This is a genomic window from Cellulomonas endometrii, assembly GCF_949769265.1.
Taxonomy (GTDB): domain Bacteria; phylum Actinomycetota; class Actinomycetes; order Actinomycetales; family Cellulomonadaceae; genus Cellulomonas; species Cellulomonas endometrii.
Genome location: NZ_CATKPC010000015.1, coordinates 57,672 through 100,876, shown reverse-complemented (window position 1 = coordinate 100,876; position 43,205 = coordinate 57,672). Strand labels below are relative to the sequence as shown.

The following is a 43,205-nucleotide window of genomic DNA, read 5'->3' as shown; positions in this document are numbered from 1 at the left end:
AGCCTCGCGCTGCTCGTCGACACGGCGCACATGCTGACCGACGCCGCCGGTCTGGCGATGGCACTGGTCGCGGCGCACCTGTCGCTCAAGCCGGCGACGTCCCGGCGGACGTGGGGCTACCGGCGGGGGGGGGGGGCGGGGGGGCCCCCCCCCCCCCCCCCCGCCGCGGGGGCCCCCGCGGCCGTCGCGCCCGCCGCAGCGGCACCGGCCGCCGTCGCGCCGGTGCTCCCCGTCGCGGGCGTGCTGTCGTCGGCGGGGCGCCCACCGGGCGCCGTGCTGCTGCCGTGCTGGTCGTCGCTCATCGGGCTGCTTCCCGTCGGAGGTGCGGTGGTCGTGCCGGTGGCTGCCGTGGCGGCGGCCGGGGCGCCGGCCTGCGCCGGCATGGCGGGCCAGCGACCCGCGTCGGCGGTGCGGAAGATCTCGTCGGCGCGGACGGCGCGCCAGGGCTCGAGCTCGCGCACGAGCTCCCCGGGGCTGTGCGGGCCGTCGTCGTGCGGGCCCAGGGTCACGGCGCAGAGGGTGTCGAGATCGGCGGGCACCTCGGCGACCAGGTCGGCGGGCGGCAGGGGTGCGCCGTCGTGCTCGGGCGCCGCGGGCAGCCCCGGGTCGACCTCGGGGTCGCCGGCCGGCTGCCGCGCGGCGGGACCGCTGGAGGCGGACCACTCGTCGAACGTGGGCACCACCGGCGGCTCGGCGCCGGCGGAGACGCCGGGCCACCGGCCGGTGAGCGCGGCGTAGAGCACCCGGACGAGCCCGACGGTGTCGGTGCGGCTCATCGCGTGGGCGCCGCCGCCCGCCGCCCCGAGCAGCTCCCCGTCGACGGCGAGGCCCTCGAGCACGACGCGGCTGCCGGGGGTCAGCACCACCGCCTCGGGCCGCAGGGCGAGGTGGTGGACGCCGCGGCGCCGCGCGACCTCGAGCGCGGCGGCGGCCTCGCCGACCACGGCGCGGGCCTGGTCGGCGGTCAGGGGCGCGCGGGCGGCGAGCGCGGACAGGCTGCGGCCCTCGACCGCCTCCGTCACGACGTACCCGGTGCCGTCGGCCGAGCCGACGTCCAGGATGCGGGCCAGCCGCGGGTCGACGACGAGGGCGGCGCGGCGTGCGGCGTCCAGGACCGCGGCGGTGCGGGGACCGGAGACGAGCGTGACGGTGACGGTGCGGGCGAGGATCTGGTCCGTCGCGGACCAGCGCTCCGAGCCGGGGAGGTCGCCGGAGCGCGGCTCGTCGAGCCGGTAGCGGCCGGCGACGGTGCTGCCGTGCCGGCCGGTGGGGGTCCCTGCTCGTCCGGCTCCGGGGGTGTCACGGCGCCCGGGGTCACCGGTGCGGGCCTGCGCCACGTGGTCCTCCGTCCGGTCGTCGGGGGCGGTCGGGGACCGCCCTGGGTGTGCGCGGAGCCGGGCCCTCGCCGGCCGCGGGCTCCCCGTCATGCTAGACGGGACCGGCCTCCCGGCGTCCGCCACACGGCGCGAGCTGGGGACGGGAACGGCGCGGCGAGCCCCGCGTCCTGGCGCACCCGTCGGGTCACCGCCCGCGGCCGAGCCGGCGCAGCAGCGGGGCGGCGACGGTCTGCAGCTCGCGCACCCGCAGCGCGGCGAGGACGCCGACGTACACGGCGGACATCAGCACCGCCCCGGCGATGCACGCCACGACCGCGTCGCCCCAGTCCTGCACGGGACCGAGCGCGACGAGCAGGACGATCCCGGCTGCCGCGGCCAGGACGCCGCCGAGCAGCGCCTTGAGGTGCAGCACGAGCACGCGCCGCCCGTCGACGCCGTGGAGGCGCCGCCGCACCGACACGAGTGCGACCAGGGCGCCGGCGCCGTAGGACAGCGCCATGGACGCGCACGCCGCCGCGACCCAGTACCGGTCGTCGAGGGTCGCGCGACCCAGCTCGGTGCCCCCGACGACGACCGCCGCCATGAGCAGCTGGATCGGCACCATCGACCGCGCGTCCTCGTACGCGTAGTACACGCGCTGGAACAGGGACCACGCCCCGAAAGCGACGAGGCCGAGCACCAGCGCGACGACCGACATCGCGAGCGCGTGGACCTCGGCGTCGGTGTTGGTCGGGAACAGCGCGCGCCCGAGCGGGAACGCCAGCACCGCGATCCCCGCGGTGGCTAGCACGGTGAACACGCCGACCGTCCGCAGGCCGAGCGACAGGTCCTGGCGCACCCCCGCGACGTCGCCGGCGGCGGCCCGGCCGGACAGCCGCGTGAACAGCGCGGTCGCCAGGGACACCGTGACCAGCGAGTGGGGGAGCATGAAGATGAGGAACGCGCGGTCGTACACGCCGTTGCCCGCCACGTCGGCCGTCCCGACGGAGCTCGCGACGACGCTGATCCGCCAGACCCCGACCTGCCCGATCAGCAGGCCGAGGAAGGTCCACGTCGCGACGCGCCCCGCGCTGCCCAGCCCGGACCCGCGCAGGCCCCAGCGCGGCCGGTACCGGAATCCGCTGCGGTGCAGCGGGATGAACAGGACGAGGGCCTGCACGACGATGCCCAGCGTGGCGGCGGCGCCCAGCATGGCGGTCTGCGAGCCGGTCCACTCGGTGACCGACATCTCCTCGTCGAAGCCGCCGAGCACGCCGACCAGCACCAGCAGCCCGCTGATGAAGACGAGGTTGTTCACCACCGGCGCCCACATGTAGGGGCCGAAGGAGCCGCGGGCGTTCAGGATCTGGCCGAGCAGCGAGTACAGCCCGTAGAAGAAGATCTGCGGGATGCACCAGAAGGCCAGGGCCGTGGCGACCGCCGTCACCCGGGGGTCCGGGAACTGCGAGTAGAACCGCACGAGCAGCGGCGCGGCCGCCGTGAGGACGACGGTGAGCCCGGCGAGGAGCACGATGCCGACCGTCAGGAGCCGGTCGACGTACTGCTGGCCGTCGGCCCGGCGGTACGCCCGCACGACCTGCGGCACCAGCACCGCGTTGAGGACGCCGCCCGCGATGAGCAGGTACAGCGTGTTGGGGAGCTTGTTCGCGACCGAGAACGCGTTCGCGATGCTGCCGGTCAGGCCGATCGCCCACGCCAGCAGGGACGTGTTCACCACGCCGAGCACGCGGGACGCGGCCGTCCCGGACGCCATGATCAGCGACGACCGGCCGAGGCCGGAGGACCGGGGCGCGACGGGCGCGGTGGGTGCGGCGGACGCGGTGGCGGCGGGGTCCGTGCCGCCGCCGGCGGTGGCTCCGGCCGCGGTGCCGTCGGGGTCGGCGCCGCCGGCGGCCGTGGCGGGGGTGGTCATGGCTGGTCCTGTCGTGCGGGAGGCGGGCCGCCGGCGTCCGGGGCGCCGGCCGGCGGCTGCTCGGCGTCGGGGGCGACACGCGCGCCGCGCCGGGCGGTCTGGCCCCGGCGCACCGTGCGCCAGATGCCGAACGCCAGGGCGAGCGCGAGCAGCACGCCCACGACGATCGACCCGACGCTCTCGATGGTGGGGGCGACGCGGGCGGAGAACGTGACGGGCGTCGCGAGCTCACGGCCGCTCTCCGAGACGAGGCTGACGTCGACCTCCACGTCGCAGTTGGCGGTGGCGCGCAGGGTCAGCGACACGGCCTTCTCGCTCTTCGGGGGCACGTCGGTCAGCTCGGAGCGGGTCGTGTCGAGGCAGCCCTTGTGCGGCCGCAGCTCGACGCGGACGCGCGCGCTCTGGTCCAGCTCGTTCTGCACGGCGACGCTGATCTGCGCCGAGCTGGAGATCACCGTGAACTGCTCGTTCAGCAGGACGGACAGCCCGGTCTGGTGGGCCTTGCCCTCGGCGATCGCCTCGTTCACGACGACCGTGCGTCCGTCGGGGTCGTCCCGCCAGGCGACGGCGAGCGGGGCGACCAGGTCGGCGTCCAGGCCGTCGAGGAGCGCCGCGGGGTCGTCGACGACGCTCGCGAACTCGCCGGCGGCGCGCCACTGCGCGGCCAGGGCGTTCACCCACGCGGGGGTCAGCTCGGTCCCGGACCGCTCCGAGGCCGGCAGGTCCGCCCGGTCCGCGCCGTCGCCGTCCGCCTCACCGGCGGCGTGCGCGGTCAGGACGTCCGCGACGGTCTCGGTGTCGACCCAGGGCGCGTCGCGAAGGGCGGCGAGCTGGGCCTCGGCGACCGCGCTGGACGGCTCCCAGTCGCGGGGCGTGGTCGCCAGGACGTAGGTGGTGTCGGCGTCGTCGGACCGCGCGACGACGGCCGTCTCGGCGAGCATCCGCTGCGCCGCGGTCGCGGGGGTGAGCCCGGGCTGGGCCGTGGCCGGCTCGGCGAGCAGCTCGGTCAGCGTCTCGTCCGGCACCAGCGCGGTCAGCGCGCCGGCGGCGGTGCGGACGGTCGCCGGTGCGCTCGGCGTGCCGGACCCGGCCGCCGGCAGCGCGTCGGGACCGACCACGAGCGGAGCCCCGTCCCCGGAGCCGGCGGCGCGCGCCGCCGTGACCTCGTCGGGCACGTCGTCGGCCGCCCACAGCACCGGCCGCGCGTCCCGCCAGAGGGTGCTCGACTCCTGGTCGCCGGTGACGCCGGCCGCCAGGCGCAGCAGGTCGGTCGACGAGTCCTGCCCGGCGTGCGCGATCGCCGCCAGGTCCGGGTCGGCCCACGGCAGCCGCAGCACCTCGCGGTCGGCCGCCGCCTCGGTCAGCCCCGTGAGCCAGGCCTGCGCGGACCGGGAGCCCGCCGCGGCCTGGTCGACCAGCGCCGGGTCGACCGCCCAGGACACGAACGGGAAGTCGGCCGTCGCCTGCAGGACCCGGCCGAGCCGGCCCCCGGACGCCGTGAGCGCGTCGAGCGCCTCGTCCTCCTCGGCCTCGCCGTCCGCCGGGGGAGCGGTGGCGGTCGGCGTCGGCGACGGCTCCGCGCCCTCCGCTCCGTCCGCACCCGAGGTCTCGTCCGCGGCGTCGTCCTCGCCCGTCGGCCGGGCCGCCGGGCCCACGACGGAGGACAGCACGCCCACGTGGGCGGTCGGCACCTCGTCGGCGGACGCCCACAGCAGGAAGGTCCGGTCGACGCCGACCCTCCTGGAGCCGTCGCCGACGTCGAACGTGAGGCCGCGCGGTCCCCAGGCGTCGTCGGTCCGCAGCAGGCGGATGTCGGCGGCGGGCACGACGACCTGCACGGAGACGCTCGCCCCCGGCGCGAGCGGGGCGTCGAGCGGGGTGGTCGCGGCGACGTCCCCGATCGGGCTCGTGGCCCCGGCGTCGGCCCAGGCGGCCAGCTCGTCCCGGTCCGACATCCGGTACCGGTAGATCCGCACCGACGCGCGGGGGGCCTCGACCGCCTCGTCCCCGTCGTTCCGGAGCGTCGCGGTGACGGTGAGGTCCTCCCCGGGCTGGAGCACCTGCGGCGTGACCGCCGTGACGGAGACGCTCACGGGCAGGGTGTTGGTCGACGGTGCGGCCGGCCGCGGGGCCGCGGTCTGCGCGGAGCCGCCGGGCGCGGCGGGCCTCGACCCGGTCGCGACCGCCGGCGCCCCGGAGAGCGCGAGCACGCCCGCGGCGAGCAGCGCCGCCGCGAACGCCCGGCCCCGTGCCGCCGCCCCCTGCAGCCTCATGCCCCGCCGACGAGGACCACGTGCGCGGTCTCGGCCAGTCGTCGCTCGTTGGGGTACGCCAGGCGCGCGGGCAGCTCGAGCACCGGCACCCAGGCCACGTCCTCGGCCTCGCCGTCCGGGTCCCCCTCCACGGTGAGCTCGCCGCCCACCGCGCCCAGCAGGTAGTGGTGGACCATCTTGTGCACCCGCCGGTCGTCACCGGTGAACCAGTAGTCGATGACGCCGAGGCCGCGCACGATCCGCCCGACGATGCCGGTCTCCTCGGCGATCTCGCGGACGGCCGCCTGCTCCGGGGTCTCGTCGCCCTCCAGGTGCCCCTTGGGGAGGCACCACTCGAGCCGGCCGGCGCGGTTGCGGCGCGCGATCACCGCCGCGACGTGCACGCCGGCCTCCTGGCGCACCACGAGGCCGCCGGCGGAGGTCTCCTCGACGACGGGCAGGTGGGCGTGCCGGGTCCGGGTCGACCGCGGGTCGATCCGCAGCGCGTGGCCGCCCGGCGGCGCGGGGACGCCCTCCGGTGGCAGGGCACGCGCGGGCTCGGGCATGCAGGCCACTGTAACGACTCCACCCCTGGCCCCGGCCCCGTCCGCGTGGAGGACCTGTGGACGCACGCGTCCGGCGGTGCGGGGATCTGGCAGGCTTGGTCGTCGTGCCGTCCCCCGACCTGACCCCCCGCCCCGCCGCCGGTGACCCGGCCGCCGTGGACGCCGCGGCGCTCGACGCCCTGCGCAAGCGGGCGCTCGGCGTGATCACCGGCCTCGCGCCGGCCGCGCTCGAGCTCGGCGACCTGTTCGAGCGGGCCGGGCACGAGCTGGCGCTGGTCGGCGGCCCCGTCCGGGACGCGTTCCTCGGCCGGCCGAGCGTCGACCTGGACTTCACGACGTCGGCGACGCCGGACGAGACGGAGCGGATCCTCGCCGCCTGGGGCGACGCGCACTGGGACATCGGCCGGGCGTTCGGCACGATCGGCGCCCGCCGGCACGCGCGCCGCGGCACGCAGGACGTCGTCGTCGAGGTGACGACCTACCGGACCGACGCGTACGACGCGACGTCCCGCAAGCCCGAGGTGGCGTTCGGCGACAGCCTCGAGGGGGACCTGTCCCGACGCGACTTCACCGTGAACTCCATGGCGATCCGGCTGCCGGAGCTCACGTTCGTCGACCCGTTCGACGGCCTGACGGACCTCGCCCGCGGCGTCCTGCGCACCCCGGTCGACCCCCGGCAGTCGTTCGACGACGACCCCCTGCGGATGCTCCGCGCCGCGCGGTTCGCCGCCCAGCTGGGCTTCCGGGTGGACGAGGCGGCGCTCGCCGCCGCCACGGACATGGCGGAGCGGCTGTCGATCGTGTCGGCCGAGCGGGTGCGGGACGAGCTGGTCAAGCTGCTGATGTCGCCCCAGCCGCGCCCCGGCCTGCGCGTGCTCGTCGACACCGGGCTGGCCGAGCACGTGCTGCCCGAGCTGCCGGCGCTGCGGCTCGAGATCGACGAGCACCACCGGCACAAGGACGTCTACGAGCACTCGCTGACCGTGCTGGACAAGGCGATCGCCCTGGAGACGGGGCCGGACGGGCCGGTGCCGGGTCCGGACCTGGTGCTCCGCCTCGCCGCGCTGCTGCACGACATCGGCAAGCCGCCGACCCGGCGGTTCGAGGCCGGCGGCGGCGTCTCGTTCCACCACCACGAGGTGGTCGGCGCCAAGATGGTCGCCCGGCGGCTGAAGGCCCTGCACTTCGACAAGGCCACGGTGCAGGCGGTCGCGCGGCTGACGGAGCTGCACCTGCGGTTCCACGGGTACGGCGAGGGCGCGTGGACGGACTCGGCGGTGCGCCGCTACGTCACCGACGCCGGGCCGCTGCTGGAGCGGCTGCACCGGCTCACCCGCTCGGACTGCACCACGCGGAACCAGCGCAAGGCCCGGCGGCTGTCCGAGGCCTACGACGACCTGGAGCAGCGCATCGCCGACCTGCGGGAGCAGGAGGAGCTGAACGCGATCCGCCCGGACCTGGACGGCACGCAGATCATGGAGATCCTCGGCATCGGTCCGGGGCGCGAGGTCGGCGCGGCGTACAAGCACCTGCTCGAGCTGCGGATGGAGCACGGGCCGATGGAGCCCGAGGCGGCCCGCGCGGCGCTGCTGGCGTGGTGGGCCGAGCGGCAGCCGCAGGGCTGAGCGGCAGCCGCAGGGCGCGGCCGCCTCAGGCGGGGACGGGGACCGCCGTCGGCTCGGTCGACCGCGTCCGGTACACCAGCGCGGCCGCGAGGTACGCCGCCGCGAGCAGCGCGAACACCCCGCGGGACCACCCGGTGTCGGGCAGGGCGACGGCGGCCAGGGCGGCCGCCCCGACGAACGCCGCGTTGTAGAGCACGTCGTACAGGGCGAACGCGCGTCCCCGGTACTGGTCGGCGGTGTCCCGCTGGAGGATCGTGTCGACCGCGATCTTCGCGCCCTGCGCCGCAAGGCCGAGGACGAGCGACCCCACCAGCACGGCGGGCCGGGCGACGGTGATCGCGAGCAGCGCCTGGGTCGCCGCGGCCAGCGCCAGGCAGACGGCGATCCACGAGTGCGGGCCGATCAGCGGGGACACGACCGGCGTGACGACGATCGCGAGCGCGAACCCGACCCCGGTGACGCCGCCGACCAGCGCGAACGTCAGGAGCCCAGCGCGGGCGTCGGCGGGGTCGGCGAGCAGGTTCCGGGAGATGAGGATGCTCGCGATGAACACCGCGCCGTAGAGGAACCGGTGCACCGCCATGACCGCCAGCGCCCGCGCGGGGGTCCCGCGCCGGACGAGGTACCGCGCGCCGTCGACCAGGCCGTGCGCGAGCGTGCTGAGCGCCCGGCGCACCTCACCGGCGTCCACGAGGGCGTCCGGTCCGAGCCGGTCGCGGGCGATGCGGGACGCGAGGAACGCGGCCACCGACATGAGCAGGGCCGCGACGACCAGCGCGGCGACGTCCTTGGTCCGCCCGTCGGGCAGCACCAGGCCGAGCAGGACGCCGAGCCCCGCGCCGATCCCGGCGGACACCGTGCCGAGGGTCGGGGTGATGGAGTTCGCGGTCAGCAGCAGCGGCCCGGCGACGACCCGCGGCTGCGACGCGGACAGCGCCGAGAGCAGGAACCGGTTGACCGACAGCGTCACGAGGGCGAGGACGTACACCGCCGGGCCGACACCGGCCGTCGCCATGATGAGCGCGACGACCAGCGTCAGGGCCGTGCGGACCAGGTTGCCGACGAGCAGCACCTGCCGGCGCCGCCACCGGTCCAGCAGGACGCCCGCCCACGGCCCGACCACCGTGAAGGGCAGCAGCAGCACCGCGAACGCCGCCGCGACGCCGGTCGCCGTCGTCGCGTTCTCGGGGGAGAAGAAGAACAGGGTGGCGAGCCCGGCCTGGAACAGGCCGTCCGAGCACTGGCTGACCAGGCGGACCGCCAGGAGCCGCCGGAAGTCGACGAGGGGCCAGAGCTGCTTCAGATCCGCGACCACCTGCACCCGGCCAGGCTACGGGGCCGCACCTAGACTCGGTGCGCCCGTCCGACCGAGGAGCCGCATGACCGCCGACAGCCAGGACGCCGCCCCGCTCCCCGAGGGCTGGCACCTGATACCGCCGGAGACGCTCGGCACGCCGGGCATCGCGTTCGCCGCCGCGCACGAGCGCCCCGACGCCGGCTTCACCGCGAACGTGACGGTCGGGGTCCAGCGCAGCGACGACCCGGCGCTCGCGGTCCTGCTCGGCGCCGAGGCCCTCCGGGCGATCGAGGCGGCGGAGCAGGACGTGACGCTGGCCTGTCGCGAGCAGCGGGGCGACCTGGCGGTCGCGCAGGAGGTGCACTTCACCACCACCGTCGACGGCGCCGCGGTGCCGATGACGCAGGTGCAGGAGTTCGTCGCCGTCCCCGGCGCGGACGGCGGGCCGGCGACGGTCTGGACCCTGTCGGCCACGGCGACCCGGGCGCAGGCCGAGGCGCTCGCGGACGGGCTCGCCGAGCTCCTCGGCGCCCTCCGCGCGGAGATCGGCGCGTCCTGACCGCCGAGCCGGTCGAGCGAGCCGGCCGGTCGCCGGCGCCCCGCGGTCACCGCACGCCGGAGCCCCGGTGACGCGGACGTCACCGGGGCTCCCGGGGTGGTGCTGGTCAGCGCTCGACGTCAGCGCTCGATGTCGCCGCGGATGAACGCCTCCACGAGCTCCCGGCCGTGCATGTCCTCGTTCTGGACCGGCGGGGACTTCATGAAGTAGGTCGACGCCGACAGGATCGGGCCGCCGATGCCGCGGTCCTTCGCGATCTTCGCGGCGCGGACGGCGTCGATGATGATGCCGGCCGAGTTCGGGGAGTCCCAGACCTCGAGCTTGTACTCCAGGTTCAGGGGCACCTCGCCGAACGCGCGGCCCTCGAGGCGGACGTACGCCCACTTGCGGTCGTCCAGCCAGGCGACGTAGTCCGACGGGCCGATGTGGACGTTGCGGTCGTCCTTCTTGCCGGCCAGCGGGCCGTCATGCAGGTTCGAGGTGACGGCCTGCGTCTTCGAGACCTTCTTGGACTCCAGGCGCTCGCGCTCGAGCATGTTCTTGAAGTCCATGTTGCCGCCGACGTTCAGCTGGTACGTGCGGTCCAGGATCACGCCGCGGTCCTCGAACAGGCGGGCGAGCACGCGGTGCGTGATGGTCGCGCCGACCTGGGACTTGATGTCGTCGCCGACGATCGGGACGCCGGCGGCCTCGAACTTCGCGGCCCACTCGGGGTCGGACGCGATGAACACCGGGAGGGCGTTGACGAACGCGACGCCCGCGTCGATGGCGGCCTGCGCGTAGAACTTGTCGGCCTCCTCGGAGCCCACCGGCAGGTAGGAGACGAGCACGTCGACCTTGGCGTCCTTGAGCACCTGGACGACGTCCACGGGCTCGGCGTCGGACTCCTCGATGGTCATCGCGTAGTACTTGCCGATGCCGTCCATCGTCGGGCCACGCTGCACGGTCACGCCGAGCGGCGGGACGTCGGCGATCTTGATGGTGTTGTTCTCGGACGCACCGATCGCCTCGGACAGGTCGAAGCCGACCTTCTTCGCGTCGACGTCGAACGCGGCCACGAACTCCAGGTCGCGGACGTGGTAGTCCCCGAACTGGACGTGCATCAGGCCGGGCACCTTGGCGCTCGGGTCGGCGTCGGCGTAGAAGTGCACGCCCTGGATCAGCGACGCGGCGCAGTTGCCCACGCCGGCGATAGCAACGCGGATGGCAGTCATCCTCGCTCCTTCTGAGGGTGTTGTGCCGCGACGATGGGGTCATCCTCGACAGCTGCTGTGCGGGCGTCGGCCGGCTGGCCGTCGCCGCGGGGACGGGCGCTGCTGGTGCTGCGCTCGTGGTCGATGAGGTCGTCGAGCCAGCGCACCTCGCGCTCGACCTGCTCGAGCCCGTGACGCTGGAGCTCGAGGGTGTACTCGTCCATGCGGACGCGGGTCCGGGACACGGAGTCGCGGATCTGCTCCAGCCGCTCGGTGAGCCGGGTGCGCCGGCCCTCCAGGATGCGCAGCCGGGTGTCGGCGTCGGTCTGCCCGAAGAAGGCGAACCGGAAGCCGAAGTTCTCGTCCTCCCACGCGGCGGGCCCGGAGGAGGCCAGCACGTGCTGGAACTGCTCCTTGCCCTCGGACGTGAGCTGGTAGACGATGCGGGCGCGCTTGCCCGCCAGCCCGTGCGCCGGCGCCTCCTGCGGGTCGGAGCCGACGATCCAGCCCCGGGCGACCAGCGCCTTGAGGCAGGGGTACAGGGAGCCGTAGGACAGCGCGCGGAACGATCCCAGGAGCAGGTTGAGCCGCTTGCGCAGCTCGTACCCGTGCATCGGGGAGTCGTGCAGCAGGCCGAGGATGGCCGACTCGAGCACGTCGGAGCGTGCGCGCATCGTTGCCTCCCTCGAGTCGTCCGTACGTCGATGTATCGAACTGATACATCGAGGAGAGTAGGGCGAACCAGGCGATCCGGGCAACACGCCGCCGTTCGCGGCGCGTCGCCGACCCCGTCCGGGGGGTTCTACGCCGGTCGGCGCCCGTCCGCGTGCTTCCGGTGCGGGGTCCTGCGAGGATCCGAGGCGGCTCAGGTAGCCCCCGCGCGCGCCTCGTGGCGATCACGTGAAAGTCCGCGTGACCGGCCGTCCGGCCGCGGGGCGGCTCCCACCCCTCGCGCATACTGGTCGGGGCCCGGCCGGCTCCTGCCGCTCGACGCCCGCCCAGCAGTCCACAGGAAGGCAGTGCGTTGGCAGGCACGACCCGACGGTCCACCGGACCCGCCCCGCGGGGGACCCGGACCGGCTCGTCCGGCGCGACCGGCACCACCGGCGGTCGCCGCCGGATCATCGACTACCCCCGGCGTGGCTACCGCGGTGTGCACCGCTGGCTGCCGTCGTGGCGGTTCATGGTCGGCGCCGTCACCGGCTTCGTCTTCCTGTGCCTGGGCCTGGGCGTCGCCGCCTACGCGATGACCGACGTGCCCGCGCCCGACGAGTTCGTCGAGGCGCAGACGTCGACCGTCTACTTCTCGGACGGCACGGAGCTGGGGACGTTCCCGGGCCCGAACCGGACGATCGTCGACTACGAGGCGCTGCCGGCGTTCGTCGGGCAAGCCGTGGTGTCCGCCGAGGACCGGACGTTCTTCGAGAACCAGGGCGTCTCGATCACCGGCATGGGCCGCGCGCTGATCAACAACCTGCGGGGCGGCGACACGCAGGGCGGGTCGACGCTGACGCAGCAGTACGTCGAGCGCTACTACGTCGGCGAGACGACGACGAGCTACGTCGGCAAGGCCAAGGAGACCCTGCTCGCGATCAAGATCGCGCAGACCGAGACCAAGGAGCAGATCCTCGGCCGGTACCTCAACACCATCTACTTCGGCCGCGACTCCTACGGCATCGAGGCCGCGGCGCAGTCGTACTTCGGCAAGGGGTCGGGCGACCTCACCGTGTCCGAGGCCGCGCTCCTGGCCGGCATCATCCCGTCCCCGAACAACTGGGACCCGGCGGTCAGCCCGGAGAAGGCGACGCAGCGCTGGGAGTACGTCCTGGACGGCATGGTCCGCGACGGCTACCTCACGCAGGCGGACCGCGACGCGCAGGTGTTCCCGCCGACCATCACGTACGAGCGCAACGAGACCTACGGCGGCACCAACGGCTACCTGCTGCAGTACGTGAAGCAGGAGCTCACCTCGACGGGCTCGATCACCGACGAGACGATCAGCAGCGGTGGCCTGAAGATCACGACGACCATCGAGCCCGGGACGCAGCAGGCGGCCGTGGCCGCCGTCGGCCAGCTCCGCGGCGGCGCGCTGTCGGACGGCGAGATGCCGTCAGGTGCACTGAAGGTGGGCGTGGTGTCGGTCGACCCCGCGAACGGCGGCATCGTGTCGATGTACGGCGGTGACGACTTCCTCGCCGACCAGATCGACCGCGCCAGCCGTGACCGGGTCCAGGGCGGCTCGACGTTCAAGCCCTTCACGCTGATCGCGTCGCTGGAGAACGGCATGGCGCTGACCGACCGGTTCAACGGGGCGTCGCCGCAGACGTTCGGCGACTGGAAGGTCAACAACTTCGGCTTCGAGGACTTCGGCAACATCGACCTGGTCAAGGCCACGGAGCAGTCGGTCAACACCGTCTACGCGCAGATGAACCTCGAGGTCGGCCCGGAGAAGACCGTCGACGTCGCGAAGCGGGCCGGTGTGTCGAGCAGCCCGCTGACCGCCGTCCCGTCCAACGTGCTCGGCAGCGACGTGGTCAGCCCGCTCGAGATGGCCTCCGCGTACGCGACGATCGCGGCCCAGGGCGTCTACCACAAGCCGTTCATGGTGGCCCAGGCGGTGTACCCCGACGGGGACGTGGCCTACACCGGCGCGACGCAGCCCACCCAGGCGTTCGACGCCGGCGTGATGGCCGACACCACCTACGCCATGACGCAGGTCGTCGAGAAGGGCTCCGGCAAGCGGTACGTGAACCCGCTGGACCGGGACATCGCCGGCAAGACCGGCACGTCGCAGGAGAACAAGTCGGCGTGGTTCGTCGGCTTCACCCCGCAGATCGCGACCGCCGTCGCGCTCAGCCAGGTCGGGGAGAACGGCAAGGACCAGGTGACGATCACGCCGTGGGGCGGGGTCGACGAGGTCACCGGGTCGACCTGGCCCGCCGCCCTCTGGGCCGAGTACATGCGGCCCGTGCTGCAGTCCCCGAAGTACGCGACGCCCGTGCCGTTCCCGGAGCGCGCGAACGTCAACGCGACGAAGGCGCCGACGCAGGCCCCGACGACGTCCGCGCCCACGCCGACCCAGGCGCCCGAGCCGGAGCAGCCGACGACCGTGGCGGTGCCGAACGTCGGCGCCGGGTCGCCGCTGGGGGACGTGAAGGCCGCGCTGAACAACGCGGGTCTCGTGGCGGTCGTCGTCGAGGTAGAGGACCCGAGTGCTCCCGGAACCGTGCTGGGCGTGGACCCCGGGGCCGGGACGCAGGTCGCGCCGGGGTCGACGGTCACGATCCGGGTCGCGAAGGCGCCCGCGCAGCCCGCCCCGAACCCGACGCCCACGCAGCCCGCCGCCGACCAGGGTCAGGGCGGCGGCAACGGCGGCGGGAACGCCGGCGGCAACGCCGCGCCCTGAGCCGGCCCGCCGCTCGTCGCCGGGCGGCGGCAGGACCCGCTAGACTGGACCGCTGTTGTGCCCTCCGGACGTCGCCGATCGACACCCCGGGCCGGGGCACCGCGACGCACGACACCCTCCTGCCACGGAACGACCGTGGCCGCCGAGACCAGAGGAGGTGGGTATGAGCCTGCGTCAGTACGAGATCATGATCATCCTCGACCCCGACATCGAAGAGCGCACGGTCGCACCGTCGCTCGACAAGTACCTGTCGGTGGTCAAGACCGACGGTGGCACCGTCGACAAGGTCGACATCTGGGGCCGCCGCCGCCTGGCGTACGACATCCAGAAGAAGTCCGAGGGCATCTACGCCGTCGTCGACTTCTCCTCGACGTCGGACACGGCCAAGGAGCTCGACCGTCAGCTCGGCCTCAACGAGGCCGTCCTCCGCACGAAGGTCCTCCGCCAGGACGCCTGAGTGTCGGACCGCGCGCGTACCGTGCGGGACACCCTTCGACGAGCATTCGACGAGAACGAGGAGCTGGCATGGCTGGTGACACCACCATCACGGTGATCGGGAACCTGACCGCCGACCCGGAGCTGCGGTTCACGCCGTCCGGGGCTGCGGTCGCGAACTTCACCGTGGCGTCCACGCCGCGCACGTTCGACCGCCAGAGCAACGAGTGGAAGGACGGCGACACGCTGTTCCTCCGCTGCTCGATCTGGCGGGAGGCGGCGGAGAACGTCGCCGAGTCGCTCACCAAGGGCACCCGCGTGATCGTCAGCGGCCGGCTCGTCCAGCGGTCCTACGAGACCCGCGAGGGCGAGAAGCGGACCGTGTACGAGCTGCAGGTCGACGAGGTCGGCCCGTCGCTCCGCTACGCCTCGGCCAAGGTCACCCGGACCCAGCGTCAGGGTGGCGGCGGCGGTGGCGGCTTCGGCGGCGGCGGCGGTGGCGGCTTCAACGGTGGCGGCGGCGGTGGCGGCGGCTTCAACGGAGGCGGCGGCCAGGCGCAGGACGACCCGTGGGCCACGCCCGCGGGTGGTGGCGCCGGCGGCTACTCCGACGAGCCCCCGTTCTGATCGCCGTCCTCGACGAGCACCGCTGACCTGCCGGGTCGGCACCACGGGCGCGCGCCCGCACAGCACATCCCATCCCGGGGCATGGCAACGCCCCGGGCTCCGCACGTAGAACAAGGAGCACCACGATGGCCAAGGCCGTTGTCCGGAAGCCCAAGAAGAAGCAGAACCCGCTCAAGGCGGCGAAGATCGAGTCGGTCAACTACAAGGACACCGCCCTGCTGCGGAAGTTCATCTCCGACCGCGGGAAGATCCGCGCCCGCCGCGTGACCGGCGTGTCCGTCCAGGAGCAGCGCGCGATCGCGCGGGCCGTCAAGAACGCCCGCGAGATGGCGCTCCTGCCGTACTCGTCGTCGGCTCGCTGAGAAGGAGCACACAGATGGCCAAGCTCATCCTGACCCACGAGGTCACGGGCCTCGGCGCTCCCGGCGACGTCGTCGACGTCAAGGACGGTTACGCCCGGAACTACCTCGTCCCCCGCGGTCTCGCGACCGCGTGGAGCAAGGGAGCCGAGAAGGAGGTCACCCAGATCCGTCGTGCCCGCAAGGTGCGCGAGATCGAGACCCTCGAGGAGGCTCGCGCCGTGCGTGACTCCCTCCAGGGCAACCCGGTGACCGTCTCCGCCAAGGCCGGCGAGTCCGGCCGGCTGTTCGGCGCCATCACGACCGCCGAGATCGCCGACGCCGTCAATGCGGCCGGTGGCCCGTCGATCGACCGCCGCAAGGTCGAGGTCGCGCAGCCGATCAAGGCGACCGGCGAGTACGAGGTGAAGGTCCGCCTGCACGCCGACGTCTCCGCGAAGCTGACCGTCAAGGTCGTCGCGGCCTGACGTAGCCCGCACGACGCACGCCCCGTCCCGGTCACCCGGGGCGGGGCGTTCGTCGTCCCCGGGCCGGTTCTCCGTCCCGGGGCGGAGGCGCCCAGGCCCTCGTGGCCCGTAGCGTGGGCGGATGCCCGAGCAGCCCGCCGCCCCGGACCAGCCGCCCACGGAACCGGCCGCCGGCACGACGAACCCGAACGTCGCGTTCCTGCCCATCGGCGTCGTGTTCCTCGTGCTCGGACTGTCCTGGCTGGCGAACGACTCGATGCGGGGGACCTCCTACGCGTTCATCCCGATCGGCATCACGTTCCTGATCCTCAGCATGCGGAAGGGCGGCACGGGCACGGCGCCGGCCGACCCCGCGGCGGGCCCGGAGGACCAGCCGGGCACCGGCGAGGAGCCGGGACCCGACGTCACGCCCCGGTGACCATCCAGGCACCGCCGCGCGCCCGCAGGCCGGTGGTCACGGCGCGCGCGAGCATGAACACGCCCGCGAACGCCGCCCACAGCCACGCCAGCCCGACCCAGCCCTCGGGCGCCCAGGCCCGGACCGCCAGCGCGAACGGCACGTAGGCCACCAGCGTCACCATGCCGGCGGCCGCGAGGAACCGTCCGTCGCCCGCGCCGATCAGGACGCCGTCGAGCACGAACACCCAGCCGGCCATCGGCATCAGCACCGCGGCGACGACCAGGCTGACGGTGACGGCGTGCCGCACGTCGGGGTCCGCGGTGAACGCGGCGGACAGCCACCAGCCGGCCGCACCCGTCACGACGCCGAGCACCGCGCCGGCGCCGACCCCCCAGGCGAGGGTGCGCCGCAGCAGCGCGCGGACGAGCGGCACGTCCCCGGCGCCGAGCGCGTGCCCGACGAGCGCCTGGGCGGCGATCGCGAGGGCGTCGAGGGCGAACGCCACGAAGCCCCACACGGCGTTGACCACCTGGTGGCCGGCGAGCGCCACGGACCCGAGCCCGGTCGCCACCCACACCGTCAGCAGGATCGCGGCGCGCAGGGACAGCGTGCGCAGCAGCAGCGGCGTGCCGGTCCGCACCCCGGCGAGGATGCCGCCCGCCGCAGGGGCCAGCGACGCACCGGCGGCCCGGGCGCCGCGCACCACGACGACCACGAGCGCCGCGCCCATCGCGAGCTGCGTGACGGCGGTGCCGAGGCCCGAGCCGGCGATGCCCAGGTGGACGCTGTGCACCAGGACCACGTTGAGCACGGCGTTGACCACCGCGCCGACCCCGGCGACGACCAGGGGCGTGCGGGTGTCCTGCAGGCCGCGCAGCGCCCCCGTGGCGGCGAGCACGAGCAGCATGCCCGGCAGCCCCGGCGCGGAGGCGCGCAGGTACGTCACGGCCTGGTCCGCCACGTCCCCCGTCGCGCCCAGCGCGCCCACGGCCCAGGGGGCGAGCAGGAGGGTCGCCGCGGTCAGGAGCACGCCGAGCCCTGCGGCCAGCCAGAGGCCGTCCACGCCGACCTGCAGCGCGCCGGAGCGGTCGCCCGCGCCGAGCCGCCGGGCGACCGCGGCGGTGGTGGCGTAGGCCAGGAACACGCACAGCCCCACGACCGTGACGAGCAGCGTCGACGCCAGCGACAGGCCGGCGAGCTCGGTGGTGCCGAGCCGTCCGACCACGGCGGAGTCGACCAGCACGAACAGCGGCTCGGCGACGAGCGCACCGAGCGCGGGGACGGCGAGCGCGAGGATCTGGCGGTCGACGGTGGACGGCACATGTCCGAGGCGTGAAATGGCGGCCAACTGATTCCTGTCCACATCGGTTCACGACGTTTGCGCCGGTGAGAACGCCCTGGTCGGAGGGCCCGTCCGAGTTCGTCCACACCTGTGTCCACGACCTGTGGACAGTGCGCGGTCTGCGTCCACAGCCTTCCACAGGCTCGTCCCCAGGCCCTGTGCACGTCTCGCTTGATGGGCGGTCCGGCTCGCGCATAACCTCACGTCGGCGCGCGAGCCCGTCTGGGCTCCGCAGCGTCGGCAGGTCCCCGCCGCACCGGTCGAGGGGCGTGTCGGCGGCCGGTGCTAGAACTGGTGTTCGACGGCGGCGGCATGACAACCGAAGGTGGGCGGGCGGCACTGTGACGATCGAGGAGCTGGAGTACGGGGCACCCTCGGGGACGGCGCGGCCGGCGTTCGACCGGACGCCCCCGCAGGACCTCGAGGCCGAGCAGAGCGTGCTCGGCGGCATGATGATCTCGAAGGACGCCATCGCGGACGTCGTCGAGGAGATCCGCGGCACCGACTTCTACCGCCCGGCGCACGAGGCGATCTACGACGCGGTGCTCGACCTGTACGGCCGCGGCGAGCCCGCTGACGCGGTGACCGTCGCCGACGAGCTCACCAAGCGCGGCGAGATCGGCCGCGTCGGCGGCGTGCCGTACCTGCACACGCTCATCTCGATGGTGCCGACCGCCGCGAACGCCGGGTACTACGCGCGCATCGTCAAGGAGCGCGCCGTCCTGCGCCGCCTGGTCGAGGCCGGCACCCGCATCGTCCAGCTCGGCTACGCGACCGACGGCGGCGACGTCGATGACATCGTGAACAACGCCCAGGCCGAGGTCTACGCGGTCAGTGAGCGGCGCACCACCGAGGACTACCACCGGCTCGGCGAGGTCGTCGCCGGCACCCTGGACGAGATCGAGTCGGCGGGGCACCGCGGCGAGGGCATGATCGGCGTGCCGACCGGCTTCGCCGACCTCGACCGGCTGACCAACGGCCTGCACCCCGGCCAGATGATCGTCATCGCCGCCCGGCCGGCCATCGGCAAGTCGACGCTCGCGCTCGACTTCGCGCGGGCGGCGTCCATCAAGCACAACCAGGCGTCCGTCGTGTTCTCGCTCGAGATGAGCCGCAGCGAGATCACCATGCGCCTGCTCTCCGCCGAGGCCCGCGTCCCGCTGCAGAAGATGCGCACCGGGCAGATGGGCGACGACGACTGGCAGAAGCTCGCCACGATCCAGGGCAAGCTCACCGAGGCGCCGCTGTTCATCGACGACTCGCCCAACATGTCGCTCATGGAGATCCGCGCGAAGTGCCGGCGGCTCAAGCAGAAGCACGACCTCAAGCTCGTGATCATCGACTACCTGCAGCTGATGTCGTCGGGCAAGCGCGTCGAGTCCCGCCAGCAGGAGGTCTCCGAGTTCTCCCGGGCGCTCAAGCTGCTCGCCAAGGAGCTCGAGGTCCCAGTGATCGCGCTGTCGCAGCTGAACCGTGGTCCGGAGCAGCGCACCGACAAGAAGCCCGCCATGAGCGACCTGCGTGAGTCCGGGTCCATCGAGCAGGACGCCGACATGGTCGTGCTGCTGCACCGCGAGGACGCGTACGAGCGGGAGTCGCCGCGCGCCGGCGAGGCCGACCTGATCGTGGCGAAGCACCGTAACGGGCCCACCGACGTGATCACGGTGGCGTTCCAGGGGCACTACTCGCGGTTCGTGGACATGCAGGCCTGAGCGCTGCTGCTGCTCAACGAACGGCTCCTCGGCCGACACCGACGTCAGACGCACACCCAGCAGTACAGCGCCCCGCCGCGCACACGCGCGTCCCGCGCGAGCCCCGCCAGGTCCCGCAGGAAGCTCGCCAGCTCCTCCGGGTCCGACGCCCCGGCGAGCTCCTCGGTCTGCGACCAGGGGACGGCCGCCGCAGCGAGCGCGTCGTCGTCCGCGCCGGTGAGGGCGTCCACGACGACGTCGTCGACCCGCAGCACCAGCTCCGTCCCGTCGTCCTGCATCGCCACCGGGTCGCGCCGGTCGCCCGCGGCGAGCACCTCGTCGAAGGTGCGGCCGGTCAGCAGAGCGGTGACCGTGCCCAGCACGACGATCGAGTCGATGCGGCCGCCGGGAACGGTCGGAGCCGCCGGGCCGCCGTCGTGGTCGACGACCTCGGCGGCGGACTCGTCGGACGGCGCGGCGAAGTAGTCGTTGATCAGGCCCATGCGGCTCATCATGCGCGATCGGCTGCACCGGGCGGACACGCGATGTGACGCAGGTCACGGTCATTCGCCTGCGCCCGGGATGCCCGCCGCCTAGCGTCACGTGAGCCGACATGCCGGGCCGCACCACGGCCCACGGGTAGCCAGGGGGATCGGATGTTCCGTCGGACCAGCCGCGCACAGTCGGCGCGGAGCGACACCGCGCCGCGGTACGCCACCGTGATCGTGCTGGGAGTCGCGCTGCTGTCTGGGTGCGCGTCCACGGTGGAGGAGCCGGACTCGGCAGGCCCGGTCGCGGCGAGCCCCGATCAGACCGAGGAGGTCGCGCCGACGGAGGGCGCGGAGGCCTCGTCGTACGACCTGTGCGCCGAGTTCCCCATGCACATGCCGACTTCCGGTCACGGTGACCTGGAGGGATGGTGGAGCTCGACGCCGGTGGACCTGGAGGACGGCAGCGTCATCGAGGACCCGGCGGACTGGCCGGAGCCGAAGATGGCCCAGCACCCGCGCACCGCGGTGATCGACGTCGAGTCCGGCGAGGTGCTGTCCACGTGGGACCGCACCACCTGCACCGACGACCCGGACTTCGTCCCGGTGCCGAACGAGCAGTGGCCGGCGGTCACCGACGACAAGCGCGAGTTCGTCGTGGTCGACATGGACACGAACGAGGTCGTGAACACCACCCTCGCGTCGGAGTTCTGACCCCTGCCGCTCACGCCTCCAGCTCGGCGAGCGTCGGCGGGTTCGCCCCCGGCCGGCCGACGGTCACCGCCGCCGCACGGGCGGCGGTCGCCAGGACGTTCCCGAGGGCGTCGACCCCCGCCGCGTGCAGGTGGTCCCGTGCCGGTCCCGGTCCCAGCAGGCCGCGACGGTGCAGGCCGTGCAGCAGCGCCGCCATGAACGCGTCGCCTGCTCCGACGGTGTCCGCGACCCGGACCGCGACCGGCGCGACTCGCAGGGTGCGCCCACCCGCCACGGCGACCGCGCCGTCGGCCCCGTGCGTGACCACGACGAGGCCGGCGCCCGCGTCGGCCCACCGCCGGGCGACGGCGAGCGGGTCCTCGCCCGGGTACAGCCACGCGAGGTCCTCGTCGCTGGCCTTGACGACGTCCGCTGCGGCGACGAGCCGGGCGGTCCGGGCGACGGCGTCCGCGTGGTCGACCAGCAACCCGGGGCGGATGTTCGGGTCGAAGCTCACCGTGGCGTCCGCACGGGCGGCGGTGAGCAGCTCGGTGACCGCGTCCGCCCCGGGCGCGAGGTACGCCGCGATCGAGCCGGCGTGCACGTGCCCCGTGCCCGGGGGTAGCGGTGTCGCATCGAGCGTCCAGTCGATGGCGAACTCGTAGGTCGCGGCACCGTCCGCGCCCAGCCGTGCCGTCGCCACGGGCGTGCGGCGTGGGGTGGACGACGGCTGGACCAGCACGTCGACGCCCGCCGAGGCGAGGTGCTCGCGCAGGAGCGCCCCGTGCGGGTCGTGCCCGAGCTCGGTGAGCAGCGTGACGGGGTGCCCCAGGCGGGCGAGCCCGTACGCGACGTTGGCGGGACTGCCGCCGGGGTGCGTGGTGGCGGCCCCCTGGAGGGGCTGCACCACGTCCGCGACGGACTCCCCGACGACGAGGGTGCGGGTGGCGGGCGGCGGTGCGGACGGCATGACGGAGGACCTCGGGGACGCGGTGGGAGGCACGGTGCGGGTGTGCCGGGTCAGGTCGTGAGCCGGAGCTGCGCGAGCGGCGTGTCCGGCAGGACGAGCTCGCAGAACGTGATCCGGCCGTCGGCGGTGAACACCTCCACCACGTCCCCGTCGACGACCACGCGGAGATCCACGGCCGCCCGCCCCGGCAGCGGCGCGTGCGCGGGTGCGGTGAAGTGCGGCCCGAGGTCGCCCGAGGGCGCCGGGCGGGTCGCGGTGAGGCCGGCGTCGTCGAGCGCCACGGTGAGGGCGGGCAGCCCGTCCTCGGCCACGACCGTGAGCCGGCCGGCACGGGGCAGGGTGACGTCCACGACCGTCGGGCCCGAGCACGGGACGGCCCCGGCCGCCGGCCCGAGCTGCAGCGGGGACACGCCTGCCGGCAGGACGGGGTGCTGCACGAGCACGAGCTCGCCGTCGGCGCGGACGAGTCCCAGCTCGCGCGCGAGCGTCATCGAGGACCGCCACGGGCCGGTCGGCACGTGCCTCGCGTACGCCCACGAGGAGGCCCACCCGATGGTGAGGGCGCGCGCGTCGGGGGCGTCCCCCCAGGCGACGGCCGCGTAGTAGTCGTGGCCGTGGTCGACCCAGCGCGGGGCCCGCCCTGGGGCGGCGGCGGGTGTGAAGCGGTACCCGTCGAAGTCCCCGACGAGGTACTGCATGCCGGACCCGCCGGTCGCGCCGCCGGGGTTCAGCGAGACGAGCAGCACCCACGCGCGCTCGCCCGGGGCGCCGCCGTGCACCGGCACGGTGAACAGCGCCGGGCACTCCCAGATCCCGTCGACGGCGCCGACCGGTCCGACGTGGGAGGCCAGCGTCCAGTCGCGCAGGTCGAGCGAGGTGTAGAGGGCGACGCGGTACCGGTCGGCCTCGACCACGGCCATCACCCAGTGGTCGTCGTGCCGGAAGACGTACGGGTCCCGGAACTCGGCCGATCCGATGTCGAGCACGGGGTTGCCCGCGTAGCGGGTGAACGTCCGGCCCCCGTCGTGGGAGTAGGCCAGTGCCTGGGCCTGCGACGCCGGCCGGTCGTCGGTCGCGTCGCGCGCGGCGGTCCAGACGGCGACCATCGACCCCGGTCCGAAGCCCGCGGTGTCCTCGCGGTCCAGCACGGCCGAGCCGGAGAACACCATCTCGCCGTCCTGCTCCCGGATCGCGATCGGGTGCTCGGTCCAGGTGACGAGGTCGGTCGAGGTGGCGTGCCCCCAGGAGATGTCCCCCCAGGTGGGACCGTGCGGGTTCGTCTGGAAGAACAGGTGGTAGACGCCGTCGGCGAAGACGAGCCCGTTCGGGTCGTTGAGCCAGCGGTCCGCCGTGGTGAAGTGCCAGGCGGGGCGCAGGTGCGGGGTCGTGGCGGTCGTGGTGGTCGTCGCGTCGGCGGTCATGTCAGCCCTTCACCCCCGAGGAGGCGATGGACCCGATGAACGCCTTCTGGAACGCGAGGAACAGCGCCAGGACGGGCAGGGTGATCATCGACGCGTAGGCCATGATCTGGCCCCAGGACACGTTCAGCTGGAAGAAGTACTGGATCCCGATCATCACGGGACGCAGCTCCTCGGACTGCACGACCATCAGCGGCCACAGGTACGAGTTCCAGGCGGGCAGGAACGTGAGGATCGCGACGGTCGCGACCGCGGGCCCGGACAGGGGCATCACCACGGTCCGGTAGATGCGGAACCAGCCGGCGCCGTCCATCCGTGCCGCCTCGTCCAGCTCCGTGGGGATCGACGTGAAGTACTGGTAGAAGAGGTAGATCGAGAAGGCGTTCGCGACGAACGGGATGATCTGCACCTGGTACGTGTCGAGCCAGCCCTGCGTGAGCTCGAGCTGGAAGCCCTCCATCCGGAGGCTCGGCAGCTTGTTCACCCACCAGACGAGCGGCAGCGCCAGGGTCTCGAAGGGCACGATCAGCGTCGCGATGATCAGCGTGAGGACGATCTGCTTGCCCCGCCACCGCAGCCGCGCCAGCCCGAACGCGGCGAGCGAGTTGATCAGCAGGCCGAGCACGACGGTCACGGCGGAGATGCCGATCGAGTTCAGCAGCAGGCGCGGGAACGGGACCCGGTCGAAGACGGCGGTGTAGTTGTCGAGCGAGACGTCCCCGACCGGGAGGAACGCCCGCCAGCTGCCGAGGTCCGCGAAGATCTGCAGGTCCGGCTTCAGGGACGACACGAACAGGAACAGCAGGGGGCCGACGAACATGACTCCCAGCAGCACCCGCCCGGTCTGGGTCAGCCAGGAACGGCGGCGGCGACCCGAGGCGCGGCCGTGGCGAGGCGGTTCCGTCGCCGGGGCTGGCGGGGTGGTCCGGTCGGGCCGCGACGTGCCCGGGTGCGGCGTGACGGTGGTCATGTCAGTCCTTCTCACGGGTGAGGAACCGCTGGATGCCCGAGACGAGCAGCACCAGCACGAAGAAGACGAGGGAGATCGCGGACGCGTAGCCGGTCGACAGCTGCTGGTACCCGGTCCGCACCGCCATGTAGACGACGGTGGTCGTCGAGTCCAGGGGGCCGCCCTGCGTCATGACGTTGACCTGCGTGAAGAGGCTGAACGCGGCGATCGTGATGGTGATGAGGATGAACGTGCGGGTCGCCGCGAGGCCCGGCCAGGTGATGTACCGGAACCGCTTCCACCCGGTGGCGCCGTCCAGGTCGCCGGCCTCGTACAGCTCGCCGGGGATCGTCTGCAGGCCCGAGAGCCAGATGATCATGTGGAAGCCGACGGCCTGCCAGATGGACATGACGATGATCGCGGGCAGCGCGGTCCGCGTGTCGTTGAGCCAGTCGATCGGCTGGTACGAGGGGTGGACGACCGCGATGAGCGCGTTGAGCAGCCCGTCCTTCTGGTACAGGAACCGCCACAGCAGCGACACCACGACCATCGACGTCACGACGGGGACGAAGTACAGCGTCCGGAAGAAGTTCGTGCCCCGGACCTTCGCGTTGACCAGCAGCGCGAGGACGAGGGCGAGCCCCGCCTGCACGGGGACGACCACCAGCCCGAACAGGAACGTGTTGCGCAGCGACGCCCAGAACGTGGGGTCGCCCCACAGGGTGCTGAAGTTGTGCAGGCCGATGAACTCGGCGGGGCGCGGCGAGATGAGCCGGGCGTTGGTGAACGCCAGGACGAACGTCAGGACGACCGGGACGACGAGGAACACGAGCAGGAGAAGGGTGGCGGGCGCCACCATCCACATCGCGGTGCGCGCCTCGTGGCCGCGGGTGGCCCGGCCCTCGGCGCGGAGCCGGGGGCGCAGGCGGGCGGATCCGCTGGCGATGGCCATGGAGGAACCTTTCGCGTGGGACGCGTCGGGGCGCAGGGCGCCCAGGACGCAGGTCGGGGAGGGAAGCCGCGCGGCGGCTGGTGCCGGCGCCCCGGCCGGACCCCGTGTGCGGAGTCGCCGGAGGCAGGGCCCGGGGGGCGCCGGCCGGGTGCCGTCAGAAGGCGTAGTCGCCGTTCTGGGCGATGTCGTTGTCGATGTCGGAGACGGCCTTGTCGAGGATCGACGCGGCGTCCCCGCCGGACAGGATGTCCTGGGTCGCCTTCTGGAAGACCGACGTGATGTACGGGTACGCGGGGGTCGCGGGCCGGACGACGGCGTAGTCCTGGGCGAAGGTCCGGAAGACCTCCTTGTCCCCTCCCGGGGCGTAGTCCGTCAGCTCGGCCGCGGCCTCGTCGGTCGCCGGGATGGTGCCCGTGGCGTCGGCCAGCGCGACGACGTACTCGGTCTGGTGGCTGAACTCGAGGTACGCGCGCGCACCCTCGACCTCCTCGCACTGCGAGCTCATCGCCCACTGCCACGAGCCGCCACCGATCTTCGGCCCCTCGCCCAGGTCCACCGGGGGGATGACGATCGCGTCCTCGCCGAAGGCCTCCCGGACGGAGTCGTACGCCCACGAGCCGCTGTAGAGGATCGCGGACGTGCCGTTGACGAAGTCGACCGTGGCGTCCTCGCCGGACTTCGCCGAGATGTACCCATCGGAGACCAGGCCCTGCATCCAGGAGGCCCAGTCCAGCGCCGCCTCCCCGTCGAGGGCGCCGGAGGCCGTCGTGTACCCGTCGCGGTCGATCAGGTCGCCGCCCGCCGACTGCAGGAACGGCGAGTACGCGTAGGTGATCCACTCGCCGGTGCCGCCGGTGCCGAGGTCGAGCGGGTAGTCGTACTGGCCCGTCGCCTTCAGCTTCGCCAGGACGTCGTCGAGCTCCTCCTGGGTCCAGGGGTCCTCGGTCGTGGGGATGCGCGCGCCGACCGCCTCCAGTGCGGACGCACGCGTGAAGTAGGCGAGCGCGACGTCGTAGTGGCCGAACGAGTAGACCTCGCCGTCGACCTCCCCGACCGTGCTCGGGAGCTGGCCGTCGAACTCGGCGTCGTCGAGCCCGAGCGGCTGGATGTAGCCCGCCCACGCCCAGTTCGGCACGTTGGGCGAGTCGATGTCCAGCACGCACGGCAGCTTCTTGGACGACGCGGCGGCGACGACGGCGTCGTTGTACGAGGTCTGCGGGAACGACTCCAGCTCGACCTCGTAGTCGGTCTGGCTGGCGTTGAAGTCGTCGACGATCTGCTGGTTCACCGCGAGCTCGGCGTCGTTGCCGCCGTTGTGGGTCCACAGCGTGATGGTGGCGGGGCCGCTGCCCCCGGAACCGGTCGAGCCGCCGGAGCAGGCGGTCAGGGCGGCGATGGCGCCGACGGTTAGGCTGGCGGCTGCGAGGCGCCGGACGGTGTGAAGAGACACAGGATGGTCCTCCGGATCACTGGATGTCGCACATCTGGTGGAGGTGACGCGCTGCAACGCGTCACCGGGGCGCCGCCCCGGGCTCATTCCCGGGGCGGCGTTCCGACGGAGGCCCGGTGCACCACCGGGCCTCGGAGCCGGACCGAGCGCGGCTCGGGCTCGTGGCCCTCGTCGCACGCGGAGATCTGCAGGTAGAGCTGCTCGGCCGCCCAGGCGCCCATCGCGCGGTGCGGCAGCGCGACGGAGGTCAGCGGCGGGTCGACGGCCTCCGTGATGATCTGCATGTCGTCGAACCCGACGACCGACACGTCGTGGCCGATGCGGAGGCCGAGCTCGTGCGCCGCGCGGTAGGCCCCCATGGCCATCCGGTCGTTGAAGCAGAACAGGCCCGTCGGCCGGTCCGGCCGGCTCAGCACGTCGTGCGCCGCGCGATGGGCCGCGTCGTACGTCTGCTCGCTCACGATCACGGACACGTCCGCGCCCGGGAGGCCGGCCTGCCGGCACGCGGCCAGGAACCCCTCCGGGCGGCCCTTCGCGGCGGGGATGTCGTCGGCGTTGTTGAGCATGGCCAGGCGCCGGTGTCCCGCCCCCAGCAGGGCCTCCGCCGCGTCGAGCCCGCCGGCGACCTCGTCCGGGGTGACCCAGGAGTGCGTGCCCCCGACGGCCTCGGCGTTGAGCACGACGACCGGGACGCCGTCGAGCGCCTCGGGGACCCGGACCAGGCGGTGGTACATGGCGGCGTAGAGCACGCCGTCGACCTCGCGGTCGAGGAGCTCGCGGACCTCGCGGGCCTCCAGGTCGGCGTCGTACTCGGTGTTCGTCACGAGGAGCACGCCGTCGTGCGTGCGCACGACCTCCTGCGCACCGGCGATCAGCTGGCCGGCGTACGGCGTGGTGGCGATCTCGTCGCCGACGAACCCGACGGAGTTGGACCGGCGGGTCCGCAGCGTGCGCGCCACGGCGTTGGCGGAGTAGCCGAGCTCGGTGGCGGCGCGCCGGACGCGCTCCTGCGTCGTGGGCGAGGTGCGGGTGCCCGGGGTGCGGTTGAGCACGTGGGAGACGGTGGTGGGGGAGACGCCAGCGCGCGTCGCGACGTCGCGGATGCTCACACGTGGGGCCACGGCTGCCTCCTCACCTCGTCGTGGGAATCGCTGCCAAACCGTTTTGTCAGCGCCGTGGCAGAACGATGGCGCACAGGACGCGACCGTGTCAACCACGCGCGTCCGGCAGCACGTCGCGCGGGCGACCGGCCGGGCGGTCGGGCGGGCCCGGCGCAGGCGGTGGAGGGGACCGGCGTCAGACCCGGGTCGGCGGGCAGCGAGACCATCGACCGCCGACCCGGGACGCGCCGCCGGCTCAGCTGGACAGGAGCCGGTTGAGCTCGACGAAGAAGTCGTCGCCGCGCTCGGTGCCGCCGTCCATCAGCTCGGCGATGACGGTCCCTCCGAGGTCGCGGCGCCGCGGGGCACGGCCGGGGACCGCGGCCGCCAGCGCGGCGCCCAGCGCGGGACCCGCCAGGTCGGTGCAGTACGCGGGCGTGCCGGGCTGCTGCCGCCACGAGTCCGCGAGGGTGCCGGCGTCGAACCCCTCGAAGCCGGTGTCCTCCACCAGCGCCATGCCGAGCCTGCGGTCCTGGTCGCGGTCCGCGGCGACGGGCACCGCGATCCGTCCGGGGTCGCCGGCGGCGGTCGCCCGGGTGCGGAACGACGAGGCGAGGATCGCGTTCCACGCCTTGACGACGCGGCGGCCGCCGAGCTGCTCGGCCACCCACAGGCTCTCGACCTGGCCCTCGTCGAGGGCGGCGATGTGGCCGTCGCGCGCCGGGTAGTAGTTGGAGGTGTCCAGCACGACCGCGTCGTCGGGCAGCCGGTCGACGAGCGGCCGGATCTCGGGCACCCGGGCCAGGGGGACGGAGATGATCAGGGCGTCGACGTCGGTGACGACGTCGACCGCCTCGACGGCCCGGGCGCCGGTGGTCAGGAGGTCGCCGGGGACGGTGTGCGGTCCGCGGGAGTTCGCGACCTTCACCTTGTGGCCGCGTTCGCTGAGCCGCTGGGTGAGGGTGGCGCCGATGTTGCCCACGCCGAGGATGCCGATGCGCATGGTGTGTCTCCTTCTGGTCGAGCTGCGAGGTCGTGCCGGTCCGGGTCGATCCGGCCGGTCAGCGGGAGGTCGGGGCCGGCTTGCCGATGAAGAGGGTGCCGACGACGGCGGCGAGCGCGATGACCGCGGCGGCGGTGAAGGCCCCGCGGCCCGCCGCGACCGCCTCGTCGACGCTGAGGGCACCGGGGTCCGCCGCGCGGGAGGCGATCGTGTAGGCCGAGACGAGCACCGCGCCGCCCGCGGCCCCGGCGAGCTGCTGCGCGGTCGTGAACGCCGCGGTGCCGTGCGGGTAGAGGTCGGCGCGGAGCGAGGACAGCGCGGTGGTGGTCAGGGGCGCCCACATCATCGCCTGGGCGGCGGACATCACCAGGTACGCGACGAGCAGCGTGCCGACGCCGGTGCCGCGGTCCAGGGTGCTGAGGAACCACAGCGACGCCGTCCAGACCAGCGCGCCGGGGATGGCCAGCGGACGCGGCCCGACCCGGTCGTAGACCCGGCCGCCGAGGGCCGACACCAGGGCGATGACCGCCCCGCTCGGGACCAGGAACAGCCCGATCGCGAGCGTGCCGAGGCCCTGGACGCCGGTGAGGACCAGGGGCAGGACGAGCGCGGTGCCGAACCCGTTCATCGCGACGACGATCATCACGGCCAGGGACAGCGCGAAGGGCCGCGTGCGGAAGACCCGCATGTCGAGGAACGGCTCGGAGTGCCGTCGCAGCGCCAGCTGGCGCAGCACGAACGCCGCGACGCCGGCCAGCCCGACGGCGATCGGGATCACCGGCGGGACGAGGACGTGGCCGGTGACCGACTCGCCGATCGAGGCCAGGCCGAAGACCAGCGCGCCGAACCCGACGGCGGACAGGGCCAGCGACAGCAGGTCGAGCGTGACCGGCTCGGGCGTGGTGATGTTCCTCAGCTTCGCCGCACCGAGCGCGAGGCCCGCCAGCGCGATCGGCAGGACCAGGAGGAACAGCCACCGCCACGGCAGCTGCGACAGCACGAGCCCGGAGACGGCCGGGCCGACGGCGGGCGCGATCGCCGGCACGGCCGTGACCAGGGCCATCGTCGTGCCCCGGCGTGCGGCGGGGACCAGGCGCATGGCGGTCGTCATCAGCAGCGGGACGAACACGGCGGTGCCCACCGCCTGGACGATCCGGCCGGCCAGCAGCACGCCGAAGCCGCTCGCGGCCGCGGCGACCGCCGTCCCCACGACGAACAGCGACATCGCACCGAGGAAGATCGTGCGGAGGTGGAAGCGCTGCATCACGAAGCCGGTCGCCGGGACCAGCACGGCCAGCGTCAGCAGGTAGCCCGTGGTCAGCCACTGGCCGGTCGCCGGGGTGATGCCCAGGTCCGCGATCAGGGTCGGCGGCGCCACCCCCAGCAGCATCTCGTTGAGCAGGACGATGAAGGACGAGCCCATCAGCAGGCCGATGACCAGGGCGTCGCCGCGGGGGAGGCGGGCGTGGGGATCGGCGTCGGGTGCCTGCGGGACGGCTGCTGCGGTCGCCGTCGAAGTCGGGGTGGTGGTCATCGTCGTGCGTGATCTCCCGGTCGTCGGAGCTGGCCGCCGTCGTGCGGGGGTGGTGGTGACGGCAGCGAGATGGAGATAGTCTCCGGTTAGGAGATCGACCATACGGAGAGCGTCTCCGGATTGTCAACGGGAAGGCGGCACAGGTGTCTCAGACGGCGACCGGCGGGGCCCGCAGGCCGCGGACCGACGCGCAGCGCAACCGCAGCCACATCCTCGACACGGCCGAGCACTACTTCGCCGAGCACGGCGTCGCCGGCTCGCTGGACGCGATCGCGAAGCAGGCGGGGGTCGGGCCGGGCACGCTGTACCGGCACTTCCCGAACCGGGGGGCTTTGCTCGCCGCCCTGCTGGACGCGCGCGCCGACGAGCTGGAGCAGCGGCGCCGGGCCATCGCGACCGAGCAGACCGACGCGGCCGACGCCCTCGCGCGGTGGCTGGACGCCCTCGCCGCGTGGGCGAGCGCCTTCGACGGGCTGCCCGAGCCGCTGCGTGCCGCGCTGGACGAGGAGACCTCCCCGCTCGCGCTGACCTGCCAGGGCTTCGTCTCGGTGACGGACGAGTTCCTGGGCGCGGCCCAGAGGGAGGGCAGCGCGCGGGCCGAGGTCCGCGGCCGGGACCTCTTCCTGGCCGTGCTGGCGATCAGCTGGGTCCGCGGCGCGGCGATGGCGGACGAGTCGTCCGGTCCCGGGCTGGCGGCGCTGCTGCGGACCGGGTGGGCGGCGCCGCGGCACTAGGTTGGTCCTCATGGCGAGCGAGACGGCGGGGCCCGCGAGCGACCGGCGTCGCGGCTCGTACGCGAAGACCCCGCAGCGCCGTCGCGAGATCGTCGTGGCAGCCGCAGCCGTGTTCGCCGACCGGGGCTACTCCGGCGGTTCCCTGCGCCAGGTCGCCAAGGACATCGGGGTCAGCGTCACCAGCGTGATGCACCACTTCCCGTCCAAGGAGGTCCTGCTCGAGGCGGTGCTCGAGCACGCGGACGCGGAGGCGGCCCGGGAGATCGACCTGGACGCGGAGCGTGACGGCCTGCGGGGCACGGTCGTGCGGCTGGCGCAGACCGGCCAGGACCACCCCCACCTGCTCCGCCTGCTGGCCGTGCTCAGCGCCGAGGCGTCCGCGCCCGAGCACCCGGCGCACGACTGGTTCGTCGAGCGGTACCGGCGGGTCGAGGAGATGACGGCCGGCTGGGCCGAGGCGGACCGCACCAGCGCCCTGGACCCCGCCGGCGCCCGCCTGCTGGCCCGGCGGGTGATCGCCCTGTGGGACGGGCTCCAGCTCCAGTGGCTGCTGCGCCGCGACTTCGACCTGGTGGCGGAGCTCGACGCGGGCGTGGCCGCCCTGGTGGAGCAGGCCCGGCGCACCGAGCCGGCGCACTGAGCGCCGCCCGGCGCGCCGGCGGGCCGGATCAGCCCAGGCGGTAGATCTCGCAGGTGGAGACACCGGTGTGCTCGAGCGCCATGGGGATGGGGAACACCGGCGACTGCTGCTGCAGACGGCCCGGGTGCAGCCACGCGGTGCCGCCGGCCGTCTCGTCCCCGTTGAGCCGTCGCAGCACCGGCCGCGTCCCGTCGCCCGCGCCCGGGCTCCGCGGGTGCTCGAGCACCTGCAGCAGGCCCGTCGTGCGCCCTGCGGCGTCGTGGAAGGTCAGGCTGAACCCGCGTCCCACCGCGAGGAACCGGTCGGGCGCGAGCCGGACGACGACGCCGAACGCGCCCTGGGCCGGGGGCTCGACCTCCCCGAACGACGCCAGCCTCGCGGCGTGGATCTGGAGGTCGCCGAAGTCCAGCACAGCGTGGGCGTCGGCACCGGCGTCCGGCGGCACGTGGAACCCGCGGCTCTCGGCGACGGACAGGTCGGCCCCGAGGGCGCCGAGCAGCTCGTAGCCGTCCCGGAGGTCGGCCGCCTCGGCCTCGGTGATCGAGTCCACGCCGAACGGCGAGACGCCGATCGCCCCGTGGCTGCCCACGGCGACGAACGCGTCGCCCACCCCCTGCGCGTCGCGCCGCATCTCCGGGATGAACAGCCCGCCGGACGCGTCGGCGTACACCGAGCAGATGGCGTCGAGGTCGCCGAAGTAGACGTCAGGGACGACGAGGTCGAGGTGCGGGGCGACCGCCCGCCACAGCGGGAGCATCCGCGCGACGGGTCCCCCGCTGGGGTAGGTGCCCGGCTGCTGGCCGCCGGCGAGCGCGAACCCGGGCAGGTCGATCTCGGAGTCCAGCCAGGCGTTCGTGAAGAACGGCAGCGCCGTGTGCTCGCGACCGGCCCGGGCCACGGCGTCGATGTAGCGCGCGAATCCCCAGGCCATGAGGTGCTCGTCCGCGTCGAGGCCCGACGGGAACGCGGCCGACCAGTCCGCCGGCCGGCCGGCGACGCCGCACGCCGCGAGCACCTCGGTGGGCGGCGGGGCGGCGAACAGCCGCTCGGCCTCGGGGCCGTGGTCCCGGGAGCAGCCGAGCAGGCCCGGCTCGTTCTGCACCTGGACCATGATCACGGTCCGGTCGTCGCGGTCGACCTGCTCGATGCGCTGCACGAGCGTGGCGAACGCGCGCGCGTCCGCCTCGCGGGTCGCGTCGTGGAACGGCGACAGCGTCGCGGTGGGCCGACCGTCGGCGTCCAGGCACCGCGGGAACCGCACCGGGTCGGTCTTCACCCACGCCGGGGCGTAGCTGGACGCGCCGTTCTTGTAGGCGCCGAACCACAGCACCACGAGCCGCAGCCCGGCGTCACGCGCGGCCTCGACGACGTGGTCCACCGCCGCCAGGTCGTACCTGCCCTCGGCCGGCTCGAGCGCCTCCCACGTGACAGGGGCGAGGACGGTGTCGGCACCCGCAGCGGCCACGGTGGCGAACGAGGTGCGGCTCGCGGCGGGCGTCGACGCCGCCGAGTTGTGCACCTCCGCGCCGCGGACCAGGAACGGGGCGCCGTCCACGACCAGCCGGGCGCGGCCGTCCCGGAGCTCGAGGGTGGGGGTCGGGACCGTGCCGGCGGGGGCCGGGACTGCGACGGACAGCGGGGGCATCGTTGCGCCTTCCTCTCGGGTTCGTCGAAAATGTAGCAGGTGTACGGGTTTCTGCCCTACGATGCCGTCGTCTCGACCTGGTCCATGCGAAGGAGCACCCTGTGACCGCCCACCCCGACGCCGCGGTGTCCACCCCGTCCGCCCGCCCGGCACCCGCCCTGCCGGAGAAGCTGGGCCGGCTCGGCCCGCTGCTGTTCCTGGCCCACGCCGGCTGGATGCTGCCGTTCGCCGCGGCCGGCACCCTGGTGCAGGCGCTGATGACCGACCTGGACCCCGCCAGGAAGGTCGCGCTGTACGCGACGCTGGCGACCGCCGGCTCGCTCACGAGCATGATCGCGACGATCGTCTTCGGGACCCTGTCGGACCGGACCCGGTCGCGGTTCGGCAAGCGCAACCCCTGGATCGTGTCCGGCGGCTTCCTGCTCGCCATCGCCTCGACGCTGATGTCGGTCACGAGCAGCTTCCCGCTGCTCGTCGTGCTCTGGATGGTGTTCCAGGTCGGCCTGGCCGTCGTCCTCGCGCCCCTGTTCGCCGTCCTGCCGGACCGGGTCGCGCAGCACAACCTCGGCAAGGCGTCGGCCCTCATCGGCGCCGGTCAGCTCGTCGCCCAGAGCCTCGGCGCCGTCGTCGCCGGCTCGCTCGTCACGATGCCGCGGGAGGGCCTGCGCTGGCTGCCCTGGGTCATCGCCGTCGTGATGGTCGTCTTCGCGGTGCTCTCGCCGGAGCGGGACAACCGCGACGAGCCCCGCACGACGCTGTCCGTCCGCGAGCTGCTGCGGTCGTTCGTGCCGCCGAAGGACCGCGACTTCCTGCTCGCCCTCGCCGGCCGGTTCCTGCTCCTGCTGTCCTTCATGATGATCCTGCTGTACCAGCTCTTCCTGCTCACCGACTACATCGGGCTCAGCACCGAGGAGGCCGGGCGTGTGATCGCCGTCGGAGGCGTCGTCATGGCCGTCGCCTCCGGGGCGGCCACCCTGCTGTCCGGGCCGCTCTCGGACCGGCTGCAGCGACGCAAGCCGATCGTCATGACCGCCTCGGTGATCTTCGCCGTGGCCGCGCTGCCGCTGGCGGTCTCCGCCGAGGTCGGCTCGTTCTACCTGTTCCTGGCCGTCGGTGGCTTCGCCTACGGGATCTACATCGCCGTCGACCAGGCCCTGCTCGCCGAGGTGCTGCCGAGCGCCGAGGACCGCGCCAAGGACCTCGGGATCCTCAACATCGCGAACACCCTGCCGCAGGTCGTCGCGCCCGTCCTGGCCGGCATCCTGGTCTCGGCCATCGGCTACCAGCTGGTGTTCGTCATCGCCATGGTCCTGGCGGTCGTCTCCGCCGCGGTGCTCAAGCCGATCCAGCGGGCCCGCTGACCGAGCCGGTCCCCTCGAGGACCTCCCTGCGGCGGTGCTGGACGTTGAAGACCTCGTCCGGCACCCGCAGGCGGTCGTCGGCCAGCAACCGCCGGACGTCGGCCATCGACGGACCGGCGGTCGCCGCCGCGAGCTCGTCGAAGAGCGCCACGTCGACGGCGTCGTCCGGTCCCGGCATGCCGCCCCACAGGTCCCAGGGCAGCAGCTCGACGCCGTCCAGGGCGGCGGCGTCCCGCATGAGGTTCGCGGCGATCCACCACGCCCCGGCCTCGCGGATCGAGGTCAGGCCGAACCGGTCCGGGTCCGCGCGCCCCGCCCGCGTCATGGTCCAGGCGTCGCCCGCGATCACGAACTCGTCGCGCGGCACGTCCGTCAGGTCGAAGTCGATCCCCAGCTGCCGCCGCTGGAGCTCGTCGACCTGGGCGTCGAGCAGCTTCCACCGGTCGCCGTCGCGGTACTCGGCCACCCAGTGGTCCTCGTACCAGCCGGGAGCGAAGTAGGCCCCGAAGCCGCACCGCGCCCGGGCCGGCACACCGGCGGCGCGGAGCAGGGCCACGGCCATGACGGTGAAGCCGCGGCAGTTCGTCGCGACCCGCTGGTGCGGCTCCCGGGCGACGTCGAGCGGACGGTCGTCGCGACTCGTCACCGCGTCGAGCACCTGCTCGACCCGCCGCAGGTTGACCAGGTCGCGCTCGGGCTCGGCGAGCGAGACGCCGTACGCGGCGGCCCAGAACTCGTGCACGAGCAGGCCCTGGACGACCCGCGCGATGCCGGCGGGGTCCCCGGGGAGGCCCGCCAGCAGGTGGCGGAACGCTCCGGCGTCGGTCATGAGTCCCGGCCCCGACCACGCGGCGTCCACGACCGGCTCCCCACGTCCCGCCAGCACCATCTCGGGCCTCCCGCTGCTGCGCGTCACGCCGAGGCCGCCAGGTCGCCGACCTCGACCGTCCGGGCCGCCGATGGCCCGTGGTCGTCACGGTACGCCGACCGACGGTCGCGCCGTGAGGGTTTCGCCCGGTCACGGCGGCGAGGGGCGCGACCGTCGCGGCCGCGCCCCGCGCCGTCACCCTCATCGAGTGCCAGGCCGGATCGCCATTGCGGCCACCGCTGCGGCGAGCGAGAAGCCCGCCGCTCCGAGGAACAGCCACGCGAACCCGCCCGTCAGCGCCTCGGGCACGGCGACGCCGGTGGCGGTGAGCGCGTCGGTCCGCAGCGTCGCGACGGCGGCGAGCACCGCCAGCCCGAGCGCTCCGCCGATCTGCTGGCTCGTGTTGACCAGGCCGCCGGCCAGGCCGGCCTCGCCGCCGTCGACACCGTCGACCGCCAGCTGCGTGGCGGTGACGAACGCCCCGCCCATCCCGATCCCGATGAGGACCGTCGGGCCGAGGAGCCGGCCCAGGAAGTCCGCGTCGGCGGGTGCGAGCGAGAGCCAGACCAGCCCCGCCGCCAGGACGACCAGCGAGACGACGAGGGTGCGACGGGTACCGAGGCGGCCGATCAGCGTGGGGGCGAGGCCGGCCACGACCACCAGGGACCCGGCGAGCGGCAGCTGGCTCAGCCCGGTGGCCAGCGCGTCGTACCCGAGCACCGCCTGCATGAACACCGAGAGGGCGAAGAACAGCGCCACCATCGCGGCCCCCACCAGCAGCATCACCACGTTGCCCGCGGTGAGGTTGCGGTTCCGGAACACCGCGAGCGGGACCAGGGGGTCGGCGGAACGTCGTGCGAGGACGACGAACGCCGCACCGAGCGCGACCGCGAGGACGGCGAGGCCGGCGGGCAGCACGTGCGCGAACCCCAGCTGCTCGGTGGCGCTCAGCGCCCCGACCGCGGCGACGAGCGCTCCGGTGACGGTCGCCGCGCCGGGGAGGTCCAGGCGGTTCGTCGCGGTGACCGCGTCCCGGGTGACCAGGGCCGGGATCGCGAGGAGGACGACGGCCCCGATCGGGACGTTCACGAAGAACACCGCCTGCCAGCCGAGCGCCGCGGTCAGCACGCCCCCGAGGAGCACTCCGGCCGCGGAGCCGATGCCCGCGACACCGCCCCACACGCCGAGCGCCTTGGTGCGGTCGGCCGGGTCGGGGAACAGGTGGGCGAGGAGGGCGAGCGCCGCCGGAGCGAGCAGCGCCGCGGACGCGCCCTGCAGTGCCCGGGCGGTGAGGAGCATGCCGCTGGACGCGGAGAGGCCGGCGAGCGCGGAAGCGGCGACGAACCCCGCGGTGCCGGCCAGGAACAGCCGGCGGTGGCCGTACCGGTCGGCCAGCCGCCCGCCGAGCAGGAGCAGACCGCCGAACGGCAGGACGTAGGCGGTGATGACCCAGGCGAGGGTCGCCGTCCCGAGGTGCAGCTGCTCCCCGAGGACGGGCAGCGCGATGTTGACGATCGAGGCGTCGAGGACGACGAGGAACTGCGCCAGGGCGAGCACCCCGAGCGCGAGCCAGCGCCGGGTGCTGCGGGCGGTCACCGGCGGTGCGGTGGGCTCGGTGGCGGTCAGGACGGTCATGGCAGGGCCCTTCGGGAGGGGCGCGCGGTGCGCGCGGCTGGTGGTGGAGGGGGCCCCGCCGGCGGCGGGTCGGTCGCCGGCGGGGCCGCGGGGTCAGTCCCAGAGGCCGAGCATCAGGACGACGGAGAGGGTGAGGACGGCGAAGACCGTCCACCACGCCGTCTGCTCGCGGGTGCGGTGGGGTGCTGCGGTACCGGTCGGGGGAGTGGTCTCGTGCTGCGGGGTGGTCATGGGGTCCTCCTGGGTGGTGGGGGTGCGCTGCGGGGGTGCGGGCTCAGCTCCACTGGCTGAACATCGCGACGACGAGCAGCGCGAGCGGGATCAGGGCGATCCAGCGCATGCGGATCTCTCGGGTCATGTCGGTCCTCCTTCCATGGAGAGTGATTGGTCACTCACTAAAACGGGTACGACAGTGCCGTGCCCGGGCGGGTGGTGGTGTGTGGGCGGTGTCGTACGGGGGAGCGTGCGGGCTGTGGCGTGCGGGGGGTGCGTGCGGGCTGTGGCGTCGTCAGCCGGGGTGGCGGATCCCGTGGTTGAGGATCTGCGCCCACTGCTCGGGGACGTTCTCGATGCCCGCGCTCACGATGAGGTGGCAGAGCTGGCCGTAGGCGACGAACCGCTGCACGTCGTCGTCCGACGCGCGCGAGCGGTCCTTCGCGAACGTCGTGATCCGGGCGAGGCCGGAGCGCAGCGCGTCCCCGACCTCCGGGATGTCGGCCACCGACTGCGCGTGCACCTGCAGCATGAGCAGGCGGCGGTCGGCGATCAGCTCCGCGTACGCGGCCCCCATCGCGTCGAGCACGCCCTCGGGCGACTGGTCGGGGGCGTCGTCCGCACCCGCCTCGAGGGTCCGCACGATCGCGTCGAAGCAGCCCTCGAGTGCGGCGACGAACAGGCTCTCCTTGCCGGGGAACAGCTTGAACACGTACGCGGGCGAGATCGTGGCCTCGCGGGCGATGTCCGCGACCGTCGTCCCGTGGAAGCCGCCGCGAGAGAACATGTCGAGGGCGGCGGCTGCGACGCGGGGGCGTCGCAGCTCGGCGGTGGAGAGGACCGGGGCGGAGGGCATGTGAGTGACCGTACACTCACTCTGCAGTTGTGCGCAAGGGTCCCTGGCCGAAGGCGCTGCCGCTCACGGGGCACCCCCGGCGACCGGACCCGGCTGCGTGGGCGTGGCGGTCGCCGGCGCCGGCAGGGTGATGAGGTGCGCGGAGGCGGCCGCGGCCGCGTCCCGGAAGGTCCCGGTCCCCGCGGGGTGGCGGCGGATCGCCACGAACGTGAGCAGGACGCCGATGGCGCTGAACACCGCCATCACCCAGGACGCGGAGGCGAGCCCGGCGGCGAGGGCGTCCGCGTCGGCCGCACCGTCGGCGCGCCGGCCGGCGTCGACCGAGGAGTAGATCGTCGCGGCCAGGGCCGTGGCGACGGCCGCGCCGACGTACCGGGCCATGTTCGAGACCCCGGAGGCAGCGCCCACCTGCTCCTCCGGCACGGAGGCGGTCGCCGCGGACGAGGACGGGCCGTTCGACAGCCCCATCCCGACCGCGATCGCCACCAGGGGCAGCAGGAACGCCAGGTACGTCCACGACGCGTCGGTCAGGCCGACGACCACGAACCCGGCCGCGGTCAGCGCGAAGCCTGCCCCGATGACCTGCCGGCCGCCGAGCCGCATCGCGAGCCGCGGCACCAGCGGGGCGACGACCACCAGCCCGACGGTCGCCGGCAGGGTGGCCAGGCCGGCCTGCAGCGGGCTGAAGCCGAGGGCCACGGGGCTCTGGAAGTACAGGCTCAGCAGGTACATCAGCGCGTTGATCGTGCCGGCGCCGATGAGGATCGCGAGCGTCGCGCCGACGAGGACCCGGTTCCGCAGCAGCTCCAGCTGCAGCAGGGGGACCGCGACCCGCTTCTCGACGACGACGAACAGCCAGCCGGCGACGACGCTGACCGCGAAGCAGCCGAGCGTGGCCGCGGACACCCACCCCCAGTCGCCGCTCTTGCTCACCCCGAGGATCAGCGGCATCAGCGTCAGCGCGACCAGGACGGTGCCCAGGTAGTCGATGGACCGCGGCCGGTCCGGGTCGCGCGACTCGGCGACGGTGGCCCAGGTGATGCCCATGCACAGCACGCCCACCGCGGCGTCGATCCAGAACAGCCCCTGCCAGCCGGTCACGTCGACGAGCACGCCGCCCACCAGCGGGCCCGCGGCGGCACCGACCGCGGCGGCGGCGCCCCACAGCGAGACCCAGCGCAGCTGCTCCTCGCCGTCGGCGGCGACGGAGAGCAGGCTCAGCCCGCAGGCGAGGATCGTCGCGCCCGCGGCGCCCTGGATCAGGCGGCCGGCGATCACCCCGGCGCCGCTGTCCGACAGCGCGATGAGCACGCACGACGCCACGAACAGCAGCAGCCCGAGCTGGAACACCCGCTTGCGGCCGAACACGTCGCCCAGGGAGCCCGACGTGATGATGACCGCCGCCCCGACCAGGGAGTAGCCGGTGACCGCCCACTGCAGCGTGTCGACCGGTGTCCCGGTGTCCTCGCTGATCGCCGGCAGCAGGATGCTCACCGCCGACGTGTTCGCGTTGACCACGAGGGTCGAGAGGCACGTGGCGGCCAGCACCCCGCGCGTCGACGTGCGTCGTCCGTCCGGCATCGGCTGGCCCCTCGCTGTGCGTCCGTCACGACGCTAGGGCCGGTCACGGCGGCGGCGATCACCCGGCGGGGGTGACCTCCTGCGCCTCGATGCCGGCGTGCGCCGCAAGCAGCTCGACGGACCGGATGCGCGCGGCTGTCGTCAGCGAGGAGTGCGCGACGATGACCTCGTCGGCGTCCGCCGTCCGCGCGAAGTCCTCGACGTACGCGGCGACCTCGGGGCCGGTGCCGACGCCCGTGTAGGTCGTCATGCTCGCCACCTGCGCTCCCACGGGCGACGCGAGCAGGAGATCGAGCTCGTCGTCGTCGAACGTGTGGTCCACCGGGATCTGCCCGCTCTGGCGCAGCATCATCATGAGGCGCGCGCGCTTGACCTGCGTGTGCTGCTCGAGGGCGTCGTCGTGGTCGGCCGACGCGATGGCGTTGACGCCGGCGATCACGTACGGCCGCTCGAGCTGGTGCGACGGCTGGAACTCGCGCCGGTAGGCGGCGACCGCGTCGTGCAGCGCGGCCGGTGCGAAGTGGGAGGCGAAGGCGTAGGGGAGCCCGAGCGCGGCTGCGAGGTGCGCGCCGAACAGCGACGATCCCAGGATGTAGAGGGGGACGTCGGACCCGGCCCCGGGGGTGGCGGTCACGCCGGGGACGCGCGACCGACCGGCGAGGAAGGCCTGGAGCTCGACGACGTCCTGGGGGAACTGGTCCGACGCAGCAGGGTCGCGCCGCAGGGCACGGAAGGTCGCCTGGTCCCCGCCCGGTGCGCGGCCGAGGCCGAGGTCGATCCGCCCCGGGTGCAGGGCCTCGAGGGTGCCGAACTGCTCAGCGATGGTCAGGGGCGAGTGGTTCGGCAGCATCACGCCTCCGGCGCCGAGCCGGATCGTCGAGGTCTGGCTCGCGACGTGGGCGATGAGCACCGAGGTGGCGCTCGACGCGATGGAGCTCATGTTGTGGTGCTCCGCGTACCAGACCCGCCGGTAGCCGCTCTTCTCGGCCTGCTGCGCCAGCGCGACGGACGCCGCGAAGCTGTCTGCCGCCGTCTCCCCGGGGGCGATGGGGGCGAGGTCGAGGATCGAGAGGCGGAGGGTCATGGTCGGGTAACCGCCGGCTCGCCGGTCGTGTTCCGGGTGGCGGTGAGACGGAGGTCATGCGGCCGCGTCGGCGCTCCCTGCGCGGCGGCAGCCGGTGGGCCGTCCGGGTGACCTGCGCACCGTTCGGCCACGCGACCTGGGTCCGCGCTGCGAGTGTTCGCTCGCGAGAGCGAGCCGAGGGGGAGCTGGTGGAGGCTGCTGTGCTGGTGAGTCGGAAGCGCACCGTCGGGCGGGTGGCTGCCGCCGCGGTGACCATCGGCTGCGTGGCCCCCTGACGCCCCACCGTGCGGCGCGCGCCCGCGCGGCTACCGCCGCAGTGCTCGGGTCGCTGACGTTGATCGGCTGCGGGATCGGCAACCCGCCGCAGGCGGACATGGCGATCACCAACGACACCGACGAGCCCCTGGCGATCAGCGTCGAGAGCACCTCGCCGAGGTACACCGTCGAACCGGGAGAGTCGCTCGGCTTCTCGCTGGGCGGCCACGAGGGCGACTGCACCGAGTGGACGCTGCACGCCACGACCGTCGACGGGGTGGAGGCGTCGACCGTCGGTGCGCCCGTGTGCGATGAGGACCACTGGACGATCACCCAGGCCGAGCTCGACGACGCCCGGCTGGACGCGGGCATGCCGGCACCCGCGCCGAGCCCGAGCTCGACGCCGTAGCCCGCCCTACCCTCACCGCGGACGTCGTTCCTCGTGGCGAGAAGCGGTCCGTGATGACGCCAGGTGGGCCCGCCGGCCCGTGGGCGCGCTCAACCGAGCGGCTCGACCACCGCGCCCTCGTCCGGGACGCCGACCGCGCGGTCCTGCGCGCCGCCGCCCCGGGGCCACTCCCGGAACGACCGGAACGCGACGGGCACGCCGCGCGCGGTGGCGAAGTCGGCGCTGTCCGTGACCTGCAGGTGCACGTGCGGCTGGGTGGAGTTGCCGGAGTTCCCGCAGGCGCCGAGCGGCTGACCCGTCGTCACGGGCTGACCCGGCTCCACGGCGACCGACCCGGACCGCAGGTGCACCAGCGCGACGAACCCGCTGCCGTCCGCGAGCTCGAGCACCACGTGGTTCCCGGCGACCGCCCGCAGGCCGTGCCGCACGCGGGAGGCCTGGCCCATCGCGTAGGAGGCCAGCGTGATCGGAGACCGGCGGGCGTGGTGGTCGGGCTCCCCGTCGACCGCCGCGACCACGACCCCGTCCGCGGGTGCCAGCAGCGGCCGGCCGAACGCGACGAACCGCTCGGGCGGCTCCGTGGCGAGCGCGGTGCGCCAGTCGGTGCGGCGCGCGGTGCGCCGCCGGTCGTCCACGCCCACGAAGTCGATGGCGTACTGCATGCCGTACAGCTCGGTCCCGTGGCTGGGCACGCGGCGGGCGGGGCTGTTCTGCACCGCCCAGCGGCCGGTGAACGGCAGGGACAGGGTGACGGTGGCGGTCTCGGGCATCGGTGCCCTCCCGGGTCGGGGGTCGACGGGCCCACCGTAGAGCAGCGCAGCGGCTCGGTGGCCGCGGCGCGCGACCTAGGCTGACGAGATGACGCTGCACGACCGGACCGCCCTGGACCTGCGGGACGGCCTGCGTGCCGGGTCGCTCGACCCCGAGGAGGTCGTCGACCACTACCTGGCCCGCGTCGAGCGGCTGAACCCGGCGCTCGGGGCGTTCAGCACGGTGACGGCGGACGCGGCGCGGCGGCGGGCCGCGGACCTGCGGCGCCGGGGACCCGGCGCCGGCGCGGTGCTGTGGGGGCTGCCGACCGGCGACAAGGACCTGGGCGACCGCGCGGGCGTCCCGACGGGGTTCGGCTCCCGCGCGTTCGCCGGGCCGCACCGGTACGTCCCCGAGGTCAGCAGCGACGTCGTGCAGGTGCTCGACGCGGCCGGGATCGTGTCGCTGGGCAAGACGGCCGCGCCGGAGCTGGGCTTCCCGTCGCACACCGAGCCGCTCGCCGGGCCGCCCGCCCGCAACCCGTGGGACCTCACGCGCGGGGCCGGGGGGTCGAGCGGGGGCGCGGCGGCCGCGGTGGCGGCCGGGATGCTGCCGGTCGCGCCCGGGTCGGACGGCGGCGGGTCGATCCGGATCCCCGCGGCGGCGTGCGGGCTCGTCGGGCTGAAGCCGACCCGCGGGCTGCTGCCGGCCGGCGGCGGGGTGGAGTCCCTCGGCGGGCTGGTCGTGCACGGACCGATCGCCCGGACCACGGCCGACGCTGCGCTGCTGCTGGAGGGGATGCTCCCGCGCCGCGCCGACGGCTCCGTGCCGCACCCCCGCACGCTGCGGACAGCGGCCGGGGCGCCGGGCTCCTACCTGGACGCCGCGCGCCGCGGGTCGACCCCCGACGGGCGCACGACCTTCCGGATCGGGGTCAGCACCTTCAGCGCGTGGTCGACGACCTACGACATCGCCCTCGACCCCGAGGCGCGGGCGGCGTTCGACGCGGCGGCGACCACGCTGGCCGCGCTCGGGCACGACCTGACGGAACCGCCGGCGTGGGAGCCCGACCCCGCCTACGCGCCCGCGTTCCGGACGCTGTGGATGGCCGGCGCGGCCGCCGTGCCGGTCGACGACCCCGCGCGGCTC

General features: G+C 74.2%; 39 protein-coding genes and 2 pseudogenes (1 of these 41 only partly in view). 16 read left to right on the top strand and 25 right to left on the bottom strand.

The genetic code is table 11. The features are described from left to right. Positions 1–126, top strand: a pseudogene (locus tag QNH85_RS15295) (cation efflux transmembrane domain-containing protein); the annotation flags it as partial. Here the strand turns inward: QNH85_RS15295 and QNH85_RS15290 are convergent. The 4 genes from QNH85_RS15290 to QNH85_RS15275 form a co-directional block, all read right to left on the bottom strand. Next, positions 117–1,337, bottom strand: a complete 1,221-nt coding sequence (locus QNH85_RS15290) for a protein kinase family protein (RefSeq protein WP_282947786.1) — start codon at positions 1,335–1,337, stop codon at positions 117–119. The pseudogene QNH85_RS15295 and the gene QNH85_RS15290 overlap by 10 nt on opposite strands. 184 nt (positions 1,338–1,521) lie before the next feature. Beyond that, the gene (gene murJ, locus QNH85_RS15285) at positions 1,522–3,249 is read right to left on the bottom strand and encodes a murein biosynthesis integral membrane protein MurJ (RefSeq protein ID WP_282947785.1); all 1,728 of its coding nucleotides are present in this window, start codon (positions 3,247–3,249) and stop codon (positions 1,522–1,524) included. Further along, the gene (locus QNH85_RS15280) at positions 3,246–5,522 is read right to left on the bottom strand and encodes a DUF6049 family protein (RefSeq protein WP_282947784.1); all 2,277 of its coding nucleotides are present in this window, start codon (positions 5,520–5,522) and stop codon (positions 3,246–3,248) included. The genes murJ and QNH85_RS15280 overlap by 4 nt, the downstream gene beginning before the upstream one ends. After that, positions 5,519–6,067: an NUDIX hydrolase gene (locus QNH85_RS15275; RefSeq protein WP_213282442.1), complete on the bottom strand. Its 549-nt coding sequence runs from the start codon at positions 6,065–6,067 to the stop codon at positions 5,519–5,521. Before QNH85_RS15275 ends, QNH85_RS15280 begins: the two co-directional genes overlap by 4 nt. 155 nt (positions 6,068–6,222) lie before the next feature. Here QNH85_RS15275 and QNH85_RS15270 point away from each other — a divergent pair, with 155 nt between their 5' ends. Then, entirely contained in the window at positions 6,223–7,692 is a 1,470-nt protein-coding gene (locus QNH85_RS15270) for a CCA tRNA nucleotidyltransferase (RefSeq protein WP_428830424.1), read from the top strand. 25 nt (positions 7,693–7,717) lie between these two features. Here QNH85_RS15270 and QNH85_RS15265 read toward each other — a convergent pair whose 3' ends face one another. Continuing rightward, complete coding sequence (locus QNH85_RS15265; RefSeq protein WP_282947782.1) at positions 7,718–9,013, bottom strand: MFS transporter; 1,296 nt, start codon at positions 9,011–9,013, stop codon at positions 7,718–7,720. Between the two features lie 58 nt (positions 9,014–9,071). On the opposite strand from QNH85_RS15265, the gene QNH85_RS15260 reads away from it, so the two are divergent. Further along, positions 9,072–9,548: a hypothetical protein gene (locus tag QNH85_RS15260; protein WP_282947781.1), complete on the top strand. Its 477-nt coding sequence runs from the start codon at positions 9,072–9,074 to the stop codon at positions 9,546–9,548. Between the two features lie 119 nt (positions 9,549–9,667). On the opposite strand, the gene QNH85_RS15255 is transcribed toward QNH85_RS15260, so the two are convergent. After that, positions 9,668–10,762 (bottom strand): inositol-3-phosphate synthase, encoded by a 1,095-nt coding sequence (locus tag QNH85_RS15255; RefSeq protein WP_282947779.1) that lies wholly within the window; start codon positions 10,760–10,762, stop codon positions 9,668–9,670. Beyond that, entirely contained in the window at positions 10,759–11,415 is a 657-nt protein-coding gene (locus QNH85_RS15250) for a PadR family transcriptional regulator (RefSeq protein WP_213282437.1), read from the bottom strand. The genes QNH85_RS15255 and QNH85_RS15250 overlap by 4 nt, the downstream gene beginning before the upstream one ends. Before the next feature lie 350 nt (positions 11,416–11,765). Here QNH85_RS15250 and QNH85_RS15245 point away from each other — a divergent pair, with 350 nt between their 5' ends. The 6 genes from QNH85_RS15245 to QNH85_RS15220 all read left to right on the top strand — a co-directional run bounded on the left by QNH85_RS15245 (position 11,766) and on the right by QNH85_RS15220 (position 16,453). Next, positions 11,766–14,147: a penicillin-binding protein gene (locus QNH85_RS15245; protein ID WP_282947777.1), complete on the top strand. Its 2,382-nt coding sequence runs from the start codon at positions 11,766–11,768 to the stop codon at positions 14,145–14,147. 163 nt (positions 14,148–14,310) lie between these two features. Continuing rightward, positions 14,311–14,604: a 30S ribosomal protein S6 gene (gene rpsF / locus QNH85_RS15240; RefSeq protein ID WP_213282435.1), complete on the top strand. Its 294-nt coding sequence runs from the start codon at positions 14,311–14,313 to the stop codon at positions 14,602–14,604. Positions 14,605–14,672: 68 nt separating this feature from the next. Further along, entirely contained in the window at positions 14,673–15,209 is a 537-nt protein-coding gene (locus QNH85_RS15235; RefSeq protein WP_282947775.1) for a single-stranded DNA-binding protein, read from the top strand. 125 nt (positions 15,210–15,334) lie between these two features. Next, positions 15,335–15,571, top strand: coding sequence for a 30S ribosomal protein S18 (gene rpsR, locus QNH85_RS15230; protein WP_282947773.1), 237 nt, complete (start codon positions 15,335–15,337; stop codon positions 15,569–15,571). A gap of 14 nt (positions 15,572–15,585) precedes the next feature. After that, on the top strand, positions 15,586–16,035 hold the full coding sequence (rplI, locus tag QNH85_RS15225; RefSeq protein ID WP_282947771.1) for a 50S ribosomal protein L9: 450 nt from the start codon (positions 15,586–15,588) through the stop codon (positions 16,033–16,035). Positions 16,036–16,156: 121 nt separating this feature from the next. Next, positions 16,157–16,453 carry a hypothetical protein gene (locus QNH85_RS15220; RefSeq protein WP_282947770.1) on the top strand — a complete coding sequence of 99 codons (297 nt, stop codon included), beginning with the start codon at positions 16,157–16,159 and terminating at the stop codon, positions 16,451–16,453. Here QNH85_RS15220 and QNH85_RS15215 read toward each other — a convergent pair. Then, positions 16,440–17,756 (bottom strand): MATE family efflux transporter, encoded by a 1,317-nt coding sequence (locus tag QNH85_RS15215; RefSeq protein ID WP_282947768.1) that lies wholly within the window; start codon positions 17,754–17,756, stop codon positions 16,440–16,442. The genes QNH85_RS15220 and QNH85_RS15215 overlap by 14 nt on opposite strands. 362 nt (positions 17,757–18,118) lie before the next feature. On the opposite strand from QNH85_RS15215, the gene dnaB reads away from it, so the two are divergent. Continuing rightward, on the top strand, positions 18,119–19,489 hold the full coding sequence (gene dnaB / locus QNH85_RS15210) for a replicative DNA helicase (RefSeq protein WP_213282430.1): 1,371 nt from the start codon (positions 18,119–18,121) through the stop codon (positions 19,487–19,489). 44 nt (positions 19,490–19,533) lie between these two features. Here the strand turns inward: dnaB and QNH85_RS15205 are convergent, their stop codons facing one another. Further along, complete coding sequence (locus tag QNH85_RS15205) at positions 19,534–19,971, bottom strand: hypothetical protein (protein ID WP_282947767.1); 438 nt, start codon at positions 19,969–19,971, stop codon at positions 19,534–19,536. A 153-nt stretch (positions 19,972–20,124) separates the two neighbouring features. On the opposite strand from QNH85_RS15205, the gene QNH85_RS15200 reads away from it, so the two are divergent. Beyond that, a complete protein-coding gene (locus QNH85_RS15200; protein WP_282947766.1) occupies positions 20,125–20,670 on the top strand; it encodes a hypothetical protein in 546 nt (181 codons plus the stop codon). 10 nt (positions 20,671–20,680) lie between these two features. Here QNH85_RS15200 and QNH85_RS15195 read toward each other — a convergent pair whose 3' ends face one another. The 8 genes and pseudogenes from QNH85_RS15195 to QNH85_RS15160 form a co-directional block, all read right to left on the bottom strand. Beyond that, positions 20,681–21,619 (bottom strand): carbohydrate kinase family protein, encoded by a 939-nt coding sequence (locus QNH85_RS15195; RefSeq protein ID WP_282947764.1) that lies wholly within the window; start codon positions 21,617–21,619, stop codon positions 20,681–20,683. Between the two features lie 50 nt (positions 21,620–21,669). Beyond that, positions 21,670–23,040, bottom strand: coding sequence for a glycoside hydrolase family 32 protein (locus tag QNH85_RS15190; protein WP_282947762.1), 1,371 nt, complete (start codon positions 23,038–23,040; stop codon positions 21,670–21,672). 1 nt (position 23,041) lies between these two features. Next, positions 23,042–23,857, bottom strand: coding sequence for a carbohydrate ABC transporter permease (locus tag QNH85_RS15185; RefSeq protein ID WP_282947792.1), 816 nt, complete (start codon positions 23,855–23,857; stop codon positions 23,042–23,044). Between the two features lie 151 nt (positions 23,858–24,008). Next, positions 24,009–24,938 (bottom strand): carbohydrate ABC transporter permease, encoded by a 930-nt coding sequence (locus QNH85_RS15180; protein ID WP_282947759.1) that lies wholly within the window; start codon positions 24,936–24,938, stop codon positions 24,009–24,011. A 154-nt stretch (positions 24,939–25,092) separates the two neighbouring features. After that, a complete protein-coding gene (locus tag QNH85_RS15175; RefSeq protein WP_282947757.1) occupies positions 25,093–26,388 on the bottom strand; it encodes a sugar ABC transporter substrate-binding protein in 1,296 nt (431 codons plus the stop codon). Between the two features lie 83 nt (positions 26,389–26,471). After that, complete coding sequence (locus QNH85_RS15170; RefSeq protein ID WP_282947755.1) at positions 26,472–27,509, bottom strand: LacI family DNA-binding transcriptional regulator; 1,038 nt, start codon at positions 27,507–27,509, stop codon at positions 26,472–26,474. 235 nt (positions 27,510–27,744) lie between these two features. Continuing rightward, positions 27,745–28,506, bottom strand: a pseudogene (locus tag QNH85_RS15165) (NADPH-dependent F420 reductase); the annotation flags it as partial. A gap of 43 nt (positions 28,507–28,549) precedes the next feature. Beyond that, positions 28,550–30,025 carry a DHA2 family efflux MFS transporter permease subunit gene (locus tag QNH85_RS15160; RefSeq protein WP_282947753.1) on the bottom strand — a complete coding sequence of 492 codons (1,476 nt, stop codon included), beginning with the start codon at positions 30,023–30,025 and terminating at the stop codon, positions 28,550–28,552. 143 nt (positions 30,026–30,168) lie between these two features. Between QNH85_RS15160 and QNH85_RS15155 the strand changes: the two genes are divergently transcribed. Both QNH85_RS15155 and QNH85_RS15150 read left to right on the top strand, forming a co-directional pair. After that, on the top strand, positions 30,169–30,759 hold the full coding sequence (locus QNH85_RS15155; protein ID WP_282947751.1) for a TetR/AcrR family transcriptional regulator: 591 nt from the start codon (positions 30,169–30,171) through the stop codon (positions 30,757–30,759). Between the two features lie 10 nt (positions 30,760–30,769). Next, positions 30,770–31,399, top strand: coding sequence for a TetR/AcrR family transcriptional regulator (locus tag QNH85_RS15150; protein ID WP_282947749.1), 630 nt, complete (start codon positions 30,770–30,772; stop codon positions 31,397–31,399). Positions 31,400–31,427: 28 nt separating this feature from the next. On the opposite strand, the gene QNH85_RS15145 is transcribed toward QNH85_RS15150, so the two are convergent. After that, positions 31,428–33,044, bottom strand: coding sequence for a DUF5597 domain-containing protein (locus QNH85_RS15145; protein WP_282947747.1), 1,617 nt, complete (start codon positions 33,042–33,044; stop codon positions 31,428–31,430). 101 nt (positions 33,045–33,145) lie between these two features. On the opposite strand from QNH85_RS15145, the gene QNH85_RS15140 reads away from it, so the two are divergent. Continuing rightward, complete coding sequence (locus QNH85_RS15140; RefSeq protein WP_282947746.1) at positions 33,146–34,405, top strand: MFS transporter; 1,260 nt, start codon at positions 33,146–33,148, stop codon at positions 34,403–34,405. Here the strand turns inward: QNH85_RS15140 and QNH85_RS15135 are convergent. The 6 genes from QNH85_RS15135 to QNH85_RS15110 form a co-directional block, all read right to left on the bottom strand. Next, positions 34,380–35,234 carry a transglutaminase-like domain-containing protein gene (locus QNH85_RS15135; protein WP_282947745.1) on the bottom strand — a complete coding sequence of 285 codons (855 nt, stop codon included), beginning with the start codon at positions 35,232–35,234 and terminating at the stop codon, positions 34,380–34,382. The genes QNH85_RS15140 and QNH85_RS15135 overlap by 26 nt on opposite strands. A 240-nt stretch (positions 35,235–35,474) precedes the next feature. Next, positions 35,475–36,908: an MFS transporter gene (locus QNH85_RS15130; protein WP_282947743.1), complete on the bottom strand. Its 1,434-nt coding sequence runs from the start codon at positions 36,906–36,908 to the stop codon at positions 35,475–35,477. Between the two features lie 93 nt (positions 36,909–37,001). Next, complete coding sequence (locus tag QNH85_RS15125) at positions 37,002–37,139, bottom strand: hypothetical protein (protein WP_282947741.1); 138 nt, start codon at positions 37,137–37,139, stop codon at positions 37,002–37,004. A 277-nt stretch (positions 37,140–37,416) separates the two neighbouring features. Further along, complete coding sequence (locus tag QNH85_RS15120; protein WP_282947739.1) at positions 37,417–37,977, bottom strand: TetR/AcrR family transcriptional regulator; 561 nt, start codon at positions 37,975–37,977, stop codon at positions 37,417–37,419. A 63-nt stretch (positions 37,978–38,040) separates the two neighbouring features. Further along, positions 38,041–39,558 (bottom strand): MFS transporter, encoded by a 1,518-nt coding sequence (locus QNH85_RS15115; protein WP_282947737.1) that lies wholly within the window; start codon positions 39,556–39,558, stop codon positions 38,041–38,043. Between the two features lie 58 nt (positions 39,559–39,616). Then, positions 39,617–40,642 (bottom strand): LLM class flavin-dependent oxidoreductase, encoded by a 1,026-nt coding sequence (locus QNH85_RS15110; RefSeq protein WP_282947735.1) that lies wholly within the window; start codon positions 40,640–40,642, stop codon positions 39,617–39,619. A 316-nt stretch (positions 40,643–40,958) separates the two neighbouring features. On the opposite strand from QNH85_RS15110, the gene QNH85_RS15105 reads away from it, so the two are divergent. Then, positions 40,959–41,306, top strand: a complete 348-nt coding sequence (locus tag QNH85_RS15105; RefSeq protein WP_282947733.1) for a hypothetical protein — start codon at positions 40,959–40,961, stop codon at positions 41,304–41,306. 89 nt (positions 41,307–41,395) lie between these two features. On the opposite strand, the gene QNH85_RS15100 is transcribed toward QNH85_RS15105, so the two are convergent. Then, positions 41,396–42,076, bottom strand: a complete 681-nt coding sequence (locus QNH85_RS15100) for a M23 family metallopeptidase (protein ID WP_282947731.1) — start codon at positions 42,074–42,076, stop codon at positions 41,396–41,398. Positions 42,077–42,164: 88 nt separating this feature from the next. Here QNH85_RS15100 and QNH85_RS15095 point away from each other — a divergent pair, with 88 nt between their 5' ends. Further along, a protein-coding gene (locus QNH85_RS15095) for an amidase (RefSeq protein ID WP_282947729.1) crosses the window boundary here: on the top strand, positions 42,165–43,205 show its 5' portion. The gene runs 438 nt beyond the window's last position; only the first 1,041 of its 1,479 coding nucleotides appear in the window; its start codon is at positions 42,165–42,167; its stop codon lies off the right edge, out of view.

Bases quoted from the DNA above. Each gene is read 5' to 3' on its own strand.
- QNH85_RS15135 (WP_282947745.1), bottom strand. From the start codon at position 35,234: ATGACCGACGCCGGAGCGTTCCGCCACCTGCTGGCGGGCCTCCCCGGG.
- QNH85_RS15255 (WP_282947779.1), bottom strand. From the start codon at position 10,762: ATGACTGCCATCCGCGTTGCTATCGCCGGCGTGGGCAACTGCGCCGCG.
- QNH85_RS15120 (WP_282947739.1), bottom strand. From the start codon at position 37,977: ATGCCCTCCGCCCCGGTCCTCTCCACCGCCGAGCTGCGACGCCCCCGC.
- QNH85_RS15150 (WP_282947749.1), top strand. From the start codon at position 30,770: ATGGCGAGCGAGACGGCGGGGCCCGCGAGCGACCGGCGTCGCGGCTCG.
- QNH85_RS15180 (WP_282947759.1), bottom strand. From the start codon at position 24,938: ATGGCCATCGCCAGCGGATCCGCCCGCCTGCGCCCCCGGCTCCGCGCC.
- QNH85_RS15100 (WP_282947731.1), bottom strand. From the start codon at position 42,076: ATGCCCGAGACCGCCACCGTCACCCTGTCCCTGCCGTTCACCGGCCGC.
- QNH85_RS15125 (WP_282947741.1), bottom strand. From the start codon at position 37,139: ATGACCACCCCGCAGCACGAGACCACTCCCCCGACCGGTACCGCAGCA.
- rpsR (WP_282947773.1), top strand. From the start codon at position 15,335: ATGGCCAAGGCCGTTGTCCGGAAGCCCAAGAAGAAGCAGAACCCGCTC.
- rplI (WP_282947771.1), top strand. From the start codon at position 15,586: ATGGCCAAGCTCATCCTGACCCACGAGGTCACGGGCCTCGGCGCTCCC.
- QNH85_RS15220 (WP_282947770.1), top strand. From the start codon at position 16,157: ATGCCCGAGCAGCCCGCCGCCCCGGACCAGCCGCCCACGGAACCGGCC.
- QNH85_RS15190 (WP_282947762.1), bottom strand. From the start codon at position 23,040: ATGACCGCCGACGCGACGACCACCACGACCGCCACGACCCCGCACCTG.
- murJ (WP_282947785.1), bottom strand. From the start codon at position 3,249: ATGACCACCCCCGCCACGGCCGCCGGCGGCGCCGACCCCGACGGCACC.
- QNH85_RS15235 (WP_282947775.1), top strand. From the start codon at position 14,673: ATGGCTGGTGACACCACCATCACGGTGATCGGGAACCTGACCGCCGAC.
- QNH85_RS15195 (WP_282947764.1), bottom strand. From the start codon at position 21,619: ATGCCGTCCGCACCGCCGCCCGCCACCCGCACCCTCGTCGTCGGGGAG.
- QNH85_RS15115 (WP_282947737.1), bottom strand. From the start codon at position 39,558: ATGCCGGACGGACGACGCACGTCGACGCGCGGGGTGCTGGCCGCCACG.
- QNH85_RS15160 (WP_282947753.1), bottom strand. From the start codon at position 30,025: ATGACCACCACCCCGACTTCGACGGCGACCGCAGCAGCCGTCCCGCAG.
- QNH85_RS15280 (WP_282947784.1), bottom strand. From the start codon at position 5,522: ATGAGGCTGCAGGGGGCGGCGGCACGGGGCCGGGCGTTCGCGGCGGCG.
- QNH85_RS15260 (WP_282947781.1), top strand. From the start codon at position 9,072: ATGACCGCCGACAGCCAGGACGCCGCCCCGCTCCCCGAGGGCTGGCAC.
- QNH85_RS15275 (WP_213282442.1), bottom strand. From the start codon at position 6,067: ATGCCCGAGCCCGCGCGTGCCCTGCCACCGGAGGGCGTCCCCGCGCCG.
- QNH85_RS15110 (WP_282947735.1), bottom strand. From the start codon at position 40,642: ATGACCCTCCGCCTCTCGATCCTCGACCTCGCCCCCATCGCCCCCGGG.
- QNH85_RS15185 (WP_282947792.1), bottom strand. From the start codon at position 23,857: ATGTTCGTCGGCCCCCTGCTGTTCCTGTTCGTGTCGTCCCTGAAGCCG.
- QNH85_RS15130 (WP_282947743.1), bottom strand. From the start codon at position 36,908: ATGACCGTCCTGACCGCCACCGAGCCCACCGCACCGCCGGTGACCGCC.
- rpsF (WP_213282435.1), top strand. From the start codon at position 14,311: ATGAGCCTGCGTCAGTACGAGATCATGATCATCCTCGACCCCGACATC.
- QNH85_RS15145 (WP_282947747.1), bottom strand. From the start codon at position 33,044: ATGCCCCCGCTGTCCGTCGCAGTCCCGGCCCCCGCCGGCACGGTCCCG.
- QNH85_RS15205 (WP_282947767.1), bottom strand. From the start codon at position 19,971: ATGGGCCTGATCAACGACTACTTCGCCGCGCCGTCCGACGAGTCCGCC.
- QNH85_RS15200 (WP_282947766.1), top strand. From the start codon at position 20,125: ATGTTCCGTCGGACCAGCCGCGCACAGTCGGCGCGGAGCGACACCGCG.
- QNH85_RS15250 (WP_213282437.1), bottom strand. From the start codon at position 11,415: ATGCGCGCACGCTCCGACGTGCTCGAGTCGGCCATCCTCGGCCTGCTG.